The organism is Streptomyces millisiae, from assembly GCF_031845425.1.
Classification (GTDB): domain Bacteria; phylum Actinomycetota; class Actinomycetes; order Streptomycetales; family Streptomycetaceae; genus Streptomyces; species Streptomyces millisiae.
The window spans coordinates 1-52,027 of the sequence record NZ_JAVREM010000045.1; the positions used below are offsets into that span (position 1 = coordinate 1).

The following is a 52,027-nucleotide window of genomic DNA, read 5'->3' on the forward strand; positions in this document are numbered from 1 at the left end:
GTCACGCGATGCACGGCCCGCCAGGGCCGTGGGCCCGCGGCGGCTGCGCCGCCGGGCCACGCGGCCCGTGCCGCGCGAGGCCACCCGCCAAAGGGCGGGTGGGTGGGCGCGGCACGGCCGCAGGCCGACACGGCCGCCAGGCCAGCACGGCCGCCAGGCCAGCACGGCCGCCAGGCCAGCACGGCCGCAGGCCCAACCTCGGCGGCTACGCCGCCTGGTCGGGCCGGCGGCCGGCGGCCAAGGCCAAGCGCGCAGCGACGCCGCCGGCCTACGTCGAGCGCGTAGCGGACCGGTAGCCGATGTCCTGGTAGCGCGGCGTCGCCAGACCGTACGCTCCGGCGCCCGACAGGGTGTCCCGGGCCGCGACGAGTTGGGGGCGCTGGTAGAGCGGGATGGAGCCGGCCGCGGCCCAGATGTGGGCGTCGGCCTTGTTGAGGAGTTCCTCCTGCTCCTCCTCGTCCAGTTCGCCGGCCGCCTGGTCGAGGAGTTGGTCGATGTAGTCGGTCCCGACCCGCGTGTAGTTCTGCTCGACCGTGAGCTCGCCGCCGGGCGCCGGGCGCGGCTTGGCGAACAGCGGGCGGGCGTCCGTCGCCGGGTAGGCGGTGGCCGGCCAGGAGTAGAGGGTGAGGTCGAAGTCGCCCGGCTGGATGTGGTCGGCGAAGAAGGCGTCCGCCGCGACCGTCTCGTAGTCGACGCGGATCCCGACGGTGGCGAGCATTCCGCCGATCCGGCCGGCCACGTCCCGCAGCTGTTCGGCGCCTGGGCCGTCCGGCAGGACGAACCTCAGGCGCAGCTCGGCGCCGTCCCTGGTCCGCACCGGCATGGCCGCGCGGTCCGCGAGTTCCTCGGCCTCGGCCGCCGCCTCGGCCGCGTCGTCCTCGGTGGCGTCGGCCGGCTCGTCGAGGCCCTGGGCCCGCTGCGCGCCCGCCGCCTGCCGCAGCAGCGCGGCGCGCTGCTCGGCCGCCGGCCAGCCGGCGCCGAGCGGGGCCGCCACGGCCGCGCCCGGTTTGCCGTCCTCGGCCGCCGGTCCCGCCGGCTGCTGCCAGCCGGCCTCGTCGAGCAGTTCGGCGGCCGACTCGGCGCCGCTCTCGCCGAGCGCGTCGCTGTTGTCGCGGTAGCCGTCCTGGCCGAGCATCCGCAGGTGGCTGCCGAGCGGCTTGACGGGCAGGCCGGCCGGGGTGTGCACGTCCTCGGCGAGTTCGGCGCGGTCGACGGCGCGCGCGATGGCCCAGCGGACCCGCTCGTCGGCCAGCGGCCCCGAGGTGCCGTTGAGGGCGAGCTGGGTGTAGGCGGCGTCGTAGGCGCGGTGCACGGCGAGGCCGTTCATGCCCTCGCCGTCGTCGGTGCCCTCGGACGCCGGCTTGTCGTCGGCGGCCGGTGGGCCGCCGTGCGCCGGGGCCAGGCCCTCGGCGTCGGCGGGGGCGATCTCGGCGACGTCGAGGGTGCCGGCGGCCAGCGCGGCGCGCCGTTCGCCGTGCTCCACGGCGACCAGTTCGAGGCTGTCGAGCAGGGCCGGGTCGCCCCACCACCTGTCGTTGCGCTCCAGGGTGATGGTGGCGGCCTTCTCGTCCACCTTGGCGAGCGTGAACGGTCCGCCGGAGACGGGGAGTTCGGTGCGGCTGTCCTCGTTGAACCGCTTGGCGTCCGTGGTCAGTGAGCGGGGGTAGAGCGGGGAGAACAGGGCGCGCCAGTCGGCGTAGGGCTGGGCGAAGACAACCTCGACCTGGCCGGGTTCCGGGCCCTTCCGCACGTTCTCGACGCGCTCGTAGCCGGCGTTGCGGGCCGGGCGGAAGTCCTCGTTCTCGCCGCGCAGCGCCTGCCACTGGGCGACGAAGTCCGCCACGCCGATCTTCTCGCCGTCGCTCCAGGTGGCGTCGGGGTTGAGGGTGTAGACGACGGTCTGCTTGGGCTCGCGTTCGGTGATCTCGGCGGAGCTCAGGTAGTCGGTGTTGAGTTGCGGCCGGCCGGTGGCGTCGACGGTGAACAGCATCGGCAGGACGGCGCCGGCGACCTGGTCGGTGACCCGGTCGGCGTCGGGCTGGAAGGTGTTGAGCGTGGCCGGCAGGGCGTCGACGGCCCAGCGGACCGTGCCGCCCGACTCCAGCTCGGCGCGGCCGACGCTCGGCACCGACTGGGCGCCCATGGCGGCGGCCTGGTCCTCGTCGCCTTCGCCGCCGCACCCGGCCAGCAGGAGGGGCGCCACCAGCGCGCTGACGGCCGCGAGCGCCGCCACGGCCGTCCCTCGCGCCCGTCTCCCCCGTCTCGTCGACCCTCCTGACATGCCCTACCTCCGGCTCACCGGTGCGCTGATCACATGTATGCGCGCCACTGAGGCCACTGAAAGGGGAGAGGCGCCGGCCGAGCGGCGCGACACGGCGTCCGCCGGGCCCAGGCCACCCGATGGGAGCAGCCGGGTCACGACGCCCTCTTCCCAACCGGGTGTGTCTCGCGTCACACTCGCATCGGCCGGTGATGCCCCACCGATGGAGGTGGCAAGCGATGTCACTGCACGAGGAGTTATCCGCCGCGCACCGCTGCGTGGAGGATCTGACCCAGCGGGTGCTGCGCCTGGAGCGCGCCCTGGGCCCCGGGATCGAGACCCGCCGGCTGCGCGGGGACGCCGACCGGCTGCGCGAGAGCCTGGCGCTGCTCGCCGCCGCGGCCGCCGCCCGACCCGCCGAGGCGCCCGTGCCCCCCGACCTCGTCCAGGTGCCCGACACGCCCTACGACGACCGGCTGTGGGTGGACGCCGACGACGAGGGCCTGGGCACGCGACGCGGCCCCGCGCCCGGCACGCCCGCCACCTGACGAGCCCCCACCTCCCGGGAGGACCCGTGGCCAGCACCGAATCCACGACCGACAGGTCCGGACCGGCCGGCCAGGCCGGGCGGGCCGCGATCGCCCAGCGGCATCTGCGGGTCGACCGCTGGTGGCTGGGACCCACCGTCACCGTCGCCGCGCTGCTGGCGTTCGTCGGCTACGCGACCTGGCGGGCGTTCGCGAACGCCGACTACTACGCGGCGCCCTACGTGTCGCCGTTCTACTCGCCCTGCCTCGCCGAGAACTGCGCGGAGATGCGCGGCGGCCCCAACTGGGCGCTGTTCGGCGACTGGTGGGGCCTGTCCCCCGCGCTGATCTTCCTCGCCCTGCCGCTCGGCTTCCGGCTCACCTGCTACTACTACCGCAAGGCCTACTACCGCGGCTTCTGGGGCTCGCCGCCCGCCTGCGCCGTGGCCGAGCCGCACCGCCGCTACACGGGCGAGACGCGGTTCCCGCTGATCGTCAACAACGCGCACCGGTACTTCTTCTACGCCTCCGCCGCCATCGCGGTCGTCCTCACCTACGACACGGTGCTCGCCTTCCGCGACGAGCACTACGAGTGGGGGCACATGGGGCTCGGCACGGTGCTCGCGGTCGTCAACATCACGCTGGTGTGGGGCTACACGATCTCCTGCCACTCCTGCCGGCACATCATCGGCGGCCGGTTGAAGACGTTCTCCGCGCACCCGGTCCGCTACCGCCTGTGGACCCTGGTCAGCCGGCTCAACGGCCGCCACATGGCGCTGGCCTGGGCCTCGTTGACGAGCCTGGCGGTCACCGACCTCTACGTGTACCTGCTGGCCGTCGACGCGTTCTCCGACCCCAGGCTGTTCTAGCCACGACCGAGCGAAGGAGCCGAGGAGCCCAAGTGAGCACTGTGGAGCGACAGTCGTGGGACGTCGTGGTCGTCGGCGCGGGCGGGGCCGGCCTGCGGGCGGCCATCGAGGCGCGCGAACAGGGCCTGCGCACCGTCGTGGTGTGCAAGTCGCTGTTCGGCAAGGCGCACACCGTGATGGCCGAGGGCGGCATCGCGGCCAGCATGGGCAACGTCAACGAGGGCGACGGCTGGCAGGTCCACTTCCGCGACACGATGCGCGGCGGCAAGTTCCTCAACCACTGGCGGATGGCCGAGCTGCACGCCAGGGAAGCCCCGGACCGCGTCTGGGAGTTGGAGACCTGGGGCGCGCTCTTCGACCGCACCGCCGACGGCCGCATCTCGCAGCGCAACTTCGGCGGCCACGAGTACCCGCGGCTCGCGCACGTCGGCGACCGCACCGGTCTGGAACTGATCCGCACCCTCCAGCAGCGCGTGGTCGCCCTCCAGCAGCGGGACTTCGGGGAGACCGGCGACTACGAGTCCGGGCTCCGGGTGCTCCAGGAGTGCACCGTCACCCGCGTCCTCACCCGGGACGGCGCGGTGGCCGGCGTGTTCGGCTACGAGCGCGAGACCGGGCGGTTCTTCGTCCTCGACGCGCCGGCCGTGGTGCTGGCCACCGGCGGGATCGGCAAGTCGTTCAAGGTGACCTCCAACTCCTGGGAGTACACCGGGGACGGGCACGCGCTGGCGCTGCTCGCCGGGGCGCCGCTGGTCAACATGGAGTTCGTGCAGTTCCACCCGACCGGGATGGTCTGGCCGCCGTCCGTGAAGGGGATCCTGGTCACCGAGTCGGTGCGCGGCGACGGCGGCGTGCTGCGCAACAGCGAGAACCGCCGCTTCATGTTCGACTACGTCCCCGAGGTGTTCAAGGCGCAGTACGCGCAGGACGAGGCCGAGGCGGACCGCTGGTACGCCGACCCCGACCACAACCGCAGGCCGCCCGAGCTGCTGCCGCGCGACGAGGTGGCGCGGGCCATCAACGCCGAGGTCAAGGCCGGCCGCGGCTCGCCGCACGGCGGGGTCTTCCTCGACGTGTCGAGCCGGCTCACCGCCGACGAGATCACCCGCCGGCTCCCGTCCATGCACCACCAGTTCAAGCAGCTGGCCGACGTGGACATCACCCGCGAGCCGATGGAGGTCGGGCCGACCTGCCACTACGTGATGGGCGGCGTCGACGTGGACCCGGACACCGCGGCCGCCACCGGCGTGCCGGGGCTCTTCGCCGCCGGCGAGGTCGCCGGCGGCATGCACGGCTCCAACCGGCTCGGCGGCAACTCGCTCTCCGACCTGCTGGTCTTCGGCCGCCGCGCCGGACTGCACGCGGCGCGCCACGCGGCGGGCCTGCCGGCCGGCGGACGGCCGGTGGCCGACGAGGCGGCGGTGGCCGCGGCGGCGGCCGAGGCGGTGCGGCCCTTCGACCCGCCGGCCGGCGCCGCGCCGGAGAACCCGTACGCCATCCACCAGGAACTCCAGCAGACGATGAACGACCTGGTGGGCATCATCCGCCGGGAGTCCGAGATGGCCCAGGCGCTGGAACGCCTCACCGAGCTACGGCGGCGCGCCGAACGGGTCGGCGTCGAGGGACACCGGCAGTACAACCCCGGCTGGCACCTGGCTCTCGACCTGCGGAACATGCTGCTGGTCAGCGAGTGCGTGGCGCTCGCCGCCCGCGAGCGCACCGAGTCCCGGGGCGGCCACACCCGCGACGACCACCCGACCATGGACCGGTCGTGGCGGCGGATCAACCTGCTGTGCGCGCTGGGCGACGACGGCCGGGCCGCGCTGACGCGGCGCGAACTGCCGCCGATGCGGCCCGATCTGCTCGACCTCTTCGAGAAGGAAGAGCTTGCCAAGTACCTGACGGACGAGGAGCTGACGGGCCGATGAGCGAGGTACGGCTGCGGGTGTGGCGGGGCGACGCCGAGTCCGGCGCCCTGGAGGACTTCACGGTCGAGGCCCACGAGGGCGAGGTGGTCCTCGACGTCGTCCACCGGCTCCAGGCGACGCAGGCGCCCGACCTCGCGGTGCGGTGGAACTGCAAGGCCGGCAAGTGCGGCTCGTGCAGCGCGGAGATCGACGGCCGGCCACGGCTGATGTGCATGACGCGGATGTCGACGTTCGAGCCGGGCCGGCCGATCACCATCACCCCGCTGCGGACCTTCCCCGTCGTGCGCGACCTGGTCACGGACGTCGGCTTCAACTACGCCAAGGCCCGCGAGATCCCGTCCTTCGTGCCGCCGGAGGGCCTCGGCCCCGGCGAGTACCGGATGCGGCAGGAGGACGTGGCGCGGTCGCAGGAGTTCCGCAAGTGCATCGAGTGCTTCCTGTGCCAGGACGTGTGCCACGTGGTGCGGGACCACGAGGAGAACAAGCCGGCCTTCGCCGGGCCGCGCTTCCTGATGCGGATGGCCGAGCTCGACATGCACCCGCTGGACGAGGCCGACCGCACCGGCCTCGACCGGGCGCGGGCGGTGCAGGAGGAGCACGGACTCGGCTACTGCAACATCACGAAGTGCTGCACGGAGGTGTGCCCCGAGTCGATCCGGATCACGGACAACGCGCTGATCCCGATGAAGGAACGGGCCGCCGACCGCAAGTACGACCCGCTGGTCTGGCTGGGCGCGACGATCCGCCGCCGCCGCGCGTAGCGCGTGAATAGGCTGCCCACCGCACGCGTAGCGGGGAAAACCGGCGCGAAGCGCCCGGGTGCCCGGCGGCGCAGCCGCCGAGCGTGGCGGCACAACCTCGCGCACCGCGCGAGAACGTGGGGGGAGGAACCCCGCCGCGGCGGAAGCGTACGCTCAAGGCTGCAGCGAGTCAGACACCGCAGAGGGGACGAACCGTGCCGGTCGAGGGGCGACGCGACAGTCGTTTCGGGCAACTGCTGCGTCGGGGTTTCACCGACCCCCGTACCGCCGAGCAGCTGCTCGACAGCCCCCCGCTGCGCCCCGTCGCCACCGACGGCCCGTTGTTGGACGCGCTCGGCGCCACCGCCGACCCCGATCTCGCGCTCCGCTCGCTGGCCCGCCTCGTCGAGTCGCTGCCCGCCGGCGAGCGCGCGCCGCTGCTCGACACGCTGCTCGCCGCCAAGCCGCTGCGCGACCGGCTGCTCGGCGTGCTCGGCGCCTCCGAGGGGCTTGGCGACCGGCTGGCCAGGCATCCGGACGAGTGGCAGGCGCTGGTCGCCTTCGAGACCGCCGACCTGCACCCCGGCACCGCCGAGTTCGAGACCGCGCTGGCTCCCGCGACCGACCCCGACACGCTGCGGGTCCGCTACTACCGGGCGCTGCTCACCATCGCCGCCCGCGACATCACCGGCACCACCGGTTTCGCCGAGACCGCCGCCGAGCTGGCCGACCTGGCCACCGCCACGCTGCGCGCCGCGCTGGCCATGGCGCAGCGCGAGGCGCCGGCCGACGCCGCCGCCTGCCGGCTGGCCGTCATCGGCATGGGCAAGTGCGGCGGCCGCGAGCTCAACTACGTCTCGGACGTCGACGTGATCTTCGTCGCCGAGCCCACCGAGGGCACCGAGGAGGGCCCGGCGTTGCAGGCCGCGACCCGGCTCGCCGCCCGCATGATGCGGATCTGCTCCGACACCACGGCCGAGGGCACGATCTGGCAGGTCGACGCCAATCTCCGGCCCGAGGGTCGCAACGGCCCGCTCGTCCGCACCCTCGAAAGCCACCTCGCGTACTACCGCAGGTGGGCCAAGACCTGGGAGTTCCAGGCGCTGCTCAAGGCCCGGCCGATCGCCGGCGATCCCGACCTCGGCGCCGAGTACCAGGCCGCCGTCGCGCCCCTGGTGTGGCGGGCCGCCGAGCGCGAGAACTTCGTGCCCGACGTGCAGCGGATGCGGCGCCGGGTCGAGGAGTCGATCCCGGCCGCGCACGCGGAGCGGGAGCTGAAGCTGGGCCCCGGCGGGCTGCGCGACGTCGAGTTCGCCGTCCAACTGCTCCAGCTCGTGCACGGCCGCACCGACGCCGAGCTGCGGCACGCCACCACGCTCGACGCGCTGGCCGCCCTGGCCGCCGGCGGCTACGTCGGCCGGCAGGACGCCGCCTCGCTGGACGCCTCGTACCGCTTCCTGCGCACCGTCGAGCACCGGCTCCAACTGCACCGGCTGCGCCGCACCCACCTGATGCCGGACGACGAGGTGGAGCTGCGCCGGCTCGGCCGCTCCCTCGGGTTCCTGGGCGAGCCGGTCGAGGAGCTGACGGCGGCGTGGCGCCGGCACACCGCCGCCGTCCGCCGGCTGCACGAGAAGCTGTTCTACCGTCCGCTGCTGGAGGCCGTCGCCCGGCTCGGCGGTGAGGGGCAGGTGCGGCTCGGTCAGGCGGCCGCCCGGGAGCGGCTCGAAGCCCTGGGGTACGGGGATCCGGCCGCCGCGCTGCGTCATCTCACGGCGCTGGCCTCGGGCGTGAGCCGCAAGGCAGCGATCCAGCGGACGCTGCTGCCGGTGCTGCTCGACCGGTTCGCCGACTCGGCCGACCCCGACGCGGGGCTCCTCAACTTCCGCAAGGTGTCCGACGCGCTCGGCAGCAGCCCCTGGTACCTGCGGCTGCTGCGGGACGAGGGCGCGGCGGCCGAGAACCTGGCCCGGGTGCTGTCCGCCGGCCGCTTCGCGCCCGACCTGCTGCTGCGGGCCCCGGAGGCCGTCGCGCTGCTCGGCGACCCGGCGGGCCTTCGCCCCCGCGAACGATCCGCGCTCACCCAGGAGACGCTGGCCGCGGTCCGCCGGGCCGACTCGCCCGAGCAGGCCGTCGCCGCGGCGCGCGGCATCCGCCGCCGCGAGCTGTTCCGCACCGCGGCCGCCGACATCATCGACGCCTTCCCGCCCGAGGGCGGCCCGGCGGTCGAGGACCCGGGCGCGGTGCTCGACCGGGTCGGCGACGCCGTCACCGACATCAACGCCGTCGCCATCGCCGCCGCGCTGCGCGCGGCCACCTCGGCCGCCACGGCGGACGGCGCCGAGCCGCCCACCAGGATCGCCGTCATCGGCATGGGCCGGTTCGGCGGCCACGAGCTCGCCTACGGCTCGGACGCCGACGTGATCCTGGTCCACGAGCCGCGCGAGGGCGCCGACGAACAGCAGGCCGCCAAGGCCGCGTTCACCATCGCCAACGAGATGATCCGGCTGCTGCAACTGCCGAACATCGACCCGCCGCTGCTGATCGACGCCACGCTCCGCCCGGAGGGCCGCAACGGCCCGCTGGTCCGCTCCCTCGCCAGCTACGCCGCCTACTACCGCCGCTGGTCGCTGGTCTGGGAGAGCCAGGCGCTGCTGCGGGCCGAGCCGGTGGCCGGCGACGCCGACCTGGGCGCCCGCTTCGTCGAGCTCGTCGACCCGCTGCGCTACCCGGCCGACGGGCTCGGCGACGAGCCGGTGCGCGAGATCCGCCGGCTCAAGGCCCGGATGGAGTCGGAGCGGCTGCCGCGCGGCGCCGACCCCACCACCCACACCAAGCTCGGCCGGGGCGGCCTGTCCGACGTCGAGTGGACGGTCCAGCTGCTGCAACTGCGGCACGGCGCCGCGGTGCCGGCGTTGCGCACCACGAGGACGAGGGCCGCGCTGGCGGCCGCCCGGGCCGCCGGCCTGCTGTCCGAGGAGGACGCGGCGGTGCTCGACGAGGCGTGGGTGCTGGCGTCCCGGGTGCGGAACGCGGTGCTGCTGGTGCGCGGCCGGCCGCTCGACTCGTTCCCCAGCGACTCGCGCGAGACGGCGGCGGTGGCCCGCTACCTGGGCTACGAGCCGGGCGAGGCGGGCCGGATGCTGGACGACTACCGGCGCACCACGCGGCGCGCCAGGGGCGTTGTCGAGCGGCTGTTCTACGAGGGGTGAGCCGCGGGCTCGTCGGGGGCCGCGGGCTCCGCGGGCACGCGGCGCGGCAGCCGGTAGCACCAACGGCCGTACCAGAGCCGGGAGACCAGGTAGCCGAAGGCCAGGCACAGCATGCCGCCGACCGCGTCGAGCCAGAAGTGGTTGGCGGTGGCCACGATCACCAGCAGCGTGAAGGCCGGGTACAGCACGCCGAGGATCCGCAGCCACAGCGGCCTGGCGAGCACGGCGAGGGTGAGGCCGCACCACAGCGACCAGCCGATGTGCATCGAGGGCATCGCCGCGTACTGGTTGGACACCTCGGCCATGGCGGTGCCCTCGGTGGACAGCGAGCCCCAGGTCTGGTGGACGGCCGCCGTGTCGATGAAGCCCATGCCCTCCATCAGCCGGGGCGGCGCCAGCGGGAAGAAGTAGTAGCCGACCAGCGCCACGCCCGTGGTGGCGAACAACACCAGGCGGGTGGCGCCGTAACGCCCGGGATGGCTGCGGAAGAGCCAGGCGAGCACAGCCAGGGTCACCACGAAGTGGAGCGTGGCGTAGTAGTAGTTCAGGGCGACGATCAGCCAGGTCACGCCCGCCAGGGCGTGGTTGACCGCGAGCTCGAAGTCGAGGCCGAGGTGCCCCTGGAGGTCCCAGATCCAGCGGGCGTGCCGCTGTGCCGCGTCCACCTGGGTGGGGGCGGCGTTGCGGATGACGGAGTAGATCCCGTAGCTGACGGCGATCAGGAGCAGCTCGAACCAGAGCCTGGGGCGGTGCGGGACGCGCAGCCGGGTCAGGTGTCTCGGGCGCGCGGCCGGATCCACTGCCGACCGGTCGGTCACGGGCTTGGCCGCTTCCACTTGCTCTTGCTCTTCTTTCACCGTGACGCCGCTTGCCCCCATGGGCACACAGTCTGCCAGAGCGCCCCCGGCCCACCGATCATCCCATGGTGTGGTCTTCGCCCCGCCGGCTCGTCCCACGGATGTAGCCATCCCCTAGGGCGGTCGCCGCGCGGGTGCGCCGTCCGGCTCGCGACCCGCGGCGTCCCGCCGGAGGCTCCCTACGGCGCCGCCGCGGTCGACCCCCGGACCACCAGCTCCGGCAGGAAGACGAACTCGCTGGGTGGGGCGGGGGTGCCGCCGATCTCCTCCAGGAGGGCGCGGACGGCGGCCTGGCCCATGGCCGGGACCGGCTGGCGGATCGTCGTCAGCGGCGGGTCGGTGAAGGCGATCAGCGGCGAGTCGTCGAAGCCGATGACCGAGCAGCCCTCGGGGACCGGGAGTCCCCGCTGCCGCGCCGCGCGGATCGCGCCGAGCGCCATCATGTCGCTGGCGCAGATCACCGCCGTGCAGCCACGGTCGAGCAGCGCGCCGGCCGCCGCCTGGCCGCCCTCCAGGGTGAACAGCGAGTGCTCCACGAGCCGTCCCGCCTCCTCGGCCGACACGTCCAACTCCCCGCGCATCGCCTGGAGATAGCCCTCGATCTTCCGCCGCACCGGCACGAAGCGCGCCGGGCCGAGCGCGAGGCCGATCCGCCGGTGGCCGAGCGACGCCAGGTGCGTGACGGCCAGCCGCATCGCCGCCCGGTCGTCGGGTGACACGAAGGGCGCCCGCACCTTCGGTGAGAAGCCGTTGATGAGCACGAACGGCACCCCGTGCCCGCGCAGCCGCTCGTAGCGCGCCATGTCGGCGCTGGTGTCGGCGTGCAGCCCCGAGATGAAGATGATGCCGGAGACCCCGCGCTCCACGAGCATCTCCGTGAGCTCGTCCTCCGTCGATCCGCCGGGCGTCTGGGTCGCGAGGACCGGCGTGTACCCCTGCCGGGTGAGCGCCTGGCAGATGACCTGCGCGAACGCCGGGAAGATGGGGTTCTCAAGCTCCGGGGTGATGAGCCCGACCAGGCCCTCGCTCCGCTTCTGCAGCCGCGCCGGCCGCTCGTACCCCAGGAGGTCGAGTGCGGTCAGCACGGATTCGCGGGTGGCCGAGGCGACACCGGGCTTGCCGTTGAGGACCCGGCTGACCGTCGCTTCGCTGACCCCCGCCTGGGCTGCGATGTCGGCAAGCCGTGCGGTCACAGCTCCGGACTGTACCCGCAGCGGCGAGCGGTGCCCACCGCGAGCCCTCGGACCGCGTCGCGCCGCGCGCCGTCCGGTTGACGCGCCATCGGCCCGCGCCCGGGTGAGCCGGCGCCAGGCGGCCGCGCCAGAACTCTTGCAGAAAGTTGCCGCAAGCTCTTTCCAAAGCATTGCCTCACTGTTACGTTCCTGCCAGCCCGGCGCCGCAGTGGCGCGACGCAGCGGGGCGGTTCGCCCCGCCCCGAACAGGGCGTAACGCTTGAAGGAGTTCACATGCGGCGCAGCATAGGGACGACAGCCGTGGTGGCGGCACTGGCTCTTGCCGCAACGGCTTGCGGCAGTGACGACGGCGACTCCGGTGGGGACGACGGCGCGGGCGGCGAGTTGACCGGCACCGTCACCTTCTGGGACACCTCCAACGAGACCGAGGCCGAGGTCTTCCAGGCGGTCGCCGAGGACTTCGAGACGCAGAACCCGGGCGTCACCGTCGAGTACGTCAACATCGGCTTCGACGACGCGCAGAACCGGTTCAAGAACGCGGCCGGCGCCAACGAGGCGCCCGACGTGATGCGCACCGAGGTCGCCTGGGTGGCCGACTTCGCCAGCCTCGGCTACCTGTACCCGCTCGACGACACCGCCGCCGTCGAGGACCAGGACGACTTCCTCGACGAGGCGTGGGCCAGCACCCAGTACGAGGGCCAGACCTACGCCGTCCCCCAGGTGACCGACACCCTCGCGCTCTTCTACAACCGGAGCCTGCTGGAGGAGGCCGGCGTCGAGGTGCCCGAGTCGCTCGACGACATCGAGGCCTCGCTGCCCGCCTTCGAGGAGCAGGGCGTCACCCCGCTCTACGTGCGCGGCGACGACGCCTACTGGTTCCTGCCGTTCCTCTACGGCGAGGGCGGCGACCTGGTGGACGACGAGGCGCAGCGCGTCACCATCGACGACGAGGCCGGCACCGCCGCCTTCGCCCGGATGAACGAGCTGATCGAGTCCGGCGCCGGCATCACCGACACCAGCGACGGCTGGGAGAACATGATGTCCGGCTTCGCCGAGGGCGAGATCGCCATGATGATCAACGGCCCGTGGGCCATCGCCGACGCCACCGCGGCCCTCGGCGATGACCTCGGCGTCGCCCCCGTCCCGGCCGGCGGCCAGGCGCAGGGCGCCCCGCTCGGCGGCTGGAACTACGGGGTGTACGCCGGCACCCCGGACGCCGAGGCCTCCTTCGAGTTCGTCCGCTACATGAGCTCGGCCGCCGTCCAGCAGCGGATCACCGAGGAGCTGAGCCTGCTCCCCACCCGCGAGTCGGTCTACGCCGAACAGTCCGTCGTGGACAACGAGATGGTGCAGTTCTTCAAGCCCGCCGTGGACGTGGCGCACGAGCGCCCCTGGATCCCGCAGGCCCAGTCGCTCTTCGAGCCGCTGCAGATCTCCATCGAGGCCATGCTCACCGGCTCCGCGTCGCCCGAGGAGGCGGCCGCCGACACCGGCGACGCCTATCGCGACCTGCTCGAAGACTGGCAGTGAGACGTGCGCGGGGAGGGCCGACACCATGGCTGCTGACACCGTGAAAGCGCCGGGCGCCGCCCCGGCCCCCGAGGCCGCGGGCGCCGGGCGCGCCCGCGGCCCCCGCCGCGGCCGGGGCGCGGACCGCGCCCCCGGGCCGCTGCGGCGGCGGCTCGCCACCTACTGGTACGCCTGGGCCATGATCGCCCCGGTGGTCGCCGTGATCGGGGTGATCATCGGCTGGCCGCTGGTCCGCGGCGTCTACCTGTCGCTCACCGACGCCGACGAGGCCAACGTCGAGCGCACCATCGGCGTCAACACCATCGAGGCGACCTACGAGTTCGTCGGCCTGGAGAACTACACCCGGATCCTCCAGGACGGCGACTTCTGGGACCGGCTCGGCTGGACCGTCGTGTGGACCGTGGCCTGCGTCGGCGTCACGTTCCTCATCGGCCTCGGCCTGGCCGTGATGCTCAACCGCTCCTTCCGCGGCCGCACCCTCTACCGGATGGCGCTCATCCTGCCCTGGGCCATCCCCGCGTTCGTCTCCGTCTTCGCGTGGCGGATGCTCTACAACGAGCGCAACGGCATCCTCAACAGCCTGTTGGACAAGGCCGGGATCGAGGGCATCAGCTGGCTCTCCGACCCGACCTGGGCCAAGGTCGCCGTCATCGCCGTCAACGTCTGGCTCGGCGTGCCCTTCATGCTGATCGCCATGCTCGGCGCCCTCCAGTCCATCCCCGCCGAGCAGTACGAGGCGGCCGAGATGGACGGCGCGGGACCCTGGCAGCGGTTCACCAACATCACGCTGCCCGGCGTCCGTTCCGTCTCCATGACCGTGGTCCTGCTGAGCACCATCTGGACCTTCAACATGTTCCCGGTGATCTTCCTGCTGACCCGTGGCGGTCCGGCCGGATCCACCGACATCCTGGTGACCGAGGCCTACCGGCTCGCCTTCGTCTCCAGCCCGCGCGACTTCGCCAACTCGGCCGCCTGGGGCGTGCTCATCCTGCTGCTCCTGGTGCTGTTCGCGATCGGCTACCGCAGGGCCCTCCGCAGGCAGGGAGAGGTGTGGTGACCATGACCGCCCCCGACATCACGACCCGCGTACCCGAGAACCCGCGGCGCGGCGGGCCAAGGAGGCGCGGCGAGCGCTCCCGGCTCGCCTCGGTCGGGCTCCACCTGACGCTGCTCGGCGCCGCGTTGATCGCGGTCTTCCCGCCGTTCTGGCTGCTGGTCACCTCCTTCAAGCCGAAGAGCGACACCTTCACGCTCTCGCTCCTCTCCGGCTTCACGCTCGACAACTACGACCACGTCGTCAACGACACCGAGTTCCTCACCTGGTTCGGCAACTCGGTGCTGATCGTGCTCGTCACCACCGTCATCGGCGTGCTCATCTCCGCCACCACCGGCTACGCGCTCAGCCGCTTCCGCTTCCCGGGCATGCGCCCGCTGATGTGGACCCTGCTGATCACCCAGATGTTCCCCATGGCGGTGCTGATCGTGCCGCTCTACAACCTGATGTCGCGCTACGGCCTGCTCAACCAGCCCGTCGCGCTCGTCGTCACCTACCTGACCATCGCGGTGCCGTTCTGCGCCTGGATGATGAAGGGCTTCTTCGACACCATCCCGGTCTCCATCGACGAGTCGGGGCGGGTCGACGGCCTGTCGCCGTTCGGCACCTTCTGGCGGCTCGTCATGCCGCTGGCCAGGCCCGGGTTGGCCGTCACCGGCTTCTACACCTTCGTCACCGCCTGGGCCGAGGTCGCCTACGCCACCGCCTTCATGACCGGCGAGGAGAACCTGACCCTCGCCGGCGGCCTGCAGACCTTCGTCAACCAGCACACCCAGGACTGGCACCTGATGACCGCGGCCGCCGTGCTCATCGCCGTGCCCGCCACGCTCGTCTTCGGCTACGCGCAGCGCCACCTGCAGTCCGGCCTCACCGCCGGCGCGACGAAGTCCTGACCCGGCACCGTCGAGACCGTCCTGACCGGTCCCCAACCACACAGGGATGACATGACACAGCACCTCGCCGACCGCACCGAGCCGACCAGCCCCGGCGCCCCGAGCCGGCCCGACTGGTGGCGTGACGCTGTCATCTACCAGGTCTACCCGCGTTCCTTCGCCGACGGCGACGGGGACGGCATGGGCGACCTGCCCGGGATCCGCAGCCGACTGCCCTACCTCGCCGAACTCGGCGTGGACGCCGTGTGGCTCAGCCCGTTCTACGCCTCGCCGCAGGCCGACGCGGGCTACGACGTCGCCGACTACCGCGCCATCGACCCCATGTTCGGCAACCTGCACGACGCCGACGCCCTCATCCGCGACGCCCACGACCTCGGCCTGCGGATCATCGTCGACCTGGTGCCCAACCACTCCTCCGACCAGCACGAGTGGTTCCAGCGGGCGCTCCGCCAGGGCCCCGGCTCCCCGCTGCGCGACCGCTACCACTTCCGCCCCGGCAAGGGCCCGACCGGTGAACTGCCGCCCAACGACTGGGAGTCCATCTTCGGCGGCCCCGCCTGGACCCGCACCAGGAACCCGGACGGCACCCCGGGCGAGTGGTACCTCCACCTCTTCGCGCCAGAACAGCCCGACCTCAACTGGGACAACCCGGCCGTCCACGACGAGTTCCGCTCCGTGCTGCGCTTCTGGCTCGACATGGGCGTCGACGGCTTCCGCGTCGACGTCGCGCACGGCCTCATCAAGGCCGCCGGGCTGCCCGACATGGGCCACCCGGGCCAGCTCAAGCTGCTCGGCACCGACGTGCTGCCGTTCTTCGACCAGGACGGCGTCCACGAGATCTACCGCTCCTGGCGCAAGATCCTCGAGGAGTACCCGCACCAGCGGATCGCCGTCGCCGAGGCCTGGACCCCCAACGCCGACCGCACCGCGCTCTACGTCCGCCCGGACGAGCTGCACCAGGCGTTCAACTTCCACTACCTGACCACCCCGTGGGACGCCACCGAGCTGCGCCGGGTCATCGACAGCTCGCTCGACTCCATGCGGCCCGTCGGCGCCCCCACCACCTGGGTGCTCTCCAACCACGACGTCGTCAGGCACCGCACCCGGCTCGGCGGCAGCCTGGAGCGCGCCAGGGCCGCCACCCTGCTGATGCTGGCGCTGCCCGGCTCCGCCTACCTCTACCAGGGCGAGGAGCTCGGCCTGCCCGAGGTCCTCGACCTGCCGGACGAGGCGCGCCAGGACCCGGCGTTCTTCCGGCGCGGCCACCACGACGACGCGGCCGGCGACGGCCAGGACGGCCTGCGGGACGGCTGCCGGGTGCCGATCCCGTGGACCGCCCAGGGCAGCTCCTACGGCTTCGGCGACGGCGGCAGCTGGCTGCCGCAGCCGGCGTCCTGGGGCAAGCTGTCGGTCGCCGAGCAGACCGGCGACCCCGCCGCCACCCTGGAGCTGTACCGGGCGGCGCTCGCCATCCGGCGCGAGCAGCCGGCGCTCGGCGCGGGCGACCGTGTCGAGTGGCTGCCCACCCCGCCGGGCGTGCTGGCCTTCCGGCGGGAGGGAGGAACGGGGCCCGCGGTGGTCTGCGCCGTCAACACCACGGGCGAGCCGGTCGAGTTGCCGGAGATCCTGACCCCGGGCGGAAGCCTGCTGCTGGCCAGCGGCCCCGGCCACGAGGGAGGCACCCTGGCGGCCGACACCACCGTCTGGTGGCGGGAGTGACGGAACCGGGCCCGGACGCCAGGACCGCCCGGCTCGCCGACATCGCCCAGCAGGCCGGGGTCAGCGAGGCCACGGTCAGCCGGGTGCTCAACGGCAAGTCGGGCGTGGCGGCGGCCACCCGGCAGCGGGTGCTCGCCGCCCTCGACGTCCTCGGCTACGAACGCCCGCTGCGGCTGCGGCAACGCAGCGCCGGACTCATCGGGTTGGTCATCCCCGAGCTGACCAACCCGATCTTCCCGGCCTTCGCCCAGGTCATAGAGCAGGCGCTCGCCGGCCACGGCTACACCCCGGTGCTCTGCACCCAGTCACCGGGCGGCGCCACCGAGGACGAGCTCGTCGACCAGCTCGTCGAACGCGGCGTCACCGGCATAGTGTTCCTGTCCGGGCTGCACGCCGACACCACGGCCGACCCGGCGCGCTACGCCAGGCTCACCGGGCGCGGCGTGCCGTTCGTGCTGATCAACGGCTTCAACGAGCGCGTCAACGCGCCGTTCGTCTCCCCGGACGACGGCGCGGCCGCCCGGATCGCGGTGCGCCACCTGCGGGCCCTGGGGCACGAGCGGATAGGGCTCGCCGTGGGCCCACAGCGCTTCGTGCCCGTCCAGCGCAAGGTCGCCGGCTTCGCCGCCGAGCTCGACGGGCGCGGCGTCGTCCGGCACACCCTGTACAGCGTCGAGGGCGGCCAGGCCGCCACCGCCGCGCTGCTCGACGCCGGCTGCACCGGGATCGTCTGCGGCAGCGACATGATGGCGCTCGGCGCGATCCGCGCGGTGCGGCAGCGCGGCCTCGACGTGCCGACCGACGTCTCCGTGGTCGGCTACGACGACTCGGACCTGTTCGCCTTCACCGACCCGCCGCTGACCACGCTCCGGCAGCCGGTGCGGGCCATGGCGAGCGCCGCCGTCGACACCCTCCTGGAGGAGATCGGCGGCAACCTCGTGCAGCGCACCGAGTTCGTCTTCCAACCCGAGCTGGTCGTCCGCGGCTCGACCGCGGCGGCGCGGGCCGGCTAGGCCCAGGCACCCGCGAGGCCCGCCGGCCAGGCGGTCACATCCCCCGGTCGGCCGGGCGCGTGGGGCCGGTGGGCCCTCGACCGACCGGGGGGCTGCTGGGCAAGCTAGCACTCCGAAATCTCTTGCGAAAGAGCTTGCGCACAAGCCGAGTTGAGACGGGCCCCGATTTCCGGGGTGCGACGGTGAGGTTTCGCCCGTCGTGCGCGAGCCCTTGACCGTCCAGGCGGTCGCCCCTACGGTCTGACCGCAATCTCTTGCGGTTTCTTACGTGTTCTTGCAGGCATGGCGCGTTGCCTCGCCCACCCCCCACCTCATGGAGGCGTCATGCGTACCAGACGGCTCGTCAACTCGGTGCTGGCCGGCCTGTTGGCCGTCGCCGGCTCCGTCGTCTCGCTCACCGCCGCGTCCCCGGCGCAGGCCGCGCCGCCCGGCGCCAGGGACGTCACCGCGGTCCTGTTCAACTGGAACTTCGACTCCATCGCCCGCGAGTGCGTCCAGCGGCTCGGCCCCGCCGGCTACGGCTACGTCCAGGTCTCCCCGCCCCAGGAACAGATCCAGGGCGGCCAGTGGTGGACCGCCTACCAGCCGGTCAGCTACCGCGTCCAGAGCCGGCTCGGCGACCGCGCGCAGTTCGAGAACATGGTCGACACCTGCGCCGCGGCCGGCGTCGGAGTCGTCGTCGACACCGTGATCAACCACATGACCGCGGGCAGCGGCACCGGCACCGGCGGCTCGGCCTACACCAAGTACGACTACCCGAACGCCCCCTACAGCGACTGGGACTTCAACAGCTGCCGGCAGAACATCAGCGACTACACCAACCGCGGCAACGTCCAGAACTGCGAGCTGGTCGGCCTCGCCGACCTCAACACCGGCAAGGACTACGTCCGCCAGCGCATCGCGGACTACATGAACGACCTGCTGTCGCTCGGCGTCGCCGGCTTCCGGATCGACGCGGCCAAGCACATGCCGGCCGCCGACCTGGCCGCGATCCGCGCGCTGCTCGACGACCCGAACGTCTACTGGAAGCAGGAGGTCATCCACGGCGCGGGTGAGGCCGTTCAGCCGAACGAGTACCTGGGCAACGGCGACGTCCAGGAGTTCCGCTACGGCCGCGACCTCAAGCGCGTCTTCGAGAACGAGAACCTGGCCTACCTGCGCAACTTCGGCGAGGGCTGGGGCTACCTGCCGGACGGCCCCGCGGCGGTCTTCGTCGACAACCACGACACCGAGCGCAACGGCTCCACCCTCAACTACCGCTCCGGGGCCAACTACACGCTGGCCAACGTCTTCATGCTCGCCTGGCCCTACGGCTCGCCGGACGTCCACTCCGGCTACGAGTTCTCCGACCACGACGCGGGCCCGCCCAACAACGGTCGGGTGAACGCGTGCTGGCAGGACGGCTGGAAGTGCCAGCACGCCTGGCCGGAGATCGAGTCCATGGTGGCGTTCCGCAACGCCACCAACGGCCAGCCGGTCACCGACTGGTGGGACAACGGCAACGACGCCATCGCCTTCGGCCGGGGCGACCGCGGTTTCGTGGCCATCAACCACGAGGGCTCCGCCCTCACCCGCACCTACCAGACGTCGCTGGCCCCCGGCACCTACTGCGACGTCCAGACGGGCAACCCGGTCACGGTCAACGGCTCCCGCCAGTTCACCGCGACCCTGGGGAGCAACACCGCGCTGGCGCTCCAACCCACCTGTGGCTGACCGGTCCGCTACTCGACCGGGCTGAGCATGCCGTCCAGGACCACCGCGCCCTCGCCGAAGCGTTCGGCGAGGGCCGCTTCCAGGGCCGGTGTGACGACCAGGACGGTGGCGGCGACCGCGTTGCGGGTGTCGTCGACTCCGGCGGAGTCGACCTCCGGGAACTCCGCCACCAGGTCCTCCTGGATCGCCACGAGTTCCGCGTAGTTCCGCTCCGCCGTCGTCAGACACAGCGGACCGTCCCACAGCTCCCGCAGCCGCTCCTCGTAGGGGGCGGGGTCGTCGGTGAAGGTGACGGTGACGATGGTGGTGTCGGCCCGCTCGTCGACCCAGCCGCCGGCGTAGGTGTCGATGGTTGAGGCGTCGGCGATCACCTCGCCCGCCGCGCCGTCCTCGACCAGGGCCCGGTCCACCGGCTCCCAACCGCCCTCCGGCTCAGGGCAGGGGGCCTCGAAGGTGTCCTCGGGGGCGGGCGGCGGGCTCGGCGCGGTGGGTGGCTCGGTCAGCGTGAACCGCTCGCCGTCCCAGGTGCCGACCACGTCGTAACTGCCCCAGGTGGTGCCCAGTTGGGACTCCGCGTCCAGGCCGCTCCAGTCCCAGCCGACCACCTCGACGCCGCCCGCGCACTGCGGCGGCATCGACTCCATCATCGCCCAGCACAACCGCGGCCCCTCGTCGCCGCTCTCCAACACCCCGACCGCGGTGCCCTCGTAGACCGGCTCCTCGACGACCGACGCGCCGAGCGGCGCGGACGGCTCCTCGGTGCCGCAACCGACCAGCACGAACAGCGAGACGGCGACCAGCGGGCCGGGATGCGCGAAAACTCTCCTCATACCCCTCTGATGTTGTCGCCGGCCGACCGGTTCCCGCCGTGGCCACGGCCGCGGGATACCCGGACCGGCGGCCTCGCCGGCTCCCAGGGGGCCTTCGATGGCCTTCTGCCCGCCAGGGCTTACTGGCCGAGCATCCGCAGTTCGTCGCCGCTCGCCAGGCGGGCGGTGAGGTCGGTGCGGGCGCCCTCCTCGGCCGGGAGGGCCAGGGTGCGGCCCGTGGTCTCGCCGCTGACCGCGCCGTCGGCCACGATCTCGCTGACCCCCTCGCTCGCGGCCGCCACCAGGTACCAGTCGCCCGCCGGGGAGTTCCACAACACGCCGCTGAGGACGTCCGGTTGGCGCTCGCCGCAGGACGCGCTGTCCTCCGCGCTCGCCGTCACGGACGCCGGCTCGGCGGCCCGCTCGGCCGGCGGCATGAAGAAGGCGAGCGACCTGCTGCCGGTGCCCCGCCAGGTGTCGGCGCGCAGGCAGACCCAGTCGGCGGTGCCGCCCTCGTCGGGGAGCGTCTGCTCGGCGAAGTGCCAGGCGTTGACCGACCGCACCCCGGCGCCGCCCACCAGCGGCAACTGGCAGGCCATCCGCGCCCACTGGGCCCGCGCGTCCGCCGATCCCGTCCAGTTGCCCGGCTCGCCCGGCGCGCCGCCGGTCAGCGCCGCGGGCGCCAACTCGCCCAGGTCGGCCAGCAGGTAGGGATCGGCGACCCCGCGCGGGGTGACCGCGAGCGCGGCGAACGAGGCGCACTGGCCCGGCTGTCCCTCGGCCCCGCCGGAGACGGTACGCAGCGCGCCGGTGACGCCGTCCTCGTCGACGGCGAGTTCCTCGGTGGTCCCCGAGGGGTCGAGCAGGTCCACGGTGCCGGCCTCGGTGATCCAGGGAGCGAGCAGGTAGCGGACGTTGCCGTCGCCGCGGCCGACGACCACGGCCGCCGACGAGACGAGGTCGGCGCCGTCCACCCGGGCGAAGTCGAGCGCCACCTGGCCGCCGTCGGCGCCCGGCCGCTCGGCGTACCGCACCAGGCGCAGCCCGTCGTGCAGCAGCACCACCGAGGTGCCGCCCGCCTCGCCCGCGTACAGCAGTTGGGCCGGTCCCGGGCCCGGCCCCGTCTGGGTGCCCGGGGTCGCCGAGACCACGACGTCCTCGCCCGGCCGGGCCCACACCGCGAGCGCCCTGCGCAGCAGCCCGGTGTCGTCCACCGCTCCGCCCCTGGCCGGCCACACCGAGAAGTCGAGCCGCGCCGAGCGCTGCCAGGTGTCGGCCGGGATGCGGCGCAGCGCCTGCGGGTCGAGCGCGGCCTCGGCCGCCTCGTTGCGGCTGTAGCTGGGGGCGGCGGCGCCGTCCGGGCCCCAGCCGTCCGGCAGCAGGGTCAGGCCGCCGGCCACCACCAGGGCCAGCGCGGCGCCGCCGACGAGCGTGCCCCGGAACAGCCGGCGGCGGCGCAGCAGGTCGGTCGGCCTGGCCTGGAGGAAGCAGGGGTCGGCGAGTTCGACCGTGGCGGCCGGGCCGGCCGCCTCGTCGGTGGCGGCCGCGGACTCCGCCTCGCCGACGCCGGCGGCGGCCAGCAGGCGGCGGACGGCCTGCTCGTCGAGGCCGTCGACCCGGCGCAGCGCGTACGCGGCGCGGCCGGCCGGGCTGAGCTCGGCGAGCCGCTGGTCGAGGGCGACTTCCTCGGGCTCGCCCGCGCCGGGGAGCAGCCGCAGCCCCACCACCTGGGGGAGCGCCCACGGCGGGCGCGGCAGCCGGCGCCTGGCCTGGGGCGCGTCGAGCGCGGCCCGCAGCACGCGGAGCCGCAGGTAGGCGTATCCGGCGTCGGTGCCGCCGCGTTGAGCGGGCAGGGCCGGCGGCGTGTCCCGGTCCGACGAGCCGCGGGGCAGGGCGCGTTGGGCGATGGTGTGGGCGGTGAGCACCCGCCGCTGGCGGCCGAGGGTGTGCGGCAGGACGAGGTAGGCGAGCCGCACGAGGCGCGGATAGTGCTCGACGAGCGCCGCCTCGGCCCGGTCGAGGCCGACGGGCTCGGCGGTGGCGTCGGTGGGTGCGTCGGGGGAGGTCACATCGCTGTGGAACACACCGGTGGAACGAGTGGCCGCGCGGCTGGTTACGCCGCGCGGCGGCCGGGTCAGCGTTCGAGGTAGGCGAGCACCGCGAGCACCCGGCGGTTGTCGTCGTCGGACGGCGGCAGCCCGAGCTTGGCGAAGATGTTGGAGGTGTGCTTGGCGACGGCACGCTCGGTGACGACCAGGCGCTCGGCGATGGCCGCGTTGGAACGGCCCTGCGCCATCAGCTCCATGACCTCCAGCTCGCGCGGGGTGAGCTTCTCCAGCGGGGAGTTATGGGTGCGGCGGGCCAACAGCTGCTGGATCACCTGGGGGTCCATCGCGGTGCCGCCGCCCGCGACCCGGCGGACGGCGTCCACGAACTGGTCGGCGTCGAAGACCCGGTCCTTGAGCAGGTAGCCGACGCCGCCGGTGCCGTCGGCCAACAGCTCGCGCGCGTAGAGCTGTTCGACGTGCTGGGAGAGGACGAGCACCGGCAGCCCGGGCTGTTCGCGGCGGGCGGCCAGGGCGCACTGCAGGCCCTCGTCGGTGAACGAGGGCGGCAGCCGGACGTCCACCACGGCCACGTCGGGCCGCAGTTCGGCGAGGGCCCGGGTGAGCTCGGGGCCGTTGTCGACGGCGGCGGCGATCTCGAAGTCGTGCGCCTCGAGGAGCCGGACCAGACCGTCCCGCAACAGGAAGAGGTCTTCGGCGAGGACTACGCGCACGGGGGACTCCGGGGTGGGTGACGACGCTGCGGGTCCCAACCCTATCCGTGCCGGAACCGCGGGTTGGCCGGTCCGGCACGGACGGGTGGGGTTCAGCCGCGGGGGAGCACCGTGCCGAGCACGGACGGCAGCGAGTGCCAGTCGGAGCTGACCACGCTGGCGCCCGCGGCGGCCAGTTCGGCGACCCGGGAGGCGGCCTGCGCCTCGGTGGGGTCGGTGGCGCTGATGGCGGGCGGCACGGCGTGGGCGTCGGTCATCACCACCAGGTAGCCGCGGTCGGCGTACCAGCCGAGGTCGATGCCGCCGGCGTAGGTGGTGGCGTCGCCGTCGAAGACCACGAACCAGGGGCGCAGCGTCGCGTCGGCGTAGCGGGAGACGCGCGGGTCGCCGGGCTCGGCGCCGTGCACGGCCGGGAAGGCGGTGGTGGTGTCCAGGGTGCCGGCGGCGGCGGAGTCGCGCAGGTGGCGGGCGTACTCGACGTCGGTCCACAGGGTGTCGAGCGGGTTGCCCTCCTCGACGGTGCCGGGGATGAGGTGGATCAGGAACCTGCCGGCCAGTTCGTCGCGGCTCGGCCAGCCGCCGGCCTGGACCGCCTCGTCGAGCGTGGCGTGGCCGGCGGCCAGGTCGCCGGGGCCGTAGACGGCGTCGCCGAGGATGTCGCGCACCAGCGCGTCGAACTGGGCCGGTCCGCGGCCGAGGTTGGCGGCGAAGCCGTCCTTGAGCTCGACCTTCAGCAGGATGGGCCGGTGTCCGGGGTTGGCGTCGCTCCAGGCGCGGAGGTCCCGGAGGCAGCCGGCGAGCGACTGGTTGCGGGCGCCGGTCCTGAAGTCGTCGGCGGAGGAGGCGTTCTCGCAGTTGTTGGCGTTGCCGAACGGGTTGCTGTGCGAGACGCGCCAGCCGCTGCCGAAGAAGTTGGTCCAGACGTCGAGTTCCAGCATGCCGGCGCCCGAGTCGAGGGCGTCGGCGAAGTACGGGAAGGTCTCCTGGAGGTAGGCGTTGTGGACGCCGACCGAGGTGGTCTCCGCGTACCCGGCGGCCCGGGGCGCGGGGTCCGCCGCCTGGGCCGAGAGGGGGGCGGTGAGGGCGAGCGCGGCGCCCAGCAGGGTCGCCACGCGCGCCAGGATCCGTGTTCTTCGCATGCGTCGCCGCCTTCGCTTGGCTGGGGGACATCAGTCAACGCGGCGTCAGCGTATGCGAGTTGGTGTTCGAGTGGGTGATGGGTGAGCGAACGGCGGGCGACGGGGGCGCCGGAGGCGCCTACTCGACGAGCGCGCAGGGGATCTCGATGGTGACCAGCGTCGGGCCGCCGGCCGGGCTGCTGAGGGCCAGCACCCCGTCGAAGGGGCCGAGTCGCCGTTCGAGACCGCGCAGCCCGGTGCCGGCGTCCAGGTCGGCACCGCCCCGGCCGTTGTCGGTGATCGCGATCCGCAGTGTCTTCTCGGCCCGGCTGTAGTAGATGTCGAGCCAGGCGTTGCTCGCGCCGGAGTGCTTGGCGGCGTTGGTCAGCACCTCGCTGATGGCGAAGTAGGCGGCGGACTCGACCGGTTCCTCGAGCCGCCCGGGCAGCTCCACGTCCACCTCCACCGGCAGCTGCATGCGCAGCGCGAGCGCCCGCGCCGCGTCGCCGAGGCCGCGTTCGGCCAGCACCGGCGGGTGGATGCCGCGCACCAGGTCGCGCAGTTCGGTCAGCGCCTCGGCCGAGCTGGCCCGGGCCTGGGCGAGCAGCCGTCTGGCCTGCTCCGGGTCCTTCTCGATCAGCGCCTCGACGGTGCCCAGGCTCATGCCCATCGCCACCAGCCTGGCCTGGGCGCCGTCGTGCAGGTCGCGCTCGATCCTGCGGAGCTCGGCGGCGGCGCCGTCCACCGCGTCGTGCCGGGTCTCCTTGAGCCGCTCCACCCGCTGGGCCAGCAACTGCCGCTCGGAGAGCCCGATCAGGGACCTGGTCATCAGGAAGTGGCCGCGGATCAGGGGGGTGTTGACGTACTGGGCGAGCAGCCCGAAGCCGATGCCGGTGAGCGCGGCGAGCAGGGCGGTGAACCACGAGTTCACGGGCACGAAGGCGAACCAGTAGGTGCCGCCCGCGTTCACGATGGGCACCCAGACGCCGGCGAGCAGCACCAGCCCGAAGACGGCGTAGCCCAGCAGGGACACGGGGAGCACCGCGAGGAACAGGCCGGCGACGGCGTCGACGAACAGCCAGCCGGCCTCACGCCAGGTGGCCGGGTCGCGCAGCATCGTCACGCAGCGCTCGACCTGTCCCGCGATGCCGCGCCGGTCGCCCCTCGGCGTCCGGTAGCCGGCGGTGATGGTGACCCCGTACCAGTCGGCGGCCAGCCGGCGGCGCAGGTTGGCGTGGCCGCGGATCCCGTCGACGACGAGCGGGGTGGTGAGGACGCCGACGCCGATCGGGGTCAGCGCCACCGACACCGCGAAGAGCACGAACAGCACGGTGGAGAGACCGACTGTCAGTGGGATGAGCAGCAGTCCCCGGGCGCTCGCCAGCAGGGCGTCGCGCAGCCGTCGCCTGTCCATGTCCTTCTCGCACCTCTCGTCGACCCGTACCGTGTGTGATCAAGTGTGCGGGTCGGTGGGGGAGCGCGTCACGGGGGTGGGCCGCCCGACGCCGGGGTGTACCTGGGTACACCCGGGGGGGGCCGGGAACGGCGGAGGGCGCGTCCGCCGGATGGCGGACGCGCCCTCGACAGCGCCGCTGGTGCCTCCCCGGTCCCACGCCCGAGCTGCTGGCCGCGGGCCGGGGAGACGTCTTGGGTGACCTTAAGGCGGGTCAGACCAGGCCGGCGGAGGCCAGCTCGGTGCAGACCGTGTCGACCAGGAGCCGGGTGACGACGTACGGGTCGCAGTTGGCGTTCGGGCGGCGGTCCTCGATGTAGCCCTTCTTGTCCCGCTCGACCTGCCACGGGATGCGGACCGAGGCGCCGCGGTTGGAGACGCCGTAGCTGTACTGGTCCCAGGGGGCGGTCTCGTGGGCGCCGGTGAGGCGGTCCTCGACGCCGACGCCGTAGTTCTTGATGTGCTCCAGCGGCTTGCCGTCCTTGCCCAGGGACTCGCACGCGGCGATGATCGCGTCGTAGCCCTCGCGCATGGCCTTGGTGGAGAAGTTGGTGTGCGCGCCCGCGCCGTTCCAGTCGCCCTTGGCCGGCTTCGGGTCCAGGGTGGCGGAGACGCCGAAGTCCTCGGCGGTGCGGTAGAGCAGCCAGCGCGCGATCCACAGCTGGTCGGAGACCTCGAGCGGGGAGAGTGGGCCGACCTGGAACTCCCACTGGCCCGGCATGACCTCGGCGTTGATGCCGGAGATCCCGAGGCCGGCCTTGAGGCAGTTCTCCAGGTGCGCCTCGACGACGTCACGGCCGTAGATCTCGTCCGCGCCGACGCCGCAGTAGTAGCCGCCCTGCGGGGCGGGGAAGCCGTTCTCCGGGAAGCCGAGCGGGCGGGAGCCCTTGAAGAAGGTGTACTCCTGCTCGATGCCGAAGATCGGCTCCTGGGTGGCGAACTGCTCGGCGATCGGACGCAGCAGGGCACGGGTGTTGGAGACGTGGGGCGCGCCGTCGGCGACGTTGTAGACCTCGTTGAGCACCAGGACGTGGTCGCCGCCGCGGATCGGGTCCGGGTAGGTGGCGACCGGCTTGAGGATGCAGTCGGAGGCGTGGCCCTCGGCCTGGTTGGTGCTGGAGCCGTCGAAACCCCACTCCGGCGGCTCGACGCCGTCCGCGACGATCTTGGTCTTCGAGCGCAGCTTGGCGGTCGGCGACGTGCCGTCGATCCAGATGTACTCGGCCTTGTAGCTCACGGTCGTGCTCCTCCGGGAGGTTCGCGGGTGCGTCACAGCGCTGCCCAAACCATCACCACCAGGCATTTCCCGTCAGTTGCCCATCTGTTAAGGCGGTGTGAACTACGTTTCGGCGGGAACGGCGCGGACTCGTGATCGGCACACGGCCCAGGGCCTGTCTTTTGGATCTTCGTGGATCAGCGAGCGGCGGATGGCGCCCCCAGCTAACGCTGGGAGGTGCCCCCATTCGCTGGCAAGGCGCCTCACGCGGCGGAGCCGCATGTCGGCCGCAGCGCAGCTCGTACTTGGCCGTACTCGCGCGCAGCGTCGATATGCCGCTCCGCGGCGTGGGGCAACGCAGCCAGGCGGGATGCCTGGGGGCACCTCCCAGCCGCCAGGCTGGGGGCTCGTCGCGAGCCCGCGAGGATCCAGAAGACAGGCCCTACGCTTGGCCGTCGCGATCGGAAGGAAGAGACCGCATGAGAATCGGACTGCTCGGAACCGGCCCCTGGGCGCGCCTGACCCAGGGCCCCGCGCTCGTCGAGCACCCGGAGACGGAGCTCGTGGGGGTCTGGGGCCGCAGGGCCCAGGCCGCGGCCGAGCTCGCCGGACACCTCGGCACCCGGGCCTACGACAGCGCGGACGAGTTGTTCGCGGACTGTGAGGCGGTGGCGTTCGCGCTGCCGCCGGACGTGCAGGCGCCCCTCGCGGCCCGGGCCGCGGCGGCCGGCTGCCACCTGCTGCTCGACAAGCCGGTCGCCACCACGGTGGCCGGGGCCAGGGAGCTGGCCGCCGCGGTGGAGTCGGCGGGGGTGGCCTCGGTGGTGTTCTTCACGCTGCGGTTCGCGCCCGAGACCGCCGCCTGGGTGGCCGCGCAGAGCGGCGCCGACGGCTGGCTGACCGGGCGCGCCGACTGGTTCTCACCGGTGTTCGGCGGCGCGGACACGCCCTACTCGGACTCGCTCTGGCGCATGGAGCGCGGCGCCCTGTGGGACGTCGGCCCGCACGCCCTGTCGCTGCTGCTGCCGCCGCTCGGCGACATCACGGGCCCGGAGGGCGTGGTGGCGGCGCGCGGCCCGGGGGACATGGTGCACGTGGCGCTGCGGCACGTCTCGGGCGCGTCGAGCACCATCACGGTCTCGCACACCGTGCCGCCGCAGGCGTCCGTGGTCACCGCGGAACTGCGCGGCGCCGCCGGGGTGACGACGCTGCCGGAGCGGGGGGACGGCGGGGCGGTCCGGCCCTGCCTGCGGGCCCTCGACGCGCTGGTCGAGTCGGCCCGCACGGGCCGGCCGCACCCGTGCGACGTCCGGTTCGGGCTGCGGGTGACGGAGATCCTGGCGCTGGTGGACGAGAAGCTGCCGCCGGCGCACCGCTAGGCCCCGCGTCAGAAGCGCAGCTCCCAGTCCTCGCCGTTGGCCGGCACACCGAACTTCGTGTGCGGCGTGCTGGCCACCATCGTGAAGCCCATGGCCTGGTAGATGCGGCGGGCGCTGGCGAGGACCTCGTTGGTCCACAGCACCATGCCGTGGTAGCCGGCGGCGCGGGCGAAGGCGACGGCCTCGCCGACCAGCGCCTGCCCGATGCCCAGGCCCCGGGCGGCCGGCTCCACCAGCAGCAGCCGCAGCCGGGCCGCCGGCCGGCCGTCGAGCGTGTCGCCCTCGTCCACGCAGAACACCGACCCCACCGGCTCACCGGCGCGTTCGGCGATCCAACAGGACTGCCGGGCCGGTTCCCGGGCGGCGGCGAACCGGGCCACCGCGTCGGCGACCAGTGCCTCGAAGGCCGCGTCGAAGCCGTAGGCGTCGGCGTAGCGGACCGCGTGCCGTTCGATCACCCAGCCCAGCTCGCCGGTCTTCGGCGGGCGCAGCCGGAACCCGGGCTCGGGCGACGGGCGGCGGCCCAGGCCGAGCAGCCCGGCGACGGTGTCCAGCGCGGCCAGCAGCCGCTCGCGGTCGGCGCTCGGCAGCCTGGCGATCTGCTCGCCGATCACCTCCGAGGAGCGGGCGTCGAGCAGGGCGGCCGCCTCCCGCCCGGCGCCGGTGAGGGAGACCAGCTGGCGGCGCGAGTCGGCCGGGTCGCGCTCCCGGACGAGCAGCCCGGCGGCCTCGGCCTGCGCCAGGAGCCGGCTGAGCTGCCCGGCGTCCATGTCGAGCGCGCGGCGCAGCTCGGTGGTCCTGGCCCGCCCGCCGCCGGCCAGCTCGTAGATGAGGCGGGCCTCGGGCAGCGAGTAGGGGGTGCCGGTGCGGCGCGCGTAGTCGTAGGCGCCGACCAGCCTGACGTAGTCGCGGTTGAACTCCCGGATCCGGCGCACGGCCTCGGCCGTCGACGGCGGGCCGGGGGTCCCGGTCGCCGCCGCCATTGTTGACTCGGTCATTGACTCAGTCAAACGTATACGGCTGCGCGGCGTCAACGGCCGCGCCACCGGGCCGGCCGCCGGGCACGCGTGAGACGGCCCGCGCCGGGGGGCGCGGGCCGTCTCGGGGGTGGGCTCAGGCGGCCGGACGGCGGCCGAGGGCCGCGGTCACCTCCTGCACGTTGGCGTAGGTCCGGTCTGTCGGCAGCCGCCGCACCGTCTCCACCAGACCGTCCGGGGCGTGCGTCTCGTCCAGCGTGCGCAGCAGCGTCCGGCGGTCGGCCGGGAACACGCTGCGCCGCAGATGGCGAGCCAGCTCGAAACGGAACGCCTCGTCCTCGGCCTCCCGGGGGCCGCCCGCGCTCTGCCGCGGGACGGGGCCGTCGACCAGCGCGGGGTCGTCCTCCGCGGCCGGCTCCTGGTCCCGCCACTCCTCGGCCCTGGTCGGGTGCTCGGAGCGCAGCATGCCCTGGAGGTCGTGCTTCATCAGGTCGTCACGATGGACGTTGAGACGGTTGCTGCCCCGTTGCTGCATGGCTGTACCTCCTAGCCTCGGGGCGCCCCGGGTACCCAGCGGCGGGCGGCCGACACGGGTCTCCTTCGGTGCGAGCCGCTACTTCGCGTCCTCCAGCTGGAACTCGAGTGTGAGGTCCTGGGCGCCGGCGTCCGGCCCCGACTCCCGCACCCGCTGCACCTGGATCAGCGAGTCCCGCAGGTTGCCGAGCCACTCGTCGGTGTTCTGCGCGACGAGCCGCACGCACCAGGCGAGCGCGTCGCTGCGGCTGCGCGCCACCCCGCCGGCGATCAGCGTGTCGAGGACCATCCGCTCCGACTGCCGCAGCCGGCTCATCACGGGCGCCGACATGTGCGTGAACATCGTCAGGTTCTCGCCGCACCGCACGCCCCAGGAAAGCTGCCTGCGGAAGCGGATGTTGGCCTCCCGGGCGATCTCCACCCTGCTCATCCGGGTACGCTCGCGGAACTCCGTCACCCGCCCCTCCAGAGCCGCCTCGCGCTCGGTCTCGGTCGCGCCGGGAGCCAGTTCGGGCTCCGCCAGCCGGCCGATGACCGTGATCTCCTCGCGGTCGATGACGACCTCCGCGAGCTCCGTGAACCACCCCTCGGGCAGCCGCCCCGCGATCCAGCCGCGCAGCTCCTGCTGCCCCTTCTCTGTAATCATGTAATCAACGTTACTCAGTTGTGGGTGCGGGCGCCAGCCGGGCGCCCGATTACTTCGAACGGACCATTGGGGGCATACTGGACATAACTCACATGGGCCGATCGGAGTGCGAAGGAGGATCGCCATGTCCGACGTCTCACACCGCCACCGGGCGGATCTCGCGGGTCATCCGGACGAGATGGAAATGCGGCAGCGGTATAACCGGGTAATGGGCGGCCGCGACGTGGCCTTGGTCGACGCCCCGCTGTTCCTGGCCGGGCTGTACGCCGCGGTGTCGTCTTACACGCTGCACTTCACCACCGCCCAGCCGGGGTTGTCCACCAACAACCTCATCATGGGCATCGCCGTCGCCGTACTGGCACTCGGGCTCAGCCGGGCCGAGAACATGCGCGGGCTCAGCCTCGCCATCGCCGGCATCGGGATTTGGCTGGCCATTTCGCCGTGGGTCGTCGGGCGCCATCCCGACGCGGGCATGATCGTCAGCAACATCGTCGTGGGAGCCGTGATCCTCCTGCTCGCCCTGGTCAGCGCCGGAGTCGGGCTCATGAGGCGGGGACGGCGCCGACGGGAGGCGGCCGCCGCGCAGCAGCGCTGAGCCGGCCGCGCCGGGCCGGGGGCGCCGGATTCCCGCGCCCCCGGCCGTTTCACGCGGCCCTGGTAGCAGGCAAAATGGCGTGGTAACTTCACGCTTCGTCATCGGCAGGGGTACCGACTTTTTTGGGGGAGGGTCGGTGGTGATAAGGACGCCGCGCGAGTCGCACCAGGAGTACCTGCGGCTCAAGGCCACATTGGTCAACGAACTCTGCGAACTGGATTGTGTCCGGGACCCGGCACTCCGCTTCGAGTTCGGCCAGACCGTCGGCGAATATCTCGGCAGACACGTCGACCTGCCGGGCAGGGACGCGCGCAACGACATGGTGGTCCTGGTGAGCGCCGTGTTACGCGAGCGCGAACAGGGGGTCGACGCCGTCCTCTTCGCGGTCGGCCTGCACAGCGGCGAGGAGATCGCCTCCGAGGTCCGCGCCAGGATCGACGGGCTCGCCCCCGTGCTGCCCGACCAGGACGCCGGGGTGGCCCGCAAGCTGCTGCGGGAGGCGGCCGTCCCCGGGCCCGCGCTGCACGCCGCGCTCACCCGCGCGCTCCACCTGGAGACGCCGGAACACCTCTCCGCGGGCGACCTGTTCGACCACCTGCTGGACGTCCCCGACCAACCGGACGGCCTGCCGCCCGCCGTGCTGCTGCTCGAGTGCGCCGCCCAACTCGCCGCCACCACCCAGGCCACCAGGCTCCGCGACTGGTGCGAGGCATGGGCCGCCGGCGCCGGAGCCCTGGACGCCCTGCGCGAGCGCCGCCGGCGGCTGGCCGCCACCCGCGCTCCCGACCGCACCATCCCCAAGTGCCTGGTCGTCATGGTCGACCCCGCCGACGACGGCTCGCCCGACGTCTTCGTCCGCTACTGGATCAACGAACTCCCCGGCTACTGGGACCCGCGTTCCGGCGAGTCCGAGGTCACCACGCTCGACGGCCTCTCGGGCGCGGTGGAGCGGGCCATCCGGCAGGGCGAGCGGCTCTGGGCCGACCTGCCGGAACACGACGCGGAGCCCGCCTACGTCGAGTTCGTGCTGCCCTACTCGCTCCTCAACCACGACGTGGCACGGCTCGAACTCGGCACCGACACCGGCGACCCGGTCCCCATCGGCCCCCGCTACCTCGTCCACCTCCGCAGCCTCGAACGGATGCGTGACCGGAACCCGATCCAGCACCGCGCCTGGCGCGCCCGCTGGAAGACCCTCAGGCAGGGCCCGGTCACCGAGGCCCACCACTGGTGGGCCGCCGACCCCGCCGAACTGCCGCGCTGGCGCCAGGCCCTCTTCCAGAACGACCGGCTGACCGCCGTCACCATGGACGCCCCGGCCATCGAGGGCCACGGCCTCGAACCGCTCAAGGCCGCCATCGCCGAGGGCATCGGCCTCGCCCTCTGGAACCGCAGGCCCGAGTCCGACCCCATGGTCCGCGAGATGATGCGCATCCTCATCGGCTTCGGGCACGCCCAACTCCCACGCCAGGTGCTGCAGATGCGGATCCTGGCCGAGGCGGACGTCGACGGACTTCGCCAACTGGGCCGGAACATCGCGCTCTTCTGGGATGATCCCTTCCGACTCATCGACTGCGAGGAGGTTCCGGCGTGACCGAGCCAGAGTCCCCGGCGGCGGACGGCACGACCGGCCCCGAGGGGCGCGACTCCTGGCGGATCTTCCACGGCACCGGCGTGCCGCCGAAGGACGGCCCGGCCACCATCCCCCCGCCGCCGCCCTGGCGCGAGTTCAGCGGCGAGCCCCTGCAACCGCCGCCACCCGAGGACGACCGGGCCGCGCGCCGCCGGCTCGGCGGCGCCACCGTCGCCAGGCCCAACCTGCGCGACGAGGAGATCGACACCGTCAACGCCGCCCTGGTGCTGCGCCGCCCCCTGCTCGTCACCGGGCCGCCAGGCGTCGGCAAGTCCACCCTCGCCTACCTCGCCGCCAGGGAACTCGGCCTCGGCCGGGTCCTGCAGTGGAGCATCGTCAGCCGCACCACCCTGCGCGACGGCCTCTACGAGTACGACTCCATCGGCCGCGCCCAGGCCATCGCCGCCTGGCGGGCCGGCGGCCCCACCGAGCCCGGCGGCGTCCCGCCGGAACAGCCGCCCTACCTCGGCGACTTCATCACCCTCGGCCCGCTCGGCACCGCCCTGCTCGGCTGGGAGCGCCCCCGGGTGCTGCTGATCGACGAGCTCGACAAGAGCGACATCGACCTGCCCAACGACCTGCTGCACGTCCTGGAGAACGGCAGCTACGAGATCCCCGAGCTGATCCGCGGCGCCCTGCGGGACGCCAGCGTCTTCACCGACGACCCCGAGCGGCGCGCCGAGATCGTCGGCGGCCGCGTCGAGTGCCGCGAGTTCCCCCTGGTCGTCATCACCAGCAACGGCGAGCGCGAGTTCCCGGCCGCGTTCCGCCGCCGCTGCCTCCCCCTCGAGATGCTGCCGCCGAGCCGCCAGCAGCTGCTCGCCATCGTCGCCAGCCACCTGCGCCGCAGCCCCGAGGGCGTCACCGCCCTCGTCGACGACTTCGAACGACGCGTGCGGGACGGCGGCACCCAGTCCGTCGACCAGTTGCTGAACGCCGTTCAATTGACCACGGCCGGTGGTTTCCAGAGGGATGAGGACGGGCGTAAGCTGATCGAGATGCTCCTCCGCGACCTCGCGAAAGGCCGCTGATGAACGGCTTTCCCCGGGAGCGTGCACCCGCCCCCCGCGACCAGGCGCGGCAGGCCACCGCCGGCGATCCCGACTGGTGGGAGATCGCCGACGCGGCCTGGCTCACGGCGACCCGGTTGGCAGCCGGGGCGGAGCCGGGCGACGACCGCCCAGCACGCCACCAGCGCGAGACCGGTCAGCCGCGGCCGGCGCCCGCCGACCCCGCACCGAGTGCCGACGCCCCCTCCCGGCCCCCGCACACCCCGGTCCCACCGCCGACCGGGCACACCGGCGACCCCGCGCAGCCCCCGCCGCGCGAGCCGGCACCGAACACCGCCACGGCCACGGTCGCGCCGGTCCGCGCCACCGAAGACCTCGGCACGCCCCCACGCGCGCCCGCCGCGCCGCCGCCCGCGCCCGTCCGCCTCGCCAAGGCCCTGCACGGGCTGCGCCGCCGCGTGCCGTCCCGCAGCCGCGCCGTCCTCGACGAGGAGCGCACCGCCAGGCACGGCATCACCGACGACCTGTGGATCCCCTACCTGCGGCCGGCCGGCGAGACCGCCCTCGACCTCGTGGTGCTCGCCGACGACGGCCCCACCATGCGGATCTGGGACGACGCCGTCGCCTCGCTCGCCACCGAGGCCGAGCGCAGCGGCGCCTTCCGCGACGTGCGCGTGGTGCGCCTGGCGTTACCCCGCGACGGCGAGGCCACGCTGCGCTGGCCGGGCGGCCGCGACGGCGACCCGGCCGAGCTCATCCACGCCCGCGGCACCCGCGTCCACCTCGTCGTCACCGACGGGCTCGGCCACGGCTGGGCCTCTCCCACGGCCGACGCGCTGCTGGAGCGCCTCACCGCGGGCGGCCCCACCGCGCTGGTCCACCTGCTGCCCACCTACCTCTGGCACCGCACCTCGCTCAACCCCTTCCGCGCCGAGCTGGCCGCCGGCGGTTTCGCCGCGCCCAACGGCAGGGTCGGCCACCGCCCGCCCCCCGCCGGGGCCGACCCGCTGCGCCCCCCGCCGACCCCGCCGGGCGACCCGGTGCCCGTGCCGGTGCTCAGCCTCAAGCCCGAGCCCTTCACCGCCTGGGCCGCCGTCGTCGCCGGCGAGAGCGGCGTGCGGCGCGCCCTCCCCTTCGTGCTGGCCGGCACCCTCGCCCAGGGCACGCCCACCCCCGGGCTCCGCGCCCCCCGGGTCACCAACCAGCGCACCGCGGCCGCCGCCGTCGCCAGGTTCGCCTCCCTCGCCAGCCCGACCGCCCGCCGGCTCGCCTCCCAACTCGCCGCCGTCCCCTTCGAGTTCGACCTCATCGAGGAGCTGTGCCGGCGCGCCTTCCCCGAGGCGCGCCCGGTCCACATCGCGGAGATCATGATGGGCGGCCTGCTCGACTGGACCCGCACCCGGCACGGCGGCGCCCCCGACTTCGCGCCCGGCATCCGCGAGGCACTGCTCGCCACCGGCAGCCGCACCCAACTCGCCCGCACCGTCAGCCTGTTCGCCGAGCTGAGCGGCGGCAGGGGCCGGGGCGCCAGCCTCAAGGCCGCCCTCAAGGACCCGGAGGGCGCCGCACTGCCCGAGCTCACCGAGGAGAACCGCGCCTGGCTGCCGATCGAGATCGCCGTGCTGAAGGCGCTCTCCGGCCCCTACGCCCGCCGCGCCGCCCGCGTCGCCGGCCTGACCGACGGCTCCACCCGACGTGAGCTTCTGACTCCGCCCGGTGACAACCGCGCGAATCGGGGCATACAGCAAGCAGGACCACGCGACCCGCACGGAGGCGGTGTGCCGACGCCGTCACCCGACACTCCAGAAACCTCAGCTCGGAAGGCCGACCAGGACATGGCGCCCAACACGTCAGCAACCCGTTACCCGCGCATCGGGCAGCCGCGGATCATGGGGAACGTACCGCCGAAGAACCCCAACTTCACGGGGCGTGAAAGCCTTTTGACGGCGGTCGAGCAGCAGCTGCGTGGCGAGGTGACGGCCGCCGTGCTGCCGCACGCGCTGCACGGCATGGGCGGCGTCGGCAAGTCGCAGATCGCCATCGAGTACGTCTACCGGCACAGTCACGAGTACAACGTCATCTGGTGGATCCCCGCCGAACAGGACAGCCTGATCCTCGGCGCCCTCGCCGACCTCGCCCGCGCCCTCAACCTGGACGTCGGACCGCAGGCCAACACCGCCGTCCCGGCCGTCCGCGAGGCACTGCGCAGCGGCAAGCCCTACGACAACTGGCTCCTGGTCTTCGACAACGCGGAGGACATCGAGACCGTACGCGGCTACTTCCCGACCGGCGGCCCCGGCAAGATCATCGTCACCTCGCGCAACCGGGACTGGGAGCGCGTGGCCAACCCGCTCACGGTCAACGTGTTTGAGCGCGAGGAGAGCATCGCCCTCCTCCAACGCCGCTCCCGGGACCTCAGCGTTCAGGAGGCCGACGAGCTCGCCGAGGCCCTCGGTGACCTGCCGCTCGCCATCGAACAGGCCGGCGCCTGGCACGCCGCCACCGGCATGCCCGTCTCCCAGTACCTCGCCCTGCTCAACGAGCGCCGCCCCGGCATCCTGGAGCTCGACCCCTCGCCCGACTACCCGGTCTCGGTGGCCGCCGCCTGGAACATCTCGCTCGACCGGCTCTCCCAGACCAACCCGGCCGCCCGTCAACTCCTCGAGGTCTGTGCCTGCATGGCCCCCGAGCCGATCCCGCAGAGCATGTTCAGGAGCACTCGCAATGTCGAGGTCAGCCCCGAACTCGACCCGATCCTGCGCGACCCGGTACTGCTCGCCAGGGCCACCCGGGACCTCAGCAAGCTCTCCCTGATCAAGCTCGACCACAAGAACGGCACCATCCAACTGCACCGCCTGATGCAGACCGTCCTGCTGGCCAGCCTCTCCGCGGACGAGGCTGCGAGGCGGCGGACCTCCGCCCAGGTACTGCTGGCCACTGCCAAGCCGGGTAGCCCGCGCAGCACCGACCAGTGGCCCGCCTACCAGGCCCTGATGCCGCATGTGATCGCCTCCGGCGCGGTGCACAGTGCGGACCCCTGGGTGCGGCAGCTGGTGGACGGTGTTGTGCGCTACCTCTACAACTGGGGTGCGCACCAGGCCTCGGCCGACTTGGCTCGCGAGGCGTGGACGGCGTGGCAGGCTCAGTCCGGCGAGGAGGACCTGACCGTCATCCAGATGTCCAAGTGGGTGGCGTTCGTGCTGCGCGTGCTCGGCCACACCGACGAGGCATTCGCCCTCAACTCCCGGGCGCTGGAGCTCTGCCGCACCACGGACGTGCCCGACGAGGAACTGCTCGACTCCATGAGCCAGATGGCCGGTTCCCTCCGCTACCGTGGCGCGTTCCGCGAGGCCCTGGCCCTGGACACCGAGGCCTACGACCGGGCCCGCGACCTGTTCGGCCCCGAGGACCCCGCCACCCTGGCGACCGCCCACAACCTGGGTGTGTCCCTGCGCCTCGTCGGCGATTTCGTCGCGGCCAGGGAGCTGGACGAGGAGACCGCCAGGCAGTGGGAGCTGCTGTACGGCCCGGCCTACCTCCAGACCCTCCAGACGGTGAACGGCCTCGCCATCGACATCTGCGAGGCCGGCGACTTCTCGGCCGCCCGCGCGCTGCAGGAGGAGACCTACCGCATCTACCGCAACGTGCTGGGCGAGGACAACGCGGCCACCATCCGCGCCGCCCGCAACCTGGCGGTCTGCCGGCGCAGGGACGGCCTCTATGCCGAGGCCAGCGCGCTGGGCGAGGAGACCCTGGAGCGGTTCATCTCCCGCTACGGCTCCGACTATCCGGACACCCTGAGCGCCGCCATGAACACCAGCGTGGACCGGCGGCTGCGCGGCGACCTGCCCGCCGCCCACGAGCTCGGCGCCCGGGTGCTGGCCCGTTACCGGGAGGGCATGGGTGACCGGCACGCCTACACTCTGACGGCCATGGTGAACCACGCGGCGACGCTGCGCGCCGAGGGAGATCTCAACGGGGCGGACCAGCTGCACGCCGAAGCCGCCGGACTGTTCCGCGAGACGCTGGGGGAGCGGCACGTCTCGACGCTGGTCTGCGACCTCGGCCAGGCGAGCAACCACTACGCGCGCTTCGACTTCGGGCGCGCCAGGGCCCTGGATGAGGCGACGCTCACCGCGCTGGCCGAGGTGTCGGGACCCAACCATCCGCTGACCCACGTGTGCCGCGCCAACCTCTCCCTCGACCTGCGCGGCCTCGGCCTGAGCGAGGAGGCGGACACGGTCAACGCAGAGGCCGTCAAGGGGCTTTCCGAGGTCCTGAACCCCGAGCACCCCTGGCTGCTGGCCGCGCGCATGCACCAGCGGATCGAGTGCGACCTGGCGCCCATGCCGATGTAGTGCCCCGCGCCCCCGGCGCTCGCCCGAGGAGACCCATGACCCTCCGACGCACGGTCGCCCTGGTCGTCGGCATTGAGCGCTACGCGGCCGGCCCCGCCTGGCGGTTGCCGGGGCCGGCACGCGACGCGCTGCGCTTCCGCGACTGGCTGGTGGGCCGAGGGGTGCCCGAGCGCAACGTCCTCCTCCACCTCGCGCCCGAGGATGGATACCACGTCGACGTGGAGCACCGGCCCGCCGGCCAGGCGGACATCCGACACACGCTGCTGACCGAACTCCCCGCACTGGCCCCGGAGGTGGTGTGGATCTGGTGGGGTGGCCACGGCGTGCTCGACGAGCAGGAGAACAACCGGCTGTTCTGCGCTGACGCTACCGCCGCCGACAAGCGCAACTTGCACCTGGAGTCGGCCCGCGCCACCCTCGCCAGCGACCTGCTGCCCGGGCGCACCCGACAGCTCTGGGTCGTCGACGCCTGCCGCACCTTCGTCGAGGACCATCGCTTCCGCAACACCCTGCCCACCGAGACGCTGCCGTCCGGCCGGCGCACCGACGCCCACGAGCAGGCCGTGCTCCTCGCGGCCACCCGAGGCCGTCCGGCCGTCAACGACCCGCTGAACCGCGCCGGCCTGTTCTCCGACGCCCTGCTTCGAGGGCTCGCCGAGGTCCCCGAGGCCGGCCCGTGGCCGCCGGACGCCGAAGCGCTGTACCAAACGACCGCCGCCCGGCTGGACCCGCTGCGACAACGAGGCCGCACCGACCAGCTTCCGACCCTCACCCTCCACGGGCACCGCCGCGGAGTCATCCCGGTCCCAGCCTCGGCCCCACCCACGGCCGCCCTGGGCCCGCTCATCGATGCGCTGCTCGACTATCCGCTGACGGCCGACCCGGACGAGCGACAGACCATGGTTCTGTCGTTGCCGCCGAAGACCGTGGCCCGCATGCGCCGGCACCCGCTGCCCCGCGCCGACCTCGTCGCCATCGTCACGGCTCTGCGCCGGCGCCCGGAAGAGCTCTGGGTGCTCTACGACGCCGTCACCGCGCTCGACGACGATGAGGAGCGCGCGGTCGCACTCGCAACCGCCATCGGGGAGTTCACCGGCCCACGCCCCTGATCGACTCACGCCTGACACGGGCTTCCCAGCATGCCCACCGTTCGTCATCATGGGAAGAGATCCGGGGCGACCGGGTCCGTTTTCACGCCCCGCCAACCGAAGGTGAAGGGGGTCCACGGATTGAACGAGCTGGCGAGGGACGACGTCGCCTCCGACATGGCCGACCTGACGCGGGTCAGCCTCGACACGCTCCGCGAACTCCCCGTCTCCGCCCGTCCTCGCCGCCTGCTCGACGAGGTGCGGCGCGGCCGGAGCAACGTCATGGGGGAGACCGGTCAGCCGAGCAACGTCGCGTAACGCCGACCGAGAGAGGTGGGAGAGCCGCGTTGGAGCAGCCCTGTGAGCGGATGCGAATGCCGGGCCACTGGTTCGATGAACTCGCCTCCGGGGGCGGCTCTCCCGAGGCCGTCGGCTTTCTGGTCAGTGCTGAGCGCAACCGCCGCCTGATCCTGCTGGCCGAGGTGCTCGACCGGGTCGAGGAGCACTCTGGCGCGCTGGCCGGTCCCGACTCCGTCGCCGCCGCCTGGCAGCTGATCTCCGAGGCTGCCAGGCACCGGCCGCCAGCCGTCGAGGAGTTGCTTTGCAGCCCGCAGACCGGTAGCTGGGCGGCCCATTTGCTGCGGCGGCTGCACGGCTCGGCCGGCGGACCACCGCTCTGGGTCGACGTCGGCCACCTGCACGCCGTCTGCTTGGCCGCCTGCGCCCTCGCCGGCCTGGATGCCGACGTCACCGTGCCCGTCCGCGACGGCGCGGTCGTGCTGCCCACACTCGGCCTGGCCCGGCTCGAGAAGCCGGGGTCGGGCATCGAGTACGACACCGCCACCGCCCGGCTGCGCGGCGCCGAACTCACCCTCGCCCAGACCACCGGCCGTGCGGTGACGGTCACCCCGCTCAGCGAGCGCGAGACCGCCGACTGGTTTCCGCTGCGCCGCCTCGGCCCCACCACCTGGCTCGACGACGTCGACCCGTACCGGGACCTGGCCGAGCCGGTGCCACCAGAGCGCCTGGAGGACGCCGAAGTCGAGGTCTGGCGCCAGCTGTTCAAGGAGGCTGCGACGATACCCCGCCCGGGACCATCCGGCCCCGGGCGGTTGCGGGGCACCGACATCCGCCGGATCGTTCCCTGGGCCGGCACATCAGGAGAGCCACGGTCGGGGGTGGTCAGCGCCACCACCGGTGACGCCTTCGGCTCCATGGTCGTCTCCCGGCCCGCGACCGGCCTGGCCCTCGCCGAGGCCATGGTCCACGAGTTCCAGCACAGCAAGCTCAGCGCGCTGCTGCACCTGTTCCCGCTGCTGGACGACGACCGGGCGGAGATCCACTACGCCCCCTGGCGGCCCGACCCGCGGCACCTCACCGGGCTGCTGCACGGCGCCTACGCCTTCGTCGGCGTCGCTGGCTTCTGGCGTGACCGGATGGCCGAACCATCCGTGGCCGACAGGGATGTCGCCGCCTTCCAGTTCGCCCTGCTGCGCGTCCAGACGGGCCGGGTGGTGCGGACGCTGCGCGCCTCCGACCGGCTCACCCCCACCGGCCGCCGGCTGGTCGACGGGCTCGCCGGCACGCTCCGCGGCTGGCGGCGGGAGCCCGTGCCGCCGACGATCGCCGCCCGCGCCGCCGCAGCCGCCATCAGCCACGCCGTCGAATGGCGGCTGCGGAACCAGACCCGGCTGGCGACGGAGCCGGCCGGCTCCGGCACCCCGCCGGTCGACCGCCCCGTCAGCCCCGACGTCTGGGCCGACGATCGCCTTCGCCTCTACCGTGAGCCGCCCACGAGACCGGTTACCCCCGACGAACTGCTGGCCGCCGGCCTCCCCTCGGCCGCCGAGCACGGCTACGCCGCCACGCTCCGCGCCACCCCCGACGACCCACACGCGCTCGCCGGCTGGCTGCTCGCCACCGCCACCCTGCACCCCCACCGCCGCCGGCTGCTCCGCCGCCCCGAACGGCTCAGCGCCGCCCTCGCCAGCACCGGCACCACCCCGGGCACCCCAGCCATGGCGACCCTGGCTGACCGGCTCTGCGCCGCCTGAGCTTGGAGGAACGTCCCTGCCCCCTGCGGGATGACGGCCGGGCCCGGTGGGCGCGTGGATCTCCTTCCACCGGCTCCCGGCGAGCGGCGCTGTCGATCGGTTCAGTCCTCGTCGCGCCCGGCGTCGGGCTCTCCGGAGGTACGGCTCCTCCGTCTGGGATCGACCGCGGCTGGACCCGGGTTGGTGACTCTTCCCGGGTGATCCAGGGAGCCGGAATCACCATCACCGCTCAGTTCTCGTCGCACCTGCCGCCATGCGCGGATGATCTGTGGCAGCCTCGACAGCACTTCGCTGACCTGTGTCAGCAGCAGTGTGAAGCAGCCGAACGCGGCGAGGATGACGAGTGTGACGTCGTCCCACTTCATAGCACGTCCTCCGCCCTTTGCCGGGCCGGATCGCGCCGCGCGGACAGGCGCAGAATCGCGCGACCGAGTCTGACGTCGATGTGGTCATCGACGATACGCTTGACGGCACTGGGGATGCCGACCGGCGCGCTGGTCAGCGAGGCGGCCACATCGTCGGCATATGGGAAGCCGCTCCGGCGGAGCGTTCCATCGGTGGCCCGACCCGATGAGTCGTCTCTCGTACCGATGCCGTCCCCGTTGCGGTACCAATCGCAACCGAACCAATTCTGAGTGACCGGAAGGTTCACGTCCGAGGCCGCGGCCACAAACGCGAGGAATATTTCGGGTCCGTCGTCCCGGCGGCCACGAGGGGTGTCAGTCGACCAGATCGACTGGCGCCTGCCACTGGCTTCCCAGCACGCCCACCGTTCGTCATCATGGGAAGGGATCCGAGTGACCGGGGTCTTTATCACGCTCCGTCAGTAGACGGCAAGGAGGATCACGGATTGGACGAGCCGGCGATGGACCACATCGCATCCGACATGGCCGACCTCACGGGGGTGAGCCTGGCCGCGCTGCGTGGCCTCCCGGCGTCCATGCGGACCCGGCGTCTGCTCGACGAGGCTCGATGGGGCGGAAGTGCCGCCATGAGCACGGGAGGAGGCACGAACCCGCCGGGCAACTCCGTGGACCGACCCTGAGGAGAGGTGGCAAGCCGCGTTGGGCCAGCCCTATCAGCGGGTGCGAATGCCGGGTGACTGGTTCGACGAACTCGCCTCAGGGGGTGGCTCCCCCGAGGCGGTCGCCTTCCTCCGCGGCGGGGAGCGCAACCGCCGTCTCATGCTGCTCGCCGAGGTCCTCGACCGGCTCGAGGAACATCCCGAGGAGCTGGCCCGCACCGGGACCGTCGCCACCGCCTGGCGACTGATCACCGAGGCGGCCGAGCACCGGCCGGACGCGGTCGAGGAGTTGCTGCTCAGCCCGCAGGTCGGCTGCTGGACGGCGCATCTGCTGCGGCGGCTGCACGGCTCGGCCGAAGGGCCGCCGCTGTGGGCCGACATCGGCCACCTGCACGCCGTCTGCCTGGCCGCCCGCGCCCTCGCCGGCCTGGACGCGGAGGTCACCGTCCCCGTCGTCGACGGCGCCGTGGTGCTCCCGACCCTTGGCCTAGCCCGCCTCGAAAAGCCCGGCTCCGGGCCCGAGTTCACGACCGCCACCGCCCGGCTGCGTGGCCCGGGGCTCACCCTCGCCCAGCCCGGCGGCCGCGCCGTGACCGTCCACCCGCTCGGCCGGCACGACACAGGGGACTGGCAGCCGCTGCGCCGCCTCGCGCCCGGCACCTTCCTGGACGACGTCGACCCCTACCGCGACCTGACCGAGCCGATAGCCCCCGAGCGTCTCGACGACGCCGAAGTCGGGGCCTGGCGGGCGCTGTTCGCCGAGGCCACCGCCATACTCCGCCCGGCGGCCCCCGGCCCCGGGCGGCTGCGCGTCCAGGACATCCGCCGGATCGTCCCCTGGGCCGGTGCCACCGCCCCGCCCCCCGGGGAGGTGCTCAGCGCCACCACCGGTGACGCCTTCGGCTCCATGGTCGTCTCCCGGCCCGCCACCGGCCTGGCCCTCGCCGAGGCCATGGTGCACGAGTTCCAGCACAGCAAGCTCGGCGCGCTGCTCCACCTCTTCCCGCTGCTGGACGACGACCGCGCCGAGATCCACTACGCCCCCTGGCGCCCGGACCCCCGCCACCTGACCGGGCTGCTGCACGGCGCCTACGCCTTCGTCGGCGTCACCGGCTTCTGGCGCGACCGGATGGCCGAACCGGCCGTCGTCGACGGCGACCTGGCCGCCTTCCAGTTCGCCCTGCTGCGCGTCCAGACGGGCCGGGTGGTGCGGACGCTGCGCGCCTCCGACCGGCTCACCCCCACCGGCCGCCGGCTGGTGGACGGGCTCGCCGGCACGCTCCGCGGCTGGCGGCGGGAGCCCGTGCCGCCGGCGGTCGCCGCCCGCGCCGCCGCGGCCGCCGTCAGCCACGCCGTCGAATGGCGGCTGCGGAACCGCCTGGCGGCTGAGCCGGCCGTCGCTCCCGCGCGCTGGGTTGATGACCGGCTACGCCTGTACCGGAAGCCGCCCGTTTCGCCGGTCACGCCCGACGAGCTCCTGGCCGCCGGCCACCCCTCGGCCGCCGAGCACGGCTACGCCGCCACGCTCCGCGCCACCCCGGACGACCCACACGCGCTCGCCGGCTGGCTGCTCGCCACCGCCACCCTGCACCCCCACCGCCGCCGGCTGCTCCGCCGCCCGGAACGCTTCCGCGCCGCCCTCGCCAGCACCGGCACCACCCCGGGCACCCCAGCCATGGCGACCCTGGCCGACCGGCTCTGCGCCGCCTGAGCCGGCGGCGAACGCCGAGGGCCCGGCCGCCGCCCCTCGCGGGGACGACGACCGGGCCCTCGGTGACGCGGGATCCGCCCTTACACGTCGAAGTAGAGCTCGAACTCGTGCGGGTGCGGCCGCAGCTGCATCGGGGCGATCTCCTTCTCACGCTTGAAGTCGATCCAGGTCTCGATCAGGTCGGACGTGAAGACACCGCCGGCCAGCAGGTACTCGTTGTCCGCCTCCAGGGCTTCGAGGACCGCGGGCAGGGAGGTCGGGACCTGCGGGAGCTCGGCGTGCTCCTCGGGGGCCAGCTCGTACAGGTCCTTGTCGATCGGCTCGGCCGGCTCGATCTTGTTCTTGATGCCGTCGAGACCGGCCAGCAGCAGCGCCGAGAAGGCCAGGTACGGGTTGGACGACGGGTCGGGCGCGCGGAACTCGACGCGCTTGGCCTTCGGGTTGGAGCCGGTGATCGGGATGCGCATCGCGGCGGAGCGGTTGCGCTGCGAGTAGACCAGGTTGACCGGCGCCTCGAAGCCCGGCACCAGGCGGTGGTAGGAGTTCACCGTCGGGTTGGTGAAGGCCAGCAGCGACGGGGCGTGCTTCAGGATGCCGCCGATGTAGTAGCGGGCGGTGTCGGACAGGCCCGCGTAGCCCTGCTCGTCGTAGAAGAGGGGGCTGCCGCCCAGCCACAGGGACTGGTGGACGTGCATGCCGGAGCCGTTGTCGCCGAAGATCGGCTTGGGCATGAAGGTGGCGGTCTTGTTGTTGCGCCAGGCCACGTTCTTGACGATGTACTTGAACAGCATCAGGTCGTCGGCCGCGGCGAGCAGCGTGTTGTACTTGTAGTTGATCTCGGCCTGGCCGGCGGTGCCCACCTCGTGGTGCTGGCGCTCGACCTCGAGGCCGGCCTTGATCAGCTCCAGGGAGATCTCGGCGCGCAGGTCGGCGAAGTGGTCGACCGGCGGGGCCGGGAAGTAGCCGCCCTTGTAGCGGACCTTGTAGCCACGGTTGCCGCCCTCCTCGATGGCGCCGGTGTTCCAGGCGCCCGCCTCGGAGTCGATGTAGTAGTAGCCGGCGTTCGACTTGGTCTCGAAGCGGACGTCGTCGAACACGTAGAACTCGGCCTCCGGGCCGAAGTAGGCGGTGTCGGCGATGCCGGAGGACGCCAGGTACGCCTCGGCCTTCTTCGCCACGTTCCGCGGGTCACGGCTGTACGCCTCGCCCGTGATCGGGTCGTGGATGAAGAAGTTGATGTTGATGGTGAGGTCCTTGCGGAACGGGTCGACCCGCGCCGTGGAGAGGTCGGGGACCAGCGCCATGTCGGACTCGTGGATGGCCTGGAAGCCACGGATCGACGATCCGTCGAACATCAGGCTCGCGTTCGGGTCGAAGCTGCCGACCGGAACGGTCACGTGCTGCATGATGCCCGGCAGGTCGCAGAAGCGGACGTCGATGAACTTGACGTCCTTTTCCGCGATGAACTTGTTGATCTCGTCGGCGTTCTGGAACATCCGGTGTCCTCCTACCCCCGGCCCTGGGGTCGGGGAGTGTGCAGCTCGGGGAATGGCCCGGTACGTGGGCCTGCCGGGGTCGACCCTAAGGACGTGCCATTTCTCGGGCATGACCCAATTGTTTCGCCGATGTTAACCGGACTTCTCAGCTGATACCGGTGACGGGTCCGTCGGGCCCGCGCGCTACGGTGGAAGCGTGGAGAACCGGGGATCACGCGTGGTGACCGACGAGACGGGCGCCGACTTCAGCTATCGGGGGGACCGGCTCGGGCTCCCCAGGGAGGGCCCGGGCTCGATCGCCCCGCCCGGGCGGCGGGTGGCCGCGATCTTCGTCGACTGGGCGCTGTGCGGCCTGATCGCATACGGTCTGCTCGCCGACGGTCAGGTACGGGCCGCCAACAGCTGGACGCTGCTCGTCTTCCTCGTGATGTCCGTCCTCACGGTGGGCACCCTGGGCCGCACGCCGGGCAAGCGGCTGCTCGGGCTCCGGGTGATCCACGTGGGCGGCGGCCGCCTGACCTTCCCGCGCGCCGCGCTCCGCTCCGTGCTGCTGTCGCTGGCCATCCCCGCCCTCATCTGGGACCGCGACACCCGGGGCCTCCACGACAAGCTGACCGACGCCGTCCAGGTCCGGGCGTAGCGCGCGACGACACGAAGGCGGCCCGGCCCCTCTCGGGGCCGGGCCGCCTTCGTCACGCGTTCCGGGGGGCGGTCAGCGACCGCGGCGCGGGCCCCCGCCGCCCCTGGGCAGGCGCATGCCCTTCGGCATGGGGCCCTTCGGCAGCGGCATGTTGCTCATCAGGTCACCCATGGCCCGCAGCCGGTCGTTGACCTCGGTGACGCGGGGACCGCCCAGCACCCTGGGGTACTTGAGGATCGTGGAGCGCAGCTTCTTCAGCTCCACCTGACCCTCGCCGCGGCCGACGATCACGTCGTGCACGGGCACCTCGGAGATCGCCCGGTTCATCCGCCGCTTCTCGGCCGCCATCAGGGTCCTGAGCCGGTTCGGGTTGCCCTCACCGACCAGCACCACGCCGAACTTGCCGACCGCGCGGTGCACCACGTCCTGGTTGCGGTTGATGGCCACGGCGGGCGTGAAGTTCACGCCGCGCCGCATGTTCTCCAGGACGGCGGCGGCGGCACCCGGCTGACCCTCCATCTGGCTGAACGCCGCCCGCTCGGCCCGGCGGCCGAAGACGATCGCCGTGGTCAGCAGCGCGACCAGGAAGCCGAGGATGCCGAGATAGATCGGGTGACCGATCAGGAAACCGATGGCCAGCACGACACCGAACGTGCCAAGGCCCACCGCTGAGATGATCCAGCCGATCCAGCGATCGTTCCGCCGGGTCATCCGGTATGTCAGGGCGATCTGCTTGAGCCGCCCCGGGTTTTCGGAATCCTGTTCCTTGTCCTTCCGCGCCATACCGGTCAGTCTACGGGCCGGCTCCACCTCCTCAGCACGCCGGGCGGCCAAGGCGCTGCGCGCGTGGCCGTGCTGCGCTCGGACCGTTGCGGCGGGCGGGCCGGTCTCGCTCCGCCGGTCGCTCCGCTCGGGCCGGCCCGCGGCGCGGGCTCAGCCCGCTGGACGCCTGGTGTGCGGATCCTTCGGACCGCTCAGGCGGGCGGGCCGCACGGTAGGGGGTCCGCCGGCGGCGCGGTCTCGCTCCGCCGCACCGCTCAGGCCGGTCGCGCTGGCCCGCGGCGCGGGCTTACTCCGCTGGACGCCTGGTGTGCGAATCCTTCGGACCCTCAGGCCGGCGGACCGCACGGTAGGCGGCCGTGGCCGCGCCGGCCCGCAGCGGGGTCTCGCTCCGCACCGCTCGGGCCGGCCCGCGGCGCGGGCTTACTCGGCGGAACGCGTGGCCCGCGGAACTTTCGGGCCTCTCAGGCCGGCAGGCCGCACGGTACGGGGGCGTGGTCGCGCCGGCCCGCAGCGGGAATCTCGCTCCGCTCGGTGGCGCTCCGCACCGCTCAGGCCGGTCGCGCCGGCCCGCGGCGCGGTCTCAGCCCGCTGGACGCCTGGTGTGTGGATCCTTCGGACCACTCAGGCCGGCGGGCCGTACGGTACGGGGCCGTGGTCGCACCGGCCCGTGGCGCGGGCTTACTCCGCGGAACGCGTGGCTCGCGGAACCTTCGGACCGCTCAGGCCGGCAGGCCGGTCACGTACGGCGGTCAGCGCCCGCTCCGCCTCCGTGCGGGCCGCCGCCCGCTCACGGTCCTCCTGGACCGCCGCCCAGGCGTTGCGCAGGGCCGTGCGACGGCCTCCCCGCAGCAGTCTCTCCTCGAGCAGACGCAGAGTGCGCATGGCCAGCCCCTCCCCAGGCGGTCGGTCACGTGTCCTTCTATTGTTATCGAACGGTGTTTCGGGCCCATGACCCGGGGGTGAAACTCAGGCGGCCCTGGTCTGACCCCGGCGCGCGATCGCCTGCTGGTAGAGGCGCCCGGCCCGGTACGACGAACGCACCATCGGCCCGGACATGACGCCGGCGAAGCCGATCTCCTCGGCCTCCTGCCGCAGCTCCACGAACTCCTCCGGCTTGACCCACCGCTCCACCGGGTGGTGCCGCGGCGTCGGCCGCAGGTACTGCGTGATGGTGATCAGCTCGCAGCCCGCCTCGTGCAGGTCGCGCAGGGCCTGGCTGATCTCGTCCCGCGTCTCGCCCATGCCCAGGATCAGGTTGGACTTGGTGACCAGACCGTCCTCGCGGGCCAGCGTCAGCACCCGCAGCGACCGCTCGTAGCGGAACGCCGGCCGGATCCGCTTGAAGATGCGCGGCACCGTCTCGACGTTGTGCGCCAGCACCTCGGGCCGGGACCCGAACACCTCGGCCAGCTGCTCGGGGACCGCGTTGAAGTCCGGGATCAGCACCTCGACGCCCGTGCCCGGCACCAGGGCGTGGATCTGCCGCACCGTCTCGGCGTAGATCCACGCGCCGCCGTCCGGCAGGTCGTCCCTGGCGACGCCCGTGACGGTCGCGTACTTCAGCTCCATCTGCCGCACCGACTCCGCGACCCGGCGCGGCTCGTCGCGGTCCACCTCGGTCGGCTTGCCCGTGTCGATCAGGCAGAAGTCGCACCGCCTGGTGCACTGCTCGCCGCCGACCAGGAACGTCGCCTCCCGGTCCTCCCAGCACTCGAAGATGTTCGGGCAGCCGGCCTCCTGGCAGACGGTGTGCAGCCCCTCGCGCTTCACCAGACCGTGCAGCGCCTGGTACTCAGGACCGAGACGAGCGCGGGTCTTGATCCACTCCGGCTTGCGCTCGATGGGGGTCTGGCTGTTCCGGACCTCGAGGCGCAGCATCTTGCGCCCGTCGGGTGCGACAGCGGACACGTCCGGCTCCCTACCACTTTCGAATCTACGGCGTATCACAGCGTACGCCTTGGCTTGTACGGGTGACGCGGCCAGGTGGGGAGGAGCGCGTCACACCGCGCGCGGCAGCGGCACGGCCGTCTCCAGCACCTCGCCCAGGTGCTTCTCCAGCACCGGCAGGACCTCGGAGACCGGCACCCGGCGGCCCAGCTCGGCGGAGAGCGAGGTCGTGCCGGCGTCCCTGATGCCGCAGGGCACGATGCGGTCGAACGACGTGATGTCCGGATCGCAGTTGAGCGCGAAGCCGTGCATGGTGACGCCCTTGGCGACCCGGATCCCGATCGAACACAGCTTGCGGTCCTCGCCGCGCTGACCCGCGTTGGACGGCGCGTACTCCGGGCCGTGCAGCCGCGGGTCGAACTCCTCGTCGTGCAGCCGGGGATCGAAGTCCAACGAGAGCCCGCCGAGCCGCGCCGCGCCGTCCGCGCCGCGCTGCGCCTCGCCCAGCACCCACACCCCGCTGCGGCCCTCCACCCGGGAGGTCTCCACGCCGAAGTCGGCGCAGACCCGGATCACCGCCTCCTCGAGCCGCCGCACGTGCGCGATCACGTCAACCGGGCGCGGCAACTTCAGGATCGGATAGCCGACCAGCTGCCCGGGACCGTGCCAGGTGATCTTCCCGCCCCGGTCGACGTCGACCACGGGCGTGCCGTCCAGCGGCCGCTCGCTGTCCGCCGTGCGCCGGCCGGCCGTGTAGACCGCCTGGTGCTCGAGCAACAGGCACGTGTCGGGGATCTCGTCCGAGAACCGCGCGGTGTGCACCCGCCGCTGCTCCTGCCAGGCCGCGTGATACTCCACGGCCTCCGATCCGAAGCCCAGATGGACAAAGCGCAGCTCGCTCACGGCGGCTTTCCCTTCGCACATTCGTACAAGGCGCCATTGGGCGCTTGGACCCCACTGTAAGCCCGGGCTCCGACCATGCCCGGGCCGGCCCATGGCTCACACATATGGATGAATCCTCGGCGCAGAAGCCGATGAAACCAGGAAGGACCGTTACATTCGCGCCGTTCCAGCCGCACAGCCGTAAGGCAGGAGACCGCACCGCCGATGTCCACGGAACGACCCGGAGGCCCGCCCTCCTCGCAGTCCACGCCACCGCGCACGCCGAACCGCCAGCTCGCCGCCCTGATCGCCGAGGCCGGGTTCTCCCATGCCGGGTTGGCCCGCCGGGTCGACCAGCTCGGCCTCGAACACGGCCTCGATCTCCGCTACGACAAGACGTCCGTGACCCGCTGGCTGCGCGGTCAGCGGCCGCGCGGCACCACCCCGGCGCTGATCGCCGAGGTGTTCACCCGCCGGCTCGGCCGCCGCCTCTCCGCTCAGGACCTGGGCCTGGAGGCGTGCGCCCCGGTCTACGCCGGCCTCGAGTTCGCCGCCAGCCCGGCCGAGGCCGTCGACATCGTGGCCGGCCTCTGGCGCAAGGACTCGGGCAGCTACGCCGAGCTCCGCAAGATCGCCTTCACCCCGGCCGGCCTCGTGGTGCCGAGCCGGGACTGGCTCATCGGCCGCCCCGACGAGCGGGTCGCGCGCGGCGAGCCGGCCACCGCCGAGCCGCCCGCAGGAGCGCCCCCCGCGGGACCGCTGGTGCGCGTCCCGGAGCAGGGCCGGGGCGCCGTCCGCCCCTCCGGGCCGCCGGGGCCGCAGCGCCCCGACCGGCTGCCCGGCGCCCACCCGCCGCACGCCCCCCACGGCCCGATCCACCCCCGCGCCCAGGGCCTCGTCCGCCCGCCGGCCCGCGTCGAACGGCAGGGCCCGCTGGACCGCGTCGAGCGCGGCCCCGGACAGCGGGTCACCGCCGGCGACATCGCGGCGCTCCGCTCCGTGGGCAACCTGTTCCGCGAGCTCGACCAGACCTACGGCGGCGGCCACGCCAGGCAGGCCCTGGTCCGCTACCTGGAGCACGAGCTCGAACCGATGCTGCGCGGCAGCTACGGCGAACAGACCGGCCGCCGGCTGTTCTCGGCCGCCGCCGACCTCACCCGGCTCGCCGGCTGGACCGCGTACGACATCGCCGCCCACGGCCTGGCCCAGCGCTACTTCGTGCAGGCCCTGCGCCTCGCCCAGGCCGCCGGCGACCGCAGCTACGGCAGCTATGTGCTGGTCTCCATGAGCCGGCAGGCCGTCTACCTCGGCCACGGCCGGGAGGCCGTCCAGCTCGCCAGGGTCGCCCAGCAGGGCATGGCCAGCTCGGTCGCCCCGGTCGTCCAGGCCCTGCTGCACGCCGTCGAGGCGCGCGGCCACGGGCTGCTCGGCGAGGTGCGCAGCTGCACCGCCGCGCTGGCGCGCGCCGAGCGCGCGCTGGAGTCGGCGCGGCCGGGGGAGGACGCCCCGGGCTGGGCCCGCTTCTTCGACGAGGCGCAGCTGGCCGACGAGTTCGGCCACTGCCACCGGGACCTCCAGCAGTACCGCGCCGCCGCGCGGCACGCCGAGCGGTCCCTCCAGCTGCGGCCGGCCAACTTCGCGCGCAGCCGGCTCTTCTGCCGCGTGGTGCTCGCCTGCGCCCGGCTCGGCCTCGGCGACGTGGAGCAGGCCTGCGGGCTCGCCGCCGAGGCGGCGCAGCAGGCGATGGAGATGCGGTCGGCGCGGGCGCACGAGTACATCCAGGACTTCGACCGCCGCCTCGAACCCTTCAGGGACGCGGCACCGGTCCGAAGCTACCGGGAGAAGGTCGCCGCGCTGGCCTAACGGCGCGGGCGCGGGGCGCCTGCGGCGCGGCTGGGGCGGGGGCGGGCGCGGCCCGCCCGCCGGCGGCGGGGTTGGCGCTTGCCGCCCGCCCTTGTCGGGCACGGTGCGCCTGCGGCGCGGGCGGGGTCAGCCGCAGGCGCGGGCGGCCTGGGCCGGCGGCGCGGTTGGCGCCCGCCCACCCGCCCCTGTCCGGCACTGCGTGCCGTGCGCCGTGCGCCTGCGGCGCGGGCGGTGGTGCCGCGTACGCAGGTGCCACGCGCGGCCTGCCGGGTCCGCGTCCGCGGCCTGGCGTGCGGCGCGTTGCGCCCGTCCGTCCCTGCCCGGCACCGCGTGTCGGGCACCGTGCGCTGGGGGCGCGGGCGGTGGTGCCACTGCGACCTGCGCGGCCGGCGGCCCAGGCCGCCGTGGGCGCGCGCAGCGCCCGCCGCCTCGCCGGTGGCGCGGCTGGCGCCGGTCCGGTAGCGCGCGTCTGCGGCGCGGCGGGTGGTGCCACGTGCGGCCGTCCGGCCATCGGCGTCGCCCGCGCCCGCGGCGCGGCGCGTGCCGGCCCGCCCAGCGCGAAGCGCTCCGCGCCGCGCGTGCGG

Annotated in this window: 41 protein-coding genes; 22 read left to right on the forward strand and 19 right to left on the reverse strand. The window is 73.3% G+C overall.

Annotation, left to right across the window (positions count from 1 at the left end):
• Positions 1-268: 268 nt before the first annotated feature.
• Positions 269-2,233: an ABC transporter family substrate-binding protein gene (locus tag RNC47_RS25385; RefSeq protein WP_311601904.1), complete on the reverse strand. Its 1,965-nt coding sequence runs from the start codon at positions 2,231-2,233 to the stop codon at positions 269-271.
• A gap of 266 nt (positions 2,234-2,499) precedes the next feature.
• Here RNC47_RS25385 and RNC47_RS25390 point away from each other — a divergent pair, with 266 nt between their 5' ends.
• The 5 genes from RNC47_RS25390 to RNC47_RS25410 all read left to right on the forward strand — a co-directional run bounded on the left by RNC47_RS25390 (position 2,500) and on the right by RNC47_RS25410 (position 9,536).
• A complete protein-coding gene (locus RNC47_RS25390; protein WP_311601905.1) occupies positions 2,500-2,808 on the forward strand; it encodes a hypothetical protein in 309 nt (102 codons plus the stop codon).
• Between the two features lie 26 nt (positions 2,809-2,834).
• Positions 2,835-3,656, forward strand: a complete 822-nt coding sequence (locus tag RNC47_RS25395; protein ID WP_311601906.1) for a hypothetical protein — start codon at positions 2,835-2,837, stop codon at positions 3,654-3,656.
• A gap of 32 nt (positions 3,657-3,688) precedes the next feature.
• Positions 3,689-5,584, forward strand: coding sequence for a fumarate reductase/succinate dehydrogenase flavoprotein subunit (locus tag RNC47_RS25400; protein ID WP_311601907.1), 1,896 nt, complete (start codon positions 3,689-3,691; stop codon positions 5,582-5,584).
• The gene (locus RNC47_RS25405; RefSeq protein WP_311601908.1) at positions 5,581-6,345 is read left to right on the forward strand and encodes a succinate dehydrogenase/fumarate reductase iron-sulfur subunit; all 765 of its coding nucleotides are present in this window, start codon (positions 5,581-5,583) and stop codon (positions 6,343-6,345) included. Before RNC47_RS25400 ends, RNC47_RS25405 begins: the two co-directional genes overlap by 4 nt.
• Positions 6,346-6,539: 194 nt before the next feature.
• Positions 6,540-9,536, forward strand: coding sequence for a bifunctional [glutamine synthetase] adenylyltransferase/[glutamine synthetase]-adenylyl-L-tyrosine phosphorylase (locus RNC47_RS25410; protein ID WP_311601909.1), 2,997 nt, complete (start codon positions 6,540-6,542; stop codon positions 9,534-9,536).
• Here the strand turns inward: RNC47_RS25410 and RNC47_RS25415 are convergent.
• Both RNC47_RS25415 and RNC47_RS25420 read right to left on the reverse strand, forming a co-directional pair.
• Positions 9,524-10,414: a phosphatase PAP2 family protein gene (locus tag RNC47_RS25415; RefSeq protein WP_311601910.1), complete on the reverse strand. Its 891-nt coding sequence runs from the start codon at positions 10,412-10,414 to the stop codon at positions 9,524-9,526. The genes RNC47_RS25410 and RNC47_RS25415 overlap by 13 nt on opposite strands.
• A 158-nt stretch (positions 10,415-10,572) precedes the next feature.
• A complete protein-coding gene (locus RNC47_RS25420; RefSeq protein WP_311601911.1) occupies positions 10,573-11,586 on the reverse strand; it encodes a LacI family DNA-binding transcriptional regulator in 1,014 nt (337 codons plus the stop codon).
• A 273-nt stretch (positions 11,587-11,859) separates the two neighbouring features.
• On the opposite strand from RNC47_RS25420, the gene RNC47_RS25425 reads away from it, so the two are divergent.
• From RNC47_RS25425 to RNC47_RS25450, 6 genes are all read left to right on the forward strand, one after another.
• Positions 11,860-13,116, forward strand: coding sequence for an extracellular solute-binding protein (locus tag RNC47_RS25425; RefSeq protein ID WP_311601912.1), 1,257 nt, complete (start codon positions 11,860-11,862; stop codon positions 13,114-13,116).
• A 25-nt stretch (positions 13,117-13,141) separates the two neighbouring features.
• Positions 13,142-14,173, forward strand: a complete 1,032-nt coding sequence (locus RNC47_RS25430; RefSeq protein ID WP_394814872.1) for a carbohydrate ABC transporter permease — start codon at positions 13,142-13,144, stop codon at positions 14,171-14,173.
• A 2-nt stretch (positions 14,174-14,175) separates the two neighbouring features.
• Complete coding sequence (locus RNC47_RS25435; RefSeq protein ID WP_311601913.1) at positions 14,176-15,063, forward strand: sugar ABC transporter permease; 888 nt, start codon at positions 14,176-14,178, stop codon at positions 15,061-15,063.
• A gap of 51 nt (positions 15,064-15,114) precedes the next feature.
• A complete protein-coding gene (locus tag RNC47_RS25440; RefSeq protein ID WP_311601914.1) occupies positions 15,115-16,782 on the forward strand; it encodes a glycoside hydrolase family 13 protein in 1,668 nt (555 codons plus the stop codon).
• Positions 16,767-17,795 carry a LacI family DNA-binding transcriptional regulator gene (locus tag RNC47_RS25445; RefSeq protein WP_394814874.1) on the forward strand — a complete coding sequence of 343 codons (1,029 nt, stop codon included), beginning with the start codon at positions 16,767-16,769 and terminating at the stop codon, positions 17,793-17,795. The genes RNC47_RS25440 and RNC47_RS25445 overlap by 16 nt, the downstream gene beginning before the upstream one ends.
• Before the next feature lie 324 nt (positions 17,796-18,119).
• On the forward strand, positions 18,120-19,508 hold the full coding sequence (locus tag RNC47_RS25450; protein ID WP_311601916.1) for an alpha-amylase: 1,389 nt from the start codon (positions 18,120-18,122) through the stop codon (positions 19,506-19,508).
• A gap of 8 nt (positions 19,509-19,516) precedes the next feature.
• On the opposite strand, the gene RNC47_RS25455 is transcribed toward RNC47_RS25450, so the two are convergent.
• The 6 genes from RNC47_RS25455 to glnII form a co-directional block, all read right to left on the reverse strand.
• Positions 19,517-20,338 (reverse strand): hypothetical protein, encoded by an 822-nt coding sequence (locus RNC47_RS25455; protein ID WP_311601917.1) that lies wholly within the window; start codon positions 20,336-20,338, stop codon positions 19,517-19,519.
• 119 nt (positions 20,339-20,457) lie between these two features.
• On the reverse strand, positions 20,458-22,386 hold the full coding sequence (locus RNC47_RS25460; protein WP_311601918.1) for a hypothetical protein: 1,929 nt from the start codon (positions 22,384-22,386) through the stop codon (positions 20,458-20,460).
• Positions 22,387-22,451: 65 nt separating this feature from the next.
• Positions 22,452-23,096: a response regulator transcription factor gene (locus RNC47_RS25465; RefSeq protein WP_311601919.1), complete on the reverse strand. Its 645-nt coding sequence runs from the start codon at positions 23,094-23,096 to the stop codon at positions 22,452-22,454.
• 92 nt (positions 23,097-23,188) lie between these two features.
• Positions 23,189-24,235 carry a phosphatidylinositol-specific phospholipase C domain-containing protein gene (locus tag RNC47_RS25470; protein ID WP_311601920.1) on the reverse strand — a complete coding sequence of 349 codons (1,047 nt, stop codon included), beginning with the start codon at positions 24,233-24,235 and terminating at the stop codon, positions 23,189-23,191.
• Positions 24,236-24,353: 118 nt separating this feature from the next.
• Complete coding sequence (locus RNC47_RS25475; protein ID WP_311601922.1) at positions 24,354-25,628, reverse strand: sensor histidine kinase; 1,275 nt, start codon at positions 25,626-25,628, stop codon at positions 24,354-24,356.
• 253 nt (positions 25,629-25,881) lie between these two features.
• On the reverse strand, positions 25,882-26,904 hold the full coding sequence (gene glnII / locus RNC47_RS25480) for a glutamine synthetase (protein ID WP_311601923.1): 1,023 nt from the start codon (positions 26,902-26,904) through the stop codon (positions 25,882-25,884).
• 458 nt (positions 26,905-27,362) lie between these two features.
• Between glnII and RNC47_RS25485 the strand changes: the two genes are divergently transcribed.
• The gene (locus tag RNC47_RS25485) at positions 27,363-28,262 is read left to right on the forward strand and encodes a Gfo/Idh/MocA family protein (protein ID WP_311601924.1); all 900 of its coding nucleotides are present in this window, start codon (positions 27,363-27,365) and stop codon (positions 28,260-28,262) included.
• 8 nt (positions 28,263-28,270) lie between these two features.
• On the opposite strand, the gene RNC47_RS25490 is transcribed toward RNC47_RS25485, so the two are convergent.
• From RNC47_RS25490 to RNC47_RS25500, 3 genes are all read right to left on the reverse strand, one after another.
• Positions 28,271-29,260 carry a bifunctional helix-turn-helix transcriptional regulator/GNAT family N-acetyltransferase gene (locus tag RNC47_RS25490; protein WP_311601925.1) on the reverse strand — a complete coding sequence of 330 codons (990 nt, stop codon included), beginning with the start codon at positions 29,258-29,260 and terminating at the stop codon, positions 28,271-28,273.
• Between the two features lie 115 nt (positions 29,261-29,375).
• Positions 29,376-29,774: a DUF2795 domain-containing protein gene (locus tag RNC47_RS25495; RefSeq protein ID WP_311601926.1), complete on the reverse strand. Its 399-nt coding sequence runs from the start codon at positions 29,772-29,774 to the stop codon at positions 29,376-29,378.
• A 78-nt stretch (positions 29,775-29,852) separates the two neighbouring features.
• Positions 29,853-30,419 (reverse strand): hypothetical protein, encoded by a 567-nt coding sequence (locus RNC47_RS25500; protein WP_311601927.1) that lies wholly within the window; start codon positions 30,417-30,419, stop codon positions 29,853-29,855.
• 124 nt (positions 30,420-30,543) lie between these two features.
• On the opposite strand from RNC47_RS25500, the gene RNC47_RS25505 reads away from it, so the two are divergent.
• The 7 genes from RNC47_RS25505 (at position 30,544) to RNC47_RS25535 (ending at position 41,157) form a co-directional block, all read left to right on the forward strand.
• A complete protein-coding gene (locus RNC47_RS25505; RefSeq protein WP_311601929.1) occupies positions 30,544-31,014 on the forward strand; it encodes an SPW repeat protein in 471 nt (156 codons plus the stop codon).
• Positions 31,015-31,150: 136 nt separating this feature from the next.
• Positions 31,151-32,608 (forward strand): VMAP-C domain-containing protein, encoded by a 1,458-nt coding sequence (locus RNC47_RS25510; RefSeq protein ID WP_311601930.1) that lies wholly within the window; start codon positions 31,151-31,153, stop codon positions 32,606-32,608.
• Positions 32,605-33,678 (forward strand): AAA family ATPase, encoded by a 1,074-nt coding sequence (locus RNC47_RS25515; protein ID WP_394814873.1) that lies wholly within the window; start codon positions 32,605-32,607, stop codon positions 33,676-33,678. The genes RNC47_RS25510 and RNC47_RS25515 overlap by 4 nt, the downstream gene beginning before the upstream one ends.
• Positions 33,678-38,015, forward strand: coding sequence for an FxSxx-COOH system tetratricopeptide repeat protein (gene fxsT / locus RNC47_RS25520; protein ID WP_311601931.1), 4,338 nt, complete (start codon positions 33,678-33,680; stop codon positions 38,013-38,015). Before RNC47_RS25515 ends, fxsT begins: the two co-directional genes overlap by 1 nt.
• A 35-nt stretch (positions 38,016-38,050) precedes the next feature.
• On the forward strand, positions 38,051-39,124 hold the full coding sequence (locus RNC47_RS25525) for an effector-associated domain 2-containing protein (RefSeq protein WP_311601932.1): 1,074 nt from the start codon (positions 38,051-38,053) through the stop codon (positions 39,122-39,124).
• A 120-nt stretch (positions 39,125-39,244) separates the two neighbouring features.
• Complete coding sequence (locus tag RNC47_RS25530; protein ID WP_311601933.1) at positions 39,245-39,421, forward strand: hypothetical protein; 177 nt, start codon at positions 39,245-39,247, stop codon at positions 39,419-39,421.
• Between the two features lie 29 nt (positions 39,422-39,450).
• Entirely contained in the window at positions 39,451-41,157 is a 1,707-nt protein-coding gene (locus RNC47_RS25535) for an HEXXH motif domain-containing protein (RefSeq protein ID WP_311601934.1), read from the forward strand.
• A gap of 101 nt (positions 41,158-41,258) precedes the next feature.
• Here the strand turns inward: RNC47_RS25535 and RNC47_RS25540 are convergent, their stop codons facing one another.
• Together RNC47_RS25540 and RNC47_RS25545 are read right to left on the reverse strand one after the other, a co-directional pair.
• Entirely contained in the window at positions 41,259-41,522 is a 264-nt protein-coding gene (locus RNC47_RS25540; RefSeq protein ID WP_311601935.1) for a hypothetical protein, read from the reverse strand.
• Positions 41,519-41,671, reverse strand: coding sequence for a hypothetical protein (locus tag RNC47_RS25545; RefSeq protein WP_311601936.1), 153 nt, complete (start codon positions 41,669-41,671; stop codon positions 41,519-41,521). The genes RNC47_RS25540 and RNC47_RS25545 overlap by 4 nt, the downstream gene beginning before the upstream one ends.
• 550 nt (positions 41,672-42,221) lie before the next feature.
• Between RNC47_RS25545 and RNC47_RS25550 the strand changes: the two genes are divergently transcribed.
• On the forward strand, positions 42,222-43,892 hold the full coding sequence (locus tag RNC47_RS25550) for an HEXXH motif domain-containing protein (protein ID WP_311601938.1): 1,671 nt from the start codon (positions 42,222-42,224) through the stop codon (positions 43,890-43,892).
• A gap of 80 nt (positions 43,893-43,972) precedes the next feature.
• Here RNC47_RS25550 and glnA read toward each other — a convergent pair whose 3' ends face one another.
• Positions 43,973-45,388 carry a type I glutamate--ammonia ligase gene (glnA, locus tag RNC47_RS25555; protein ID WP_311601939.1) on the reverse strand — a complete coding sequence of 472 codons (1,416 nt, stop codon included), beginning with the start codon at positions 45,386-45,388 and terminating at the stop codon, positions 43,973-43,975.
• A gap of 196 nt (positions 45,389-45,584) precedes the next feature.
• Here glnA and RNC47_RS25560 point away from each other — a divergent pair, with 196 nt between their 5' ends.
• On the forward strand, positions 45,585-46,028 hold the full coding sequence (locus RNC47_RS25560) for an RDD family protein (RefSeq protein WP_311601940.1): 444 nt from the start codon (positions 45,585-45,587) through the stop codon (positions 46,026-46,028).
• Between the two features lie 72 nt (positions 46,029-46,100).
• Here the strand turns inward: RNC47_RS25560 and RNC47_RS25565 are convergent, their stop codons facing one another.
• The 4 genes from RNC47_RS25565 to lipB form a co-directional block, all read right to left on the reverse strand.
• Positions 46,101-46,811, reverse strand: coding sequence for a DUF4191 domain-containing protein (locus RNC47_RS25565; RefSeq protein WP_311601941.1), 711 nt, complete (start codon positions 46,809-46,811; stop codon positions 46,101-46,103).
• Between the two features lie 678 nt (positions 46,812-47,489).
• Positions 47,490-47,693 carry a hypothetical protein gene (locus tag RNC47_RS25570; protein ID WP_311601942.1) on the reverse strand — a complete coding sequence of 68 codons (204 nt, stop codon included), beginning with the start codon at positions 47,691-47,693 and terminating at the stop codon, positions 47,490-47,492.
• Between the two features lie 84 nt (positions 47,694-47,777).
• Positions 47,778-48,719: a lipoyl synthase gene (gene lipA, locus RNC47_RS25575; protein ID WP_311601943.1), complete on the reverse strand. Its 942-nt coding sequence runs from the start codon at positions 48,717-48,719 to the stop codon at positions 47,778-47,780.
• A 90-nt stretch (positions 48,720-48,809) separates the two neighbouring features.
• Positions 48,810-49,601: a lipoyl(octanoyl) transferase LipB gene (gene lipB, locus RNC47_RS25580; protein WP_311601944.1), complete on the reverse strand. Its 792-nt coding sequence runs from the start codon at positions 49,599-49,601 to the stop codon at positions 48,810-48,812.
• A 204-nt stretch (positions 49,602-49,805) separates the two neighbouring features.
• On the opposite strand from lipB, the gene RNC47_RS25585 reads away from it, so the two are divergent.
• Positions 49,806-51,443: a regulator gene (locus RNC47_RS25585; RefSeq protein WP_311601945.1), complete on the forward strand. Its 1,638-nt coding sequence runs from the start codon at positions 49,806-49,808 to the stop codon at positions 51,441-51,443.
• The last annotated feature ends 584 nt before the right edge of the window (positions 51,444-52,027 follow it).

Excerpts from the sequence above, each read along its gene's own strand:
- RNC47_RS25490 (WP_311601925.1), bottom strand. The coding sequence starts at position 29,260 with ATGACCGAGTCAACAATGGCGGCGGCGACCGGGACCCCCGGCCCGCCG.
- RNC47_RS25570 (WP_311601942.1), bottom strand. The coding sequence starts at position 47,693 with ATGCGCACTCTGCGTCTGCTCGAGGAGAGACTGCTGCGGGGAGGCCGT.
- RNC47_RS25525 (WP_311601932.1), top strand. The coding sequence starts at position 38,051 with ATGACCCTCCGACGCACGGTCGCCCTGGTCGTCGGCATTGAGCGCTAC.
- RNC47_RS25500 (WP_311601927.1), bottom strand. The coding sequence starts at position 30,419 with ATGATTACAGAGAAGGGGCAGCAGGAGCTGCGCGGCTGGATCGCGGGG.
- RNC47_RS25450 (WP_311601916.1), top strand. The coding sequence starts at position 18,120 with ATGCGTACCAGACGGCTCGTCAACTCGGTGCTGGCCGGCCTGTTGGCC.
- RNC47_RS25440 (WP_311601914.1), top strand. The coding sequence starts at position 15,115 with ATGACACAGCACCTCGCCGACCGCACCGAGCCGACCAGCCCCGGCGCC.
- RNC47_RS25390 (WP_311601905.1), top strand. The coding sequence starts at position 2,500 with ATGTCACTGCACGAGGAGTTATCCGCCGCGCACCGCTGCGTGGAGGAT.
- RNC47_RS25475 (WP_311601922.1), bottom strand. The coding sequence starts at position 25,628 with ATGGACAGGCGACGGCTGCGCGACGCCCTGCTGGCGAGCGCCCGGGGA.
- glnA (WP_311601939.1), bottom strand. The coding sequence starts at position 45,388 with ATGTTCCAGAACGCCGACGAGATCAACAAGTTCATCGCGGAAAAGGAC.
- RNC47_RS25485 (WP_311601924.1), top strand. The coding sequence starts at position 27,363 with ATGAGAATCGGACTGCTCGGAACCGGCCCCTGGGCGCGCCTGACCCAG.
- RNC47_RS25495 (WP_311601926.1), bottom strand. The coding sequence starts at position 29,774 with ATGCAGCAACGGGGCAGCAACCGTCTCAACGTCCATCGTGACGACCTG.
- RNC47_RS25565 (WP_311601941.1), bottom strand. The coding sequence starts at position 46,811 with ATGGCGCGGAAGGACAAGGAACAGGATTCCGAAAACCCGGGGCGGCTC.
- RNC47_RS25540 (WP_311601935.1), bottom strand. The coding sequence starts at position 41,522 with ATGAAGTGGGACGACGTCACACTCGTCATCCTCGCCGCGTTCGGCTGC.
- RNC47_RS25430 (WP_394814872.1), top strand. The coding sequence starts at position 13,142 with ATGGCTGCTGACACCGTGAAAGCGCCGGGCGCCGCCCCGGCCCCCGAG.
- RNC47_RS25425 (WP_311601912.1), top strand. The coding sequence starts at position 11,860 with ATGCGGCGCAGCATAGGGACGACAGCCGTGGTGGCGGCACTGGCTCTT.
- RNC47_RS25505 (WP_311601929.1), top strand. The coding sequence starts at position 30,544 with ATGTCCGACGTCTCACACCGCCACCGGGCGGATCTCGCGGGTCATCCG.
- RNC47_RS25470 (WP_311601920.1), bottom strand. The coding sequence starts at position 24,235 with ATGCGAAGAACACGGATCCTGGCGCGCGTGGCGACCCTGCTGGGCGCC.
- RNC47_RS25455 (WP_311601917.1), bottom strand. The coding sequence starts at position 20,338 with ATGAGGAGAGTTTTCGCGCATCCCGGCCCGCTGGTCGCCGTCTCGCTG.
- RNC47_RS25405 (WP_311601908.1), top strand. The coding sequence starts at position 5,581 with ATGAGCGAGGTACGGCTGCGGGTGTGGCGGGGCGACGCCGAGTCCGGC.
- RNC47_RS25585 (WP_311601945.1), top strand. The coding sequence starts at position 49,806 with ATGTCCACGGAACGACCCGGAGGCCCGCCCTCCTCGCAGTCCACGCCA.
- RNC47_RS25435 (WP_311601913.1), top strand. The coding sequence starts at position 14,176 with ATGACCGCCCCCGACATCACGACCCGCGTACCCGAGAACCCGCGGCGC.
- fxsT (WP_311601931.1), top strand. The coding sequence starts at position 33,678 with ATGAACGGCTTTCCCCGGGAGCGTGCACCCGCCCCCCGCGACCAGGCG.
- RNC47_RS25415 (WP_311601910.1), bottom strand. The coding sequence starts at position 10,414 with ATGGGGGCAAGCGGCGTCACGGTGAAAGAAGAGCAAGAGCAAGTGGAA.